The sequence below is a fragment of the Blautia sp. AF26-2 genome, from assembly GCF_003460955.1.
Taxonomy (GTDB): domain Bacteria; phylum Bacillota; class Clostridia; order Lachnospirales; family Lachnospiraceae; genus Fusicatenibacter; species Fusicatenibacter saccharivorans.
Genome location: NZ_QTWD01000002.1, coordinates 461612 through 502220 on the forward strand (window position 1 = coordinate 461612; position 40609 = coordinate 502220).

The 40609-nt window shown below is 46.1% G+C and carries 34 protein-coding genes, 3 pseudogenes and 1 CRISPR repeat array (1 of these 38 only partly in view); of the genes and pseudogenes, 7 read left to right on the top strand and 30 right to left on the bottom strand.

What is annotated here, in order from left to right:
* The 18 genes from DWY63_RS05010 to DWY63_RS05095 form a co-directional block, all read right to left on the bottom strand.
* Nucleotide 1, bottom strand: partial view of a YbaN family protein gene (locus DWY63_RS05010; RefSeq protein ID WP_117801502.1) — a 1-nt sliver only. The gene continues 404 nt to the left of window position 1, outside the view; a 1-nt sliver of its 405-nt coding sequence is all that appears in the window; its start codon straddles the left edge of the window (only 1 of its three bases is visible, at nt 1); its stop codon lies beyond the left edge, outside the window.
* Nucleotides 2-293: 292 nt separating this feature from the next.
* Nucleotides 294-1475: a CRISPR direct-repeat array (repeat unit 30 nt; unit sequence ATTTCAACTCACGCCCTCACGGAGGGCGAC).
* Nucleotides 1476-1646: 171 nt separating this feature from the next.
* Nucleotides 1647-1937, bottom strand: coding sequence for a CRISPR-associated endonuclease Cas2 (cas2, locus tag DWY63_RS05015; RefSeq protein ID WP_117761005.1), 291 nt, complete (start codon nt 1935-1937; stop codon nt 1647-1649).
* Nucleotides 1938-1947: 10 nt separating this feature from the next.
* Nucleotides 1948-2979 carry a type I-C CRISPR-associated endonuclease Cas1c gene (gene cas1c, locus DWY63_RS05020; RefSeq protein WP_117801503.1) on the bottom strand — a complete coding sequence of 344 codons (1032 nt, stop codon included), beginning with the start codon at nt 2977-2979 and terminating at the stop codon, nt 1948-1950.
* Nucleotides 2976-3641, bottom strand: coding sequence for a CRISPR-associated protein Cas4 (gene cas4 / locus DWY63_RS05025; RefSeq protein WP_055264944.1), 666 nt, complete (start codon nt 3639-3641; stop codon nt 2976-2978). Before cas4 ends, cas1c begins: the two co-directional genes overlap by 4 nt.
* A 34-nt stretch (nt 3642-3675) precedes the next feature.
* Complete coding sequence (gene cas7c / locus DWY63_RS05030; protein ID WP_117761001.1) at nt 3676-4533, bottom strand: type I-C CRISPR-associated protein Cas7/Csd2; 858 nt, start codon at nt 4531-4533, stop codon at nt 3676-3678.
* Between the two features lie 4 nt (nt 4534-4537).
* The gene (cas8c, locus tag DWY63_RS05035; protein WP_117801504.1) at nt 4538-6472 is read right to left on the bottom strand and encodes a type I-C CRISPR-associated protein Cas8c/Csd1; all 1935 of its coding nucleotides are present in this window, start codon (nt 6470-6472) and stop codon (nt 4538-4540) included.
* Nucleotides 6469-7203, bottom strand: a complete 735-nt coding sequence (cas5c, locus tag DWY63_RS05040; RefSeq protein ID WP_117801505.1) for a type I-C CRISPR-associated protein Cas5c — start codon at nt 7201-7203, stop codon at nt 6469-6471. Before cas5c ends, cas8c begins: the two co-directional genes overlap by 4 nt.
* A 19-nt stretch (nt 7204-7222) precedes the next feature.
* Nucleotides 7223-9703: a CRISPR-associated helicase Cas3' gene (cas3, locus tag DWY63_RS05045; protein ID WP_117801506.1), complete on the bottom strand. Its 2481-nt coding sequence runs from the start codon at nt 9701-9703 to the stop codon at nt 7223-7225.
* A gap of 1194 nt (nt 9704-10897) precedes the next feature.
* The gene (locus DWY63_RS05050) at nt 10898-12607 is read right to left on the bottom strand and encodes an acetyl-CoA carboxylase carboxyltransferase subunit alpha (protein ID WP_082424902.1); all 1710 of its coding nucleotides are present in this window, start codon (nt 12605-12607) and stop codon (nt 10898-10900) included.
* Nucleotides 12608-13165: 558 nt separating this feature from the next.
* Nucleotides 13166-14512: an acetyl-CoA carboxylase biotin carboxylase subunit gene (locus tag DWY63_RS05055; RefSeq protein ID WP_117801507.1), complete on the bottom strand. Its 1347-nt coding sequence runs from the start codon at nt 14510-14512 to the stop codon at nt 13166-13168.
* Nucleotides 14509-14946: a 3-hydroxyacyl-ACP dehydratase FabZ gene (fabZ, locus tag DWY63_RS05060; protein WP_022462591.1), complete on the bottom strand. Its 438-nt coding sequence runs from the start codon at nt 14944-14946 to the stop codon at nt 14509-14511. The genes DWY63_RS05055 and fabZ overlap by 4 nt, the downstream gene beginning before the upstream one ends.
* Nucleotides 14947-14972: 26 nt before the next feature.
* Complete coding sequence (gene accB / locus DWY63_RS05065) at nt 14973-15488, bottom strand: acetyl-CoA carboxylase biotin carboxyl carrier protein (RefSeq protein ID WP_117801508.1); 516 nt, start codon at nt 15486-15488, stop codon at nt 14973-14975.
* A gap of 36 nt (nt 15489-15524) precedes the next feature.
* Nucleotides 15525-16760, bottom strand: a complete 1236-nt coding sequence (gene fabF, locus DWY63_RS05070) for a beta-ketoacyl-ACP synthase II (protein WP_117760989.1) — start codon at nt 16758-16760, stop codon at nt 15525-15527.
* A 16-nt stretch (nt 16761-16776) separates the two neighbouring features.
* Nucleotides 16777-17517, bottom strand: coding sequence for a 3-oxoacyl-[acyl-carrier-protein] reductase (gene fabG / locus DWY63_RS05075; RefSeq protein WP_022462594.1), 741 nt, complete (start codon nt 17515-17517; stop codon nt 16777-16779).
* Between the two features lie 28 nt (nt 17518-17545).
* Nucleotides 17546-18466, bottom strand: a complete 921-nt coding sequence (fabD, locus tag DWY63_RS05080) for an ACP S-malonyltransferase (protein WP_117760987.1) — start codon at nt 18464-18466, stop codon at nt 17546-17548.
* Nucleotides 18463-19401, bottom strand: coding sequence for an enoyl-[acyl-carrier-protein] reductase FabK (fabK, locus tag DWY63_RS05085; protein ID WP_022462596.1), 939 nt, complete (start codon nt 19399-19401; stop codon nt 18463-18465). The genes fabD and fabK overlap by 4 nt, the downstream gene beginning before the upstream one ends.
* A 30-nt stretch (nt 19402-19431) precedes the next feature.
* Nucleotides 19432-19659: an acyl carrier protein gene (acpP, locus tag DWY63_RS05090; RefSeq protein ID WP_022462597.1), complete on the bottom strand. Its 228-nt coding sequence runs from the start codon at nt 19657-19659 to the stop codon at nt 19432-19434.
* 51 nt (nt 19660-19710) lie between these two features.
* On the bottom strand, nt 19711-20640 hold the full coding sequence (locus tag DWY63_RS05095; protein ID WP_117801509.1) for a beta-ketoacyl-ACP synthase III: 930 nt from the start codon (nt 20638-20640) through the stop codon (nt 19711-19713).
* Nucleotides 20641-20884: 244 nt separating this feature from the next.
* On the opposite strand from DWY63_RS05095, the gene DWY63_RS05100 reads away from it, so the two are divergent.
* Nucleotides 20885-22306 carry a TldD/PmbA family protein gene (locus DWY63_RS05100; protein ID WP_117801510.1) on the top strand — a complete coding sequence of 474 codons (1422 nt, stop codon included), beginning with the start codon at nt 20885-20887 and terminating at the stop codon, nt 22304-22306.
* Entirely contained in the window at nt 22306-23586 is a 1281-nt protein-coding gene (locus tag DWY63_RS05105; RefSeq protein WP_117801511.1) for a metallopeptidase TldD-related protein, read from the top strand. Before DWY63_RS05100 ends, DWY63_RS05105 begins: the two co-directional genes overlap by 1 nt.
* 90 nt (nt 23587-23676) lie before the next feature.
* Here the strand turns inward: DWY63_RS05105 and DWY63_RS17930 are convergent, their stop codons facing one another.
* The 5 genes and pseudogenes from DWY63_RS17930 to DWY63_RS05125 all read right to left on the bottom strand — a co-directional run bounded on the left by DWY63_RS17930 (nt 23677) and on the right by DWY63_RS05125 (nt 28182).
* Nucleotides 23677-23820 (bottom strand): hypothetical protein, encoded by a 144-nt coding sequence (locus DWY63_RS17930; RefSeq protein ID WP_158568324.1) that lies wholly within the window; start codon nt 23818-23820, stop codon nt 23677-23679.
* A 51-nt stretch (nt 23821-23871) separates the two neighbouring features.
* Nucleotides 23872-23958: pseudogene (locus DWY63_RS18845) on the bottom strand (DNA-binding response regulator); the annotation flags it as partial.
* Entirely contained in the window at nt 23951-25939 is a 1989-nt protein-coding gene (locus DWY63_RS05115; protein WP_117801512.1) for a DUF4118 domain-containing protein, read from the bottom strand. The gene DWY63_RS05115 and the pseudogene DWY63_RS18845, both read right to left, overlap by 8 nt.
* A 235-nt stretch (nt 25940-26174) precedes the next feature.
* Complete coding sequence (locus DWY63_RS05120; protein WP_022462603.1) at nt 26175-26822, bottom strand: potassium channel family protein; 648 nt, start codon at nt 26820-26822, stop codon at nt 26175-26177.
* Nucleotides 26823-26841: 19 nt separating this feature from the next.
* Nucleotides 26842-28182: a TrkH family potassium uptake protein gene (locus tag DWY63_RS05125; protein WP_117801513.1), complete on the bottom strand. Its 1341-nt coding sequence runs from the start codon at nt 28180-28182 to the stop codon at nt 26842-26844.
* A gap of 537 nt (nt 28183-28719) precedes the next feature.
* Between DWY63_RS05125 and DWY63_RS05130 the strand changes: the two genes are divergently transcribed.
* Nucleotides 28720-29199, top strand: a complete 480-nt coding sequence (locus DWY63_RS05130; RefSeq protein ID WP_055227417.1) for a PTS sugar transporter subunit IIA — start codon at nt 28720-28722, stop codon at nt 29197-29199.
* A gap of 210 nt (nt 29200-29409) precedes the next feature.
* Nucleotides 29410-30879 carry a PTS transporter subunit EIIC gene (locus DWY63_RS05135; protein ID WP_022461034.1) on the top strand — a complete coding sequence of 490 codons (1470 nt, stop codon included), beginning with the start codon at nt 29410-29412 and terminating at the stop codon, nt 30877-30879.
* 370 nt (nt 30880-31249) lie between these two features.
* Here DWY63_RS05135 and DWY63_RS05140 read toward each other — a convergent pair whose 3' ends face one another.
* From DWY63_RS05140 to DWY63_RS18850, 3 genes are all read right to left on the bottom strand, one after another.
* Nucleotides 31250-32191, bottom strand: coding sequence for a TlpA disulfide reductase family protein (locus tag DWY63_RS05140; protein ID WP_117801514.1), 942 nt, complete (start codon nt 32189-32191; stop codon nt 31250-31252).
* A gap of 74 nt (nt 32192-32265) precedes the next feature.
* A complete protein-coding gene (locus tag DWY63_RS05145; RefSeq protein WP_117801515.1) occupies nt 32266-33177 on the bottom strand; it encodes a 4Fe-4S binding protein in 912 nt (303 codons plus the stop codon).
* Complete coding sequence (locus DWY63_RS18850) at nt 33170-33313, bottom strand: CD1871A family CXXC motif-containing protein (protein WP_055218540.1); 144 nt, start codon at nt 33311-33313, stop codon at nt 33170-33172. Before DWY63_RS18850 ends, DWY63_RS05145 begins: the two co-directional genes overlap by 8 nt.
* 133 nt (nt 33314-33446) lie before the next feature.
* On the opposite strand from DWY63_RS18850, the gene DWY63_RS05155 reads away from it, so the two are divergent.
* Complete coding sequence (locus DWY63_RS05155; RefSeq protein ID WP_022461282.1) at nt 33447-34094, top strand: response regulator transcription factor; 648 nt, start codon at nt 33447-33449, stop codon at nt 34092-34094.
* Nucleotides 34091-35263: a sensor histidine kinase gene (locus tag DWY63_RS05160; protein ID WP_117801516.1), complete on the top strand. Its 1173-nt coding sequence runs from the start codon at nt 34091-34093 to the stop codon at nt 35261-35263. The genes DWY63_RS05155 and DWY63_RS05160 overlap by 4 nt, the downstream gene beginning before the upstream one ends.
* Before the next feature lie 140 nt (nt 35264-35403).
* Here DWY63_RS05160 and DWY63_RS05165 read toward each other — a convergent pair.
* From DWY63_RS05165 to DWY63_RS05175, 3 genes and pseudogenes are all read right to left on the bottom strand, one after another.
* A pseudogene (locus tag DWY63_RS05165) lies at nt 35404-35586 on the bottom strand (AAA family ATPase); the annotation flags it as partial.
* 502 nt (nt 35587-36088) lie between these two features.
* The gene (locus DWY63_RS05170) at nt 36089-36367 is read right to left on the bottom strand and encodes a DUF4160 domain-containing protein (RefSeq protein WP_055227426.1); all 279 of its coding nucleotides are present in this window, start codon (nt 36365-36367) and stop codon (nt 36089-36091) included.
* Complete coding sequence (locus DWY63_RS05175) at nt 36360-36614, bottom strand: hypothetical protein (protein ID WP_330415425.1); 255 nt, start codon at nt 36612-36614, stop codon at nt 36360-36362. The genes DWY63_RS05170 and DWY63_RS05175 overlap by 8 nt, the downstream gene beginning before the upstream one ends.
* A gap of 233 nt (nt 36615-36847) precedes the next feature.
* Between DWY63_RS05175 and DWY63_RS05180 the strand changes: the two are divergent.
* Nucleotides 36848-37387, top strand: a pseudogene (locus tag DWY63_RS05180) (helix-turn-helix domain-containing protein); the annotation flags it as partial.
* A gap of 258 nt (nt 37388-37645) precedes the next feature.
* Here the strand turns inward: DWY63_RS05180 and DWY63_RS18115 are convergent.
* Complete coding sequence (locus tag DWY63_RS18115; protein WP_199607182.1) at nt 37646-39571, bottom strand: hypothetical protein; 1926 nt, start codon at nt 39569-39571, stop codon at nt 37646-37648.
* Nucleotides 39572-40609: the final 1038 nt, after the last annotated feature.

Genomic DNA, 40609 nt, shown 5'->3' on the forward strand with positions numbered 1-40609 from the left:
TCATTTTCCTCCTTTCTTATCGAATAATAAATAGAAAAATAGCCGCCCATGGTTCTTGGCGAATACATGAGCGGTTAGTTATCACTTACGCTAGTTATAGATTAACATTATTTAACTTTCATGTCAAACACATTTCACTCCTGAGAGAACGCTCCTCTGCTTGCAGAATAACTGCTGTTATTTCAACTCACGAAGTGTGATACATCATACCCTAAATAATTCCGCCAATGTTTGAAGATTCAACTCACGGAGGGCGACAAAACTGGTGGTTGCGTTATCCCACCTTTTTACGTACTTCAACTCACGCCCTCACGGAGGGCGACTCTTTTATCGGAAACTGGCGCTGCGCCCTCATTATTTCAACTCACGCCCTCACGGAGGGCGACCGTCTGCGTCTCCAACTGCTTTCTGCTGTGCGAATTTCAACTCACGCCCTCACGGAGGGCGACGCAGACATTTTCTGTAGGTTTCTTCGTCAAAAAATTTCAACTCACGCCCTCACGGAGGGCGACAAGGATTCTGTCGCCGTAGCGGCGGATGCCCTGATTTCAACTCACGCCCTCACGGCGGGCGACGTAGCTCGGCAACATCATCGTTGCACTCTATGACCATTTCGACTCACGCCCTCACGGAGGGCGACACGTTCTTGCTGTATTCCTACCATATATCCTAGGATATTTCAACTCACGCCCTCACGGAGGGCGACCTCGGCCAGAGTTTCCACCGATGCTGTAGAAGTTGCATTTCAACTCACGCCCTCACGGAGGGCGACGCTGGGAATTGTGTCTCCGTTAGTGGCATACTTATTTCAACTCACGCCCTCACGGAGGGCGACGTGGTTTCAAATTTATATCAAGCATAGGTTAGCCATTTCAACTCACGCCCTCACGGAGGGCGACATCTCATACACATAGTTATTCATCAATTTATATATTTCAACTCACGCCCTCACGGAGGGCGACAATTGACAAAGACGTAATAATAGCATATAATATATTTCAACTCACGCCCTCACGGAGGGCGACCTTCACCAGCTCCCATGCTCTTTTCATTATCTTCGATATTTCAACTCACGCCCTCACGGAGGGCGACGGTCTTTCGTTGCTTTCATTTCCAGTCCGGTGTTATTTCAACTCACGCCCTCACGGAGGGCGACAATACCCCGGCTTCGCAGGCTCAATGACCTCTCCGCATTTCAACTCACGCCCTCACGGAGGGCGACGTCGATTTTTGCATCTCTACCATTCGGGAATACATTTCAACTCACGCCCTCACGGAGGGCGACGATGACCTCAAGTTCATTCTCCGAGTTATTCTGCATTTCAACTCACGCCCTCACGGAGGGCGACAGCAAAGCAATCTATAATCAACTCTTTCATTTCATTTCAACTCACGCCCTCACGGAGGGCGACAACAAGATGATACAAGTTTACAAGCCAGAAAACATTTCAACTCACGCCCTCACGGAGGGCGACGGCAAATTTAGACAAATTTTTCTTCTAAATCGCGGCTATGCTTATTCAATATCTCTATATTTTCTTCCTCATTTCATCTCCCTCCTCCCCCAAATTCTATCTTTTCAGCAAAAATCCTTTAAATTTCAAGTGCGAATCTTCCTGCTTTTTTCTGTGCACTTGGCATTCGCACTACAGAATCAGTGTGTCCATCACGTCAAATACCGCTTTTGCACCAACATGTTCTACTTTGTTTTTGTACTTTTCACCCAAATAGTAAAACCGCAAACTATCGGTCTCTTTATCTATGATTTTTTCTAGTATATCTTTTACCTGTCGGCACTTAGCCGCATCCATCTGGCACTCGAAGACAGAATTTTGGACTCGCTGGCCGTAATTGGTACATTCTTTTGCTACCTTGCGCAATCGCGTTCTGCCTGCTACGGTTTGTGTATTTACATCATATGTGATCAGCACCAGCATTAAAAATCACCTACTTCCACAAAAATGGCGGATATTCATCCAGATCCCCTCGCAGGAAACGTGCCAGCAGCATGCTCTGTGCATATGGAACCATTCCCCACTCGATCTTTTCGCCTAAAAATGGATGCGTAATCATCTCCTGTTTTTTTCCCTGCCATGCACTAAGAAAGGCTTTTCGTCCCTCCTCCGTCATAATAACGGCACCGTTTTCCTTAGTTAAAAAATATTCTGGCTTCATAATCCTCTTGTTGATAAGTGTTAGAACAAACCGATCTACCATAACGCTACGAAATTCTTCCATCAGATCCAGCGCCAATGACATTCGTCCCGGACGATCTGTGTGGAAAAATCCAACATATGGATCCAGGCCCACTGCTTCCAGCGCCCCGCCGCACATTCCTGCCAGTAAAGAATATCCAAACGAAAGCATCGCATTCACATTATCTAACAGTGGTCTCTTATTTCTTCCATGAAAATAAAAATCCTCTTTCTGCTGCAGAATAAGTTCATCAAAAGCGGAAAAATATACCGATGCAGCTTCTCCTTCCAGTCCTAAAAGTGTTCCCGCATCTTCACATTCTCTGATTTTATTCATACTCTGCCCCATAAAAGCTGATTTTTTCTTAAGCAATTCTGCATCCAGCCGCATACTGTAATCTCTGGCGGCTCTCTCGAGCACCCACCTGGCATTATAGACTTTGCCAAGAATAAAATTCTTTGCTATTTTGACGCTTTCTTCTTTTTTCTCACTGATGCGGTATTGTGTTTTTCGCAGTGTCACATTTCCCTTTTCTTCTCCGCTGACTCTCGCCAGAAAACGGCCATTTCCGGACATAAAGGATAATTCAATGTTTCTTTGCGCGCACGCCCCCATTAATGCCGGACTCGCTCCTGTATAGCCAAAGGTCACGATCGCCTGTAAATTATGTAAAGGGATTCTTCCTATTTCCTTTTTATCCTCCATTACTACGACATTTTCCCCATCAAGTGAAAGATAACGATTTCCAGAAGTAATATACAAGGTATTCAGCAATCTTTTCATAGATTTTCCTCTTCCTGCATTCTCTTGGTAATGTATTCCGCAACCAATTTATTCTTATTTAAAACCGGCAGACAAATATCTTTCAAGGAACATGCATTACATTTCCTGCTTATTTTTACTTTCGGTGTATACTGTTGTTCATAATACTTATGCATTTCTGCAAATATCTGCTTCACTTTTTCCCGGATTGCATTATCAAATTCTACCTTATGGCGTCTGCGGACTTCACCGTAATAAAGATATCCATACTCGATTTCACAACACAGCATTTCTTCCAGACAAAACGCCTGCGCTGCCAACTGCAGGATATCCTCTTCTCCTTCTTTTGGTTTTCCCCGCTTATATTCTATTGGCACTACACGATAAAATCCTTCTTTTCCATGCAGTGAAATCCCCTCTTTCACCCGATGAAATTCCACCACATCGCACTCGCCGCTCACTCCCATTTCGCAGGAGTGAACCGGCATCGCACGCACAATCAGCAGATCTCCTCTTTTTTCTTTGAGACCCGGATTATGTGCATTTTCATGAAGAATCTTTCCCTCTACCGTGCGGACATTCTCCTGCCACTGCATCTCGATATATGCAAGTGCCCATTGGCGCCGGCAGAATGCAAAATGTTGAATTCCTGACAACTGCAGATAATCATCCTCATCATACATTCCAATTCACCCCTCACGGAAAACGACCGTATCTTTAGACAAAATCAAAAATCTCCGGTTCTCTGCATCCTTCTACATTCCAGGTAATATCATAATCCTTAAAGCTTCTCGGATGATCTAAATCTTTATTCCAGTCAAATCCTCTCTGGATCTTTCCACTCGAAATAGCCGGTGTTTTTTCCTCGTGCTGCCACCAATACATCCGGCATACCTCCATACTTCCTTCCGGACGTGCTGACGATGCATCATTTTCAAACAATGTCATGAGTGCTTCTTTCAGTATCTCAGCATCCTCCTGGGTAAAGCCCGTCTTTTCCGCGAGCTGCACATTGACACTTCCCATCACCTTGTATACAGCAAACCCAACTCTATGTTTCGTTCCCATCGTATCAGATGCCTTTCCTTCTTTTCCGGCCTCGCTGTTTACGCTCTTGGTGATTTGCATACTCATGATATCAATCGGAGACAGACTTACTGCCTGATGAATCGACACCGGACCGCGTACGCCAAAGGATACTGGAATTCCTTTAAATGCAAAAACCTGTCCAAATGCTCTCACATCGATCCACTCCCTGCATGCAATCTGTGCGCAGAGATCTCTGCTCGCATCTTTCTTATTTCCCATCTGTTTTTTAAGCTCCTCGCAACCATCTGCGCGCTCCTTCAGACTCTTGAATGAGTCGTCCGTTCTGTCATCTGACTGCACGAAAATTTTCTGTCCCAGATCCTGCAGGCGGTTTCGGATTTTTCGTTTAATGCAGACATCTGAAATTTCCCCATATCCATCCAGATTAATTCTCGGACGGTTTCCGTTCAGTGGATCTCCATTGGGATTTGCATTCGTTGCACTCACAAATAATGTAAAATCAATTTTTCCTTTTAATTCGCTCATTTCTTTATTCCTCCTCTGTTTTCTCTGTTTTGTAAGTTCTCAGCGCACAGGACTGACTGTGAAATCCAAGTAAATATAAGCCGCTCAAACGTTTATTCTCCTGATAATCGTTTACACTTTCAAATGCGTCCTCGATTTCGTCCAGCAGATTTTCATAAAATCTTCGTTCCGGCACTGGCAATTTGCTCAAATACGGCTGAATATTCTCTTCAATAACTTTCCAGGTTTCAAACGGTCTCTGCGAAAAATTATTCATGTATCGCTTTGCATTTGTAATTCTGCTTCTGTCCTTATCCATATCAAAAGTCCGATATTCAATTCGATCTGCTACAGCAAGCAATCTTCCATACAGGTAATCTCTTTCTGTACAATTTTTGTCTACCGCCATTTTCCATTCCTCCTTATAAAGTTCTTTTCTTCTTTTTTTAACCATGGAGCACGCAAGCTGCAAAATCTGCTCCCAGTTTCTCCGTTCTTTATATGCCAATGGATTAGATGCCTTATTTATCGCCCTTTCCACATAATCAGCTGGTATTCTCTGCCCATCCCAGATACATGGCAAGATACGCTTTGCAACCTCAGCATAAAGTTTTTTGCTGTTTCCATCTACAATGGTAATACTTCCATTATTTTCTATTCCGAATAAAAGATCCGCTATCTCCTTTACTCCAACCATGCCATAATAAACAATTCTTTTTCCGTCTCTCCATTTTTCATGACGCCACCAGCAGTCCTTGTGCCATTTTCTGATATTCTCTAAATATCGCGTTTCTTCAATTTTTTTTGCTTCCACGACTGCCAGGCGCCCCGGTGTTGCTGCATCGACTCCTAATAACACCATATATTTCATGGTCGTGGGACATTTTTCCTCGTTCTGCAGCGTGCGATACCCACTCATCGCCTTCTGAAACAGCTCCGCTCCGATCGCATTGGTGTCAAACTCCGGATCTTCCAGTCCGGTATCCCATTCATCAAATTCAGATATAATATGCTCCGTATCCGAGTCCCATTGAACTTCTAATTCTCCTGCTGAATCCTCCGCTGTTTCCCATGTAGCAAACACCATGGTATCATATGTGCCTCCCTGTCTGCGGATAATCCATTTCAATGCGTTGTGAACCTTCTGGGATGTTTCATTTCCAATTGCAAATGCCTCTTCTTTCGTTGCAAATCGACCACGATACGTAAAATTATCCTTATCATTTGAAGAAATCAGTTTCGCGCCGTCTCCTTCATTTCGGATTTTCTTTGGCTGTAGATAGGAAATACTTTCTCTTTTTCCACTTAAATAGCAAAGTCCCTTTTCCCCTTCCATAGACCGCTGATACTGCTGATATTTTTCCCATAAGGTCTTATCTTTCCAGCATTCATCAACTGTTTCTGTCAGTGGATTACTTAAAGAGCGCACAATAAATCGCACAAACGCTTTACTTTGATCAATTCCCTGAATCGTTTCCTTTTCTGCCAGCGTTCCATCTTCATTTTGCTTCAATACCTTCTGTTCAATCAAATCATGCATCAAACTTTTCTTCTGCAGATAATAATAAATTGCTCTTACTTTATCATGGCAAAATTCTGACTCATACCATTTTTTTAATTGTTCCATATAAATTTCAAAACAGCTTCCATCGTCCGCCACATAAAGCGGATAATCGCCCGCCAGATATCTTAAATTATCACACAGGGGATGGGCTTCTTTTCCAGATGTTCGGCTTCCTGATTTTTCTGTAACCGGAATAATGGTAAATTTATCATTTGCAGGAACCTGTTCGCCATGTAAAAAGTTACCTTCTTCATCAATGGTTACCGTAATCTGTGCCGTTGCCGTTGAGTGGAATGTTGGAAGCAGCGTATAGGGAAATTCACCACGATATTCTATTTTTCCTACCTTGTTCAGATTTTTTTCGTACAAATCCAGTGCTTCTCTTCCCCAGTTCACGTATCTTTCACCTCCCTTTTTTCATGTTCTTCTTTCTCGATATTTTCAAATATTTTCGGCTGCATTTTTCGTATATGACGTTTGATTGTACACTCTTCCGGACGGGGATAAACGATGTAGCCTCCCCTTGTCATGGTCGGATGCTCCCAGAATCTTACCGTCATGTTTCCCTGATCCTCCGACAAAACGGCTTCTTCCGCATAAGTAATTCCGTGATAAGAGAAACCGAAATCTATATCTTTTTCCATATCATCATAATATCCTGCTCCACTGCCAAATTCACACGGTTCCACAAATGCCTGACATTCTCTTGTTCCAAGAAAAATATCTCTCCGGCCTCCGCTCTTTACCATTCTTTCTGACATGCACTGATATTTTCGCTCATTTCTATCCTGTACCATGTTGACCTGATGCTCATTAAATTCAAAATGAGCACGTACCTGATAACGCACATCCTTTAAATACGTGTAGTATGCCAGTTCGTTTCCGCCATTGTATTTAATAGGACGAATACCTTTTGTTTCCGTCTGAATCCGGTTCATAACGCGAATTTCATCAATTACCCAAAAGATCGTGGGTTTCCAAAATATGCTTTCCGTAATACCTCGCAATGCCTCGTAAGTTGGAATTGAATAACTTGTTTTTTCGCCTCCAACACGCACCACCGGATCAGAAAACAATGCATAGTTCCCATACACCTCGTACTCTATGGTATTCGCATGTTTTTCCATTGTACCACCTCCAATATGTTTAATAGTTCTCAAAGTTCATCTGCGGTTCTTCCAGCACACCAACTTCATTGCTGTAATACCCTTCGCTCAACGCGAGTATTTCTTCATCACTAATTTGATATATTGCATTATTAAGACGTTCCTTCTGCACTTCTGAAATTCCAACCGTATATTTTTGCAGTTCCCGCAGCATCCTCTGCTTTTCCTCCCAAGGTAAATACTCACCATCTGCTCCGACAAATGCTGCAATCAGTTTTTTGGCCTCATCATTATAGGGAACCACAACTGGAATCTTATAGTCATTAGAAATAACTTCAAATTCTTTTCCTGCCGTTGCAAATGCCTGTGCCATTCCCCCCTTATACTCTTGTTCAAACTTATGCCAATATTGTTTTCTTCCCGGACAATTTTTTCCCAGCATTTCTAGCAAGGTCGTTTTATAATTTTTCGCCGGAAATTTCGTGATATCAGCCTGCAGCACCTGATAGTAATACTGATAATAAATCGCTATCGCTTTCGACGAATCTAATCTTTTTTCAAAAATTTCAGGCTTACTTCGAAATTGTTCTAATAATTTTTGTACTGCTCTTTGTTCTTCTTGTATCTCTGGCAGCTTTTCCAGACTTTCGGCCTCGTTTGTCAATTGTACAATGTAAATCTTTCCAAACCAGGGATACTCCTTGTGGCGATTTCCTCTTCCAGCGGCCTGGATCACATGATCCAATCCCGCTTTTGATCGAATGACACAGCCAAAAGAAAAATTTACACCCGCTTCTACAACCGGTGTACTGATGCAGATCACTCTGCCTGTATATCCGGATTCTCTATTTTTTCGTAATGCCGCATGGACCGTTTCCAACGTGTCCTCTTTATTTTGCGGGCAAAGTTTATTGCTCAGGTGAAAAACTTGATCTTCGTCTGAACAGCTGCTTTTTATCTTTTCATATACTTGTTTTGCACATTCGGTTGTATTTACTATGACCAGCACATTTCGAAATGTCTCAGCTTGCTGCAACGTAAAATCACAGAGATCCTCAATTTCCATTCCGCCCGGATACGCTTCTGTTTCTGTCAAATCTACGATATCCGTTCTTCGAAAGGCTTCTTCATACTTTTCTATGATTTCCGTCATCTCCATGCATTCACTTAAATTATTCTCTTTCAAATCTTTAATGGATGGCTGGGTAGCTGAACATAATACAACATCCGATTCCGCAAAATTGGTAAGAAAATTTACTGCTAAGTTAAAAAGTTCCATACACTTCTTCGGAATGGCCTGTACCTCATCAAAAATAATCACGCTGTTACATAAGGTATGCATTCTGCGGATATCTCTTTTCTGTCCCGAAAAAAGTACATTCAATACCTGTACAGCTGATGTCATAATAATTGGTACATCCCATGTTTCTGTCAGTTTTTTATAGTCTTTCTCCTGCTTTTTCTCCGAAAGAATCACATTGCAATGATGTTCCAGTACGATATCCGGATCGTCAACTGCTCTCCGGATCTCATCGGCATTCTGACTTAAAATACTGTTAAATGGGGCAACATAAATAATATGCTGTTTTTGGGTCCGCTCGGCACGATACAGTGCAAAGCGCAAACTACTTAATGTCTTTCCAGCTCCCGTTGGTACTGTCAGACGATACAGTCTCGTTTCTTTTTCTGCCTCTTCATAGCACCTCTCAGAAATCTCCTGCCGGACTGCCTGAAGACTCTGGCCATTTTCTGCCTTGTTTCGAATTTCATGATTAAGATAGTTCTCAAAACATTGTATACTCTGTTGCCATATTTTCTGTATTTCTTTCTTTGAAATACGTTGTTTCAATTCTTCATTCTGAAAAAATTTTTCCGTATCTGTCCAATCACTGTCAAGCAGCATAGAAAGCAATACTCTGAAATACATTCCAATATAAAAATATCCATTTCCACAATGACGATTTTGTTTTGTGCTTTTTCGCACAAACATTCCTATTTTTTTATTAATCTGAACATATTGTGCATCTGCTGCTTCGCACACTTTTTGGATTTTCTCTTTATCAAAGATCTGAAAAAATCTTTCCTTCACAATGTCTTCCTGACACTCTTTTTCCGCTCTGCGTTCCTGTAAGGTACACCCGCTTTCAAAATCAATACAGTCGCTGATTCCATGATGTGAGTACACAACTGTACTTAACAGCTCTGCTGCTGTTTTCTGCCGCATCATTTTCCATAGCATCCGTCCACCTGCGGTTGAGTGATCCAAATCGTTTCGGTGTGCCTGATCCCCCTTTTTCAAGATATCTTGAAAATCTTTCTGCACATCATCAGAGAGTTTCCCCGCATCATGAAAAAGTGCGGCCGCCTCGACAAGTTTCTGAATCTCTTCCATAGGACAAATGCTTTTTGCATATGATGTTACATTATCTGTATGTTCCTGAAAGCTCTGGGTACGGCCTGTTTCAAAATCCACATGTGCAAGATAGATGTCACTTGTTTTATTTTCGTTTGTATTATTCATCACTTTTTCCTTTTGTCTATTTTGTTTATTTTTCGGAGTCAAGTTCTGATTTTTTATTCACTTTTACCATATTATAGCAGACTCCGACCTGTAACGCAATATATTTTCAAACTTTTGTTCGATCATATATTTAGTTTATACCTCATCGTTTTCTACTTTGACATGTCAAATAATTCTATTCAAAATCCTTTTTACCACCTCTCCTCTTAAATCGCATTTCTGCCTTAGTATCAATTTGATTTTTATTTTCACATTGGGAATTTACAAAGATTTTTAGATTTTGTAATTCTTCCTTTGTGTGTTAGAGTATTTTTTACTCTAAAATTATAGAAGACTTTACAAATTAGAAAATAACGTATAGAATAGTATATGTTCGTAGTTTACTATTCTTTTTAGATCTTATTTCTAAATTGAATCAGTTTTCTACCTGAAGAAGTTATCCGATACTGCCAATATCTGATAGCTTCTTCTTTTATATTTTCACTATACCACCTTTTCTACTAACATGCAATACAAATTATATTTTTATAAGTATTTCAATAATGTAAAATTTATATTATTGAATAATTCTTAAATAGTTTAAAATATAAAAAGCATCAGATTATTTTCCAATGCTTTTTACATAACAGTTATTCAAAAATGTTTTTCAACTCACAGACCTAAGTCTGAACTCGCAGAATATCCTCGGTATTTGTATCCTGCCCTTTTATCTTACCATAAATTCCGCCAACGTCAATTAGTTATTCCTCCCTTCAAATCCTCTATTTATTTTGTATATCTAAAATCCGTATATTTTTATTCTGCATTTCAATCATATTTTTGTTGAATGGACTACAAGAAACTGTTATACTCAATATACGGGTGCTGCCATAACGGTAGGCGGTTAGTCCTTCTACGGAGGGACTGTGACTCTCCGATTACATAGAAACCCTTTATATGGGAATTCCTTGGAAAGGAGGGCTAAGCCATGAGTATTATCGACTTCATAGCAGTTGTAAGTTTCGGCTTAACCTGCTTTAGCCTTGGATACAACTTCGGCAAAGATACTGCGAAATCACAAAAATAGCCGCCCAGTCCTGCAAACTTTGGCGACTATTTTTACATAAACCAATAAATATGGACTAACCGTCTATCGGTAGCACTCTTTTCAATATCATAATATCATGCATTTCAGAATATGTCAAAATCTTCTTTTCACATATCCCGAAATCTCCGATACCTCTCCTCTACCAGTTCTTCCCCATCCATCTTCTCATACTTTTCCAGGAATCTCAGAATTTTGCCTCTCAATTCTTCACACACCACTGGCATTGTGTCCACCGTAAACTCCCCCGGCTCTTCCACAATCTCTTCTACAATTCCCAGTTCCTTCAAATCCCCCGCCGTCAGCTTCATCACCTCGGCGGCCTCCGGCGCGCGTTTGCCGTCTTTCCACAGGATGCTTGCAAATCCCTCCGGCGACAGGATGGAGTAGATAGCATTCTGCATCATCCACACTTCATCCGCCACGGCGAGTGCCAGTGCACCGCCGCTGCCGCCTTCTGAAATGACAATAGAAAGAACCGGCGTTTTTAACGCTGACATTTCATACAGGTTCCGCGCAATCGCCTCGCCCTGGCCGCGTTCTTCGGCTTCCATTCCGCAGAAGGCGCCTGGGGTGTCTACGAGACAGATAACAGGCCTGTGGAATTTTTCGGCCTGTTTCATCAGACGCAGGGCTTTGCGGTAGCCCTCTGGGGACGGCATGCCGAAATTGCGGCGGATGTTTTCTTTCGTATCCGCGCCTTTCGCCTCGGCGATGACCGTGACCGGTGTGCCGTCAAACGATGCAATACCGCCGATGATCGCCGCATCATCGCCATACAGTCGATCACCATGAAACTCAATAAAATCAGGAAACAGCTCCCGAATATAATCTTCTCCCACCGGTCGGTCCTTTTTCCGCGCTTTCTGCACACAGTCCCAAGCCGATGTTTTCTCTCCCGTTTCTGGTGCTGCCAAAGACCGCTTCACGTCTCCATCCCCCAAAGTCAGCACTTCCGAGGAAACTTCGATATCTTTCCCATGCATCCGCAGAATCTCCGACAGCACCTCTTTCGCCTCTTCTCTTGGCAGAATCCGATCTACAAACCCATGCTCCACCAGAAACTCCGCCCGCTGGAACCCTTTCGGCAGTTTCTGTCCTATTGTCTGCTCAATAACCCTCGGCCCCGCAAACCCGATCAACGCATGCGGCTCCGCCAGAATAATATCCCCCAGCATCGCCCAGCTCGCCGTCACGCCGCCCGTCGTCGGGTCCGTCAGCACACTCACATACAAAAGCCCCGCATCACTGTGTCTTTTCAGCGCCGCCGACGTCTTCGCCATCTGCATCAGAGAAACAATCCCCTCCTGCATCCGCGCCCCTCCCGAGCACGCAAACAAAATCACCGGCAGCGAAAGCTTCGTCGCCCTCTCCACCGCCCGCGTAATCTTCTCCCCAACAGCCTCACCCATACTGGCCATCATAAACCTGCCATCACAGACCCCGATCACCGTCTCCATCCCGTTGATCCGTCCCTTACCAGTCACAACAGCCTCCGTAAGTCCTGTTCTCTCCTGCAGAGCCCTCACCTTCTCTTCATACCCCGGAAACCCCAGCGGATTCCCCGCCGTCATCCCCTGATCCCATTCCTCAAAACTCCCATCATCCAGAAGAAACTCAATCCTCCGATACGCATGCACCCGAAAATAATTCCCACACTTCGGACAAATATAAAGATTCCTCTTCACATCCTCCGTAAAAATAGCCCCCTTACAAGCATTACACTTCTTCAAAATCCCCTGCGGCGCCTCCGGCACCACCCCATCCGCCGTGTGCTCCTTCCGAAACACCGTCTTCTTAAAATACTTACCCAGCATCATACCACCATCACTCCTTACGTCATAACACTTTCACTCTATTGTCACCATAACAATCTTCCAACCACACACCTCACCCATCGAGGCATTCATTCTCTCTTCACCGCTCACTCCTGTCATCCCAGCCGCACCGCCCTGCGGTGTCGCTGACCACACTCTCCCAGTCGTGTGTCTGATCTCAGCCGCCCGGCAGTACAGCAGAGGGGGGGCGGCGCATTTGCAGGAGGAACTATAGCAAGACCCGAAAATAATGCAAAAAAGGCAGTGCTGCAGAGCGCGAATTGCAAGGAACAGATTTGAAGGCGTACCGGGGTACGACGAAAATCTGTGACGCAGTAATTCACGCTCTGCGGTGCTGAATTTTTTGCATTATTTTCGGGGATTGCTATAGAAACACTTAGGCTTCCAGAATTTGCGTTATTTTCAAAAATCCAACTGTCTGATCGACAGCGAGTTTTGGATTTTTGAAAATGGTTTTAGCAAATGCTGGAGGCCTTAGTGTTTCTTTCCTCTGAAACCGCGCCGTCCCCCTCTGCTGTACTGCCGGGCGGCGTCCGTCTCTTACAATCTCTCCGTCAACCGCTCCACAAACTCAATATCCGCCCTCCCGGCCAGATACTCCTCTTCATTTAAAATAGAATACAAATAATCAACGTTAGTGTCGACTCCCTCGATGACGACTTCCCCCAGCGCACTCCTCATCCGCGCAATCGCCTCCTCACGCGTCCTCCCATGCACAATCAGCTTCGCCAGCATCGAATCATAAAACGCCGGAATCACATACCCGTCATACGCCGCCGTATCCACCCGTACTCCAAATCCCCCAGGCAGATGCATCTCCGTAATCTTCCCCGGACAAGGCCTGAAATTCTTCGCCGGATTCTCCGCATTAATCCTGCACTCAATCGCATGACCCGAAAGCCGTACCTCCCCCTGCGTCACCGACAGCGGCATCCCCGAAGCCACCCGAAGCTGCTCCTGAATCAGATCCACCCCCGTGACCCACTCCGTCACCGGATGCTCCACCTGAATCCGCGTATTCATCTCCATAAAATAAAAATTCCCGTCCGGCTCCAGCAGAAACTCAATCGTCCCCGCATTCGCATAATGCGCCGCCTTCGCCGCCCGGACCGCCGCCGAGCCCATCCGCTCCCGCAGCGTGTCATCAATCGCCACACAAGGCGACTCCTCAATCATCTTCTGATGATTCCTCTGAATCGAGCAGTCCCGCTCCCCAAGATGAATCACATTCCCGAACGAGTCCGCCATAATCTGAAACTCCACATGACGCGGATGACGAATCAGCCGCTCCACATACATCGTCTCGTCCGCAAACGAACTTTTAGCCTCCTTCTGCGCCGTCTGAAACGCACTCTGGAACTCCCCGCGCGTCTCCGCCATGCGCATACCCTTGCCGCCGCCTCCAAGCGCCGCCTTAATCATCACCGGAAAACCAATCCGGTCGGCCTCAGAAAGACCCGTCTCCCAGTCAAAAACAGGTTCCTTCGTCCCCGGAATCACCGGCACACCGGCTGCCTGCATCGTATTTCGCGCCTCAGACTTATTACCCAGCCGATCCATCACCTCAGGAGATGGACCAATCCACGTAATGTGGCACTCCTGGCATCTCCGCGCAAACGTGCTGTTCTCCGACAGGAATCCAAATCCCGGATGAATCGCATCCGCCCCCGTCACAAGCGCCGCACTCAAAATACGTTCCATATTTAAATAACTGTCCTTCGACGGCGCCGGCCCGATGCACACCGCCTCATCCGCGAGCTGCGCATGCAGTGCCTCCCGGTCCGCCTCCGAATAAACAGCAACCGTGAGAATTCCCATCTCACGGCATGCCCGGATAATCCGGACCGCGATCTCCCCACGGTTTGCAATCAAAACTTTTCGAATCATTGTGCTGCCCCCACCATAAAGGTCAGTTCCGCCTGCGCGACCACCTTGCCGTCGACCGAAGCAACCGCTTCCCCGACGCCCATCGGTCCCTTGTGGCGGATAATTTTCGTCTCCAGACGAAGCTTGTCTCCCGGTTTCACTTTTCCCTTAAAACGGCACTTGTTGATGCCGCCGAAAAATGCAATTTTTCCCTTGTTCTCGTCAAGAGAAAGAATCGCAACCGCACCGACCTGCGCCAGCGCCTCGATAATCAGCACGCCCGGCATCACCGGCTCCTGCGGAAAATGACCCGCAAAAAAATCCTCGCGGTACGTCACACATTTGTATCCAATACCGAATTCGCCCGGTTCAAAATCTTCTATGTAATCCACCAGCAGAAACGGATGTCTGTGTGGAATAATCTCCTGAATCTGTTTCGTTGTCAAACTGTTCATTCGCTGCTTCCTTTCTCGTCCCGGCTTTACGCTTTTACCCGGAACAGCGGTTTTCCGTAATCAACCATCTCGCCGTTTTTCACCAGAACCTCCGCAATCACGCCGTCCACTTCACTCTCGATCTCATTCATCAGCTTCATGGCCTCCACGATTGCTACGACTTGTCCCTTTTTCACGGTGTCGCCAACCTTCACAAACGGCTCGGCATCCTCTGCCGGAGCTGTATAAAACGTTCCGACCAGCGGGGATGTCACAAAAACGCCTTCTTCTGCTTCACTGTGCTCCTCAGCCGTTGTATTTTTTCCTGCCGTTTCTTTTCTCTCCGGCATGGCTGCTTCTTTCGCTGTCACGCCATTTGCTCCGCCCATCATCTCTGCCATCTGCAGACCGGCACCGGATGGAACCCCGCTCATCTGCACCTGCACCGGAGCTGCTTTTCCATGCTCCATGGCAATCTTGATCCCATCAGCCTCGTAATCAAACGCGGTCAGCGAAGAATCCGAAACTTTATCAATCAACTGTAAAATCTGATCTAATTCCATCTTATTTTCCTTTCTGCACCGGAACACGATGCCGCTTTATTCATATTTCTGAAACAGCAGCACCGCATTGTGGCCGCCAAAACCAAGGGAATTGCTCATTGCCAGTTTCACATCGGTTTCCACCGGAGCGCCGATGCAGTAATTCAGATCGCATTCCGCATCTGCTTCCTTTGTTCCAACCGTCTGATGCACGAAGCCGTCCTGAATGGATTTCGCACAGACAACAGCTTCCACACCGCCTGCCGCGCCGAGCAGATGACCGACCATCGATTTCGTCGAGTTGACCAGCACATGGTCTGCCGCATCACCGAAGGCTTTCCGGATCGCACGCGTTTCAAACAGATCGTTGTGATGTGTGGACGTTCCGTGTGCATTAATATAAGTAACTTCTTCCGGTTTTACTCCCGCTTCTTCCATCGCAAGCTCCATCGCACGTGCCGCACCGCTTCCATCTTCCAATGGAGAAGTAATGTGGTACGCATCGCAGGTTGCGCCGTATCCGACTACCTCTGCATAGATCTTCGCGCCGCGCTGTTTCGCATGCTCCAGCTCCTCAAGTACGAGAATGCCGGCGCCCTCGCCCATGACGAAACCGTTCCGGTCTTTATCAAACGGAATCGAAGCCCGCAGCGGATCTTCCGACTCGGAAAGTGCGGTCAGTGCCGAAAAGCCTGCCACGCCGACCGGCGTAATTGCGCTCTCCGCGCCGCCTGCCACACAGATGTCCGCGTCGTTGTACTGAATTGCGCGGAAGGCATCGCCAATGCAGTGCGTTCCTGTCGCACACGCCGTTACCACGCTGGTACATTTTCCTTTCGCGCCGAGTGCAATCGCAACGTTTCCCGCCGCCATGTTCGCAATCATCACCGGAACGGTAAACGGGTTGACGCGGGACGGATTTCCGGCATCAATTTTGGCTTTCGCCTGCTCGCATGCATTCAGATCACCGACGCCGGAGCCCACCAGAACGCCGACGCGGAACGGATCTTCATTCTCCATGGAAATGCCGGCATCTGCAAACGCTTCTTTTGCTGCCGCAACGGCATACTGGGAGAAAGTTCCCATTCGTCTTGCCGCCTTGAAATCCATGCGTTCTTTTGCCACGAAGCCTTTGACCTCGCCTGCCAGATGTACTTTATATTCTGCTGTATCAAATTTCGTAATCGTTCCGATTCCGCAGGCTCCCTTGCGGACGCCGTTCCAGAATTCCTCCACGGTATTTCCAATCGGGGTTACCGCACCCAGCCCTGTGATGACTACTCTTCTCTTCATTCCAACTCTCCTTTTCTTAGATCACCATGCCGCCGTCGCAGTGAATCACCTGTCCGGTGATGTAAGCTGCCGCTTCGGATGCCAGAAATGCGGCCAGGTTTGCCACATCCTCCGGCTTTCCGAAATGGCCGAGAGGAATCTGGGATACGGATGCTTCTTTCACTTTATCCGAAAGAACCTCCGTCATATCGGTCTCAATAAAGCCCGGCGCAATCGCATTGACGCGGATGCCGCGGGATGCCAGTTCCCGTGCCGCTGTTTTCGTCAGGCCGATCACACCTGCTTTCGATGCCGCATAATTTGCCTGTCCGGCGTTTCCTGCCACGCCGACCACAGAAGCCATGTTGATGATGCAGCCGCTCTTCTGGCGGATCATCGGCCGTGCCGCAAAGCGGATGCAGTTGAACGTTCCCTTGAGGTTTGTCTCAATGACACGGTCGAAGGCTTCCTCCGACATGCCCATCAGAAGGCCGTCCTTTGTGATGCCCGCGTTGTTGACCAGAATATCGATTTTCCCATACAAAGCAAGAATTTCCTTCATCCACGCTTCACACGCCGCAAAATCCGATACATTGCACTGCATCACGCAGCCGTCTCCTCCTGCCGCGCGGATTCCCGCAAGCACGGTTTCGGCCGCCTCTTTTGAACCATTGTAATTGATGACAACAAAGGCTCCCTCCGCCGCCAGTTTTTCTGCAATCGCACGCCCGATTCCGCGGGATGCGCCCGTTACTACTGCTGTTTTTCCACTTAACATCTCATTCTCCTGCTGCATAATCCACTATCTATAATAAAGTTTCGCACACCTGATGCATTTCCTCATAGGTGCGGATATTGTAACCTTTTACATCCCGGTTGATTTTTCTTAAAAAGCCGGTCAGTGTTCTTCCCGGTCCGATCTCCACGAAGGTATCAACGCCGTCCGCAATCATTGCCTCGATGCTCTGCTGCCACCGCACACCGGATGCCACCTGCTGGATCAGAAGGCCGCGCGTCAGTGCAATGTCACGCACATACTGGCCGGTTACATTCGTCACATACGGAATCTTCAACTCCATAAAGCCGACGCCCTCGAGCGCTTCGGTCAGCCCCTGGGACGCAGCTTCCATCATCGGGGAATGGAACGGGCCGCTTACGTTCAGCGGAAGTACCCGCTTTGCGCCTGCTTCTTTTAACTTTTCCGAAGCCTCTGCCACTGCCGCCTCATATCCGGTGATGACAATCTGACCCGGGCAGTTGTAATTGGCAATGTAGGCGCCGGAAATCCCGCTCAAAATCTCTTCGATTTTTGCAGCTTCCATGCCGAGCACCGCCGCCATCGCGCCCTCGCCTGCCGGAACGGCCTCCTCCATCAGGATGCCTCTTCTGCGGACGACCTTCATCGCATCCGCCATTTCCATACCGCCGGCGGACACAATCGCGTTGTACTCGCCAAGGCTGAGGCCCGCTGTCACATCCGGCGTAAGGCCGCACGCCCGGATGGACTGCTCCATCGCCATTCCGGTTGTCAGCAGTGCAATCTGGGTAAACTCTGTCTGATCCAGATGTTCATTTTCCTCAAAACAGAGTCTTTTCATATCAATCCCGATCAGCTCGGATGCCATATCGTAGACGGCTCTCGCTTTCGGACATGCTTCATAAAAATCCGCGCCCATGCCGACACACTGGGAACCCTGTCCAGGAAACATAAATGCTGTTTTACTCATAACCGCGCCGGTGCTCCTTTCAGAAGTTCTTCCATCTCATTCATCATCTGCTCTATGATTTCTTTGCAGCTTTTCTCGTCTTTTACCATACCTGCAATCTGACCGGACATCACGCTTCCGGTTTTGACATCGCCGTCCACAACGGCTCTTCGAAGACCGCCGAGCGTCAGTTTTTCCAGCTCTTCGAACGGAGCTCCCTCTTTTTCCAGTTCCAGATAATGGCGTGTCATCTCATTTCGGATCGCCCGCACCGGATGACCGGTTGTGCGGCCTGTCACGCGGGTATCAATATCTTTCGCCTTGATCACCAGCTGCTTGTAATTTTCATGCACAACGGCCTCTTTCGAAGCGACAAAACGCGTTCCCATCTGAACCGCCTCGGCACCCAGCATAAAGGCTGCTGCCATGCCGCGTCCGTCCGCAATTCCACCGGCCGCAATGACCGGAATTTTTACGGCATCTGCCACCTGCGGAACGAGTGCCATCGTTGTCGTCTCGCCGATATGGCCGCCGGACTCACATCCTTCTGCCACAACGGCATCTGCGCCTGCGCGCTCCATTCGTCTTGCAAGAGCCACAGAAGCGACCACCGGGATGACGCGGATACCAGCGTTTTTCCACAGTTCCATATATTTCTCCGGATTTCCTGCGCCCGTCGTAACGACTTTTACGCCTTCCTCGGCAACCACTTTTGCCACCTCATCCGCATACGGGCTCATCAGCATGATGTTGACGCCGAACGGTTTGTCCGTCAGTTTTTTTGCTTCGCGGATTTCATTCCGAACCCACTCTGCCGGTGCCGCCGATGCTCCGATGAGGCCAAGGCCGCCGGCCTCGGAAACTGCCGCTGCCAGATGATGCTCCGCCACCCAGGCCATGCCGCCCTGAATGACTGGATACTGAATCCCGAGTAATTTTGTCACTTCTGTGATCATGAATCGCTTCCTCCTGCTTCCCGATCTTTCTTAGTTTTTGTGCTGCTCCAGATACTCTGCAACATCACCGACAGTTACCATCGTTTCCAGATCCTCGGTCGGGATTTCCACGCCGCAGGTGTCCTCGAGGGACATGACCATTTCAAACAGATCCAGGGAATCTGCTCCGAGATCCTCTTTGAAGGAAGTCTCCGCTGTGATGGTATCGATATCTGCTCCCAGTGCTTCTGCTACGGTTTCTTTTACTTTTTCTAACATGTTTTTGTCCTCACTTTTTTTCTTATTCTTCTTATTTTATATGGGCGTTTCTTACCATTCCAGGTACGCCGCGCCCCAGATCAGTCCTGCTCCGAAACCGGAGAGAACGATTCTCTGTCCTTTTTGGGCTCTGCCGGACCGGTTCCACTCATCCAGCAGAATCGGAATGCTCGCCGCACATGTATTGCCGTATGCTTCGATATTCCGCGGAAATTTTTCTTTCGGTGCTTTCAGTCGTTTTGCCACGCCGTCGATGATGCGGCTGTTTGCCTGATGAAGGATAAACGCATCAATCTCTTCGACCGCCATGTCGGCTTCCGCGAGCACCTCGCGGATGACTTCCGGCACGCGGGATAAAGCAAACTGGAACACGGCACGGCCGTCCATCTGCAGATACGTTCCCTTTTCGCAGGTCAGCGACACGCCTTTTTCTCCATCGGAATGGATCTTTTCGCACGCTTTTGTCTCCTGTTCCTCCGCCGTCAGCACAATGGCTCCCGCGCCGTCCCCGAACAGAATGCAGGTTCCGCGGTCGTGCCAGTCCACCAGGCGGCTCAGGGCATCTGCGCCGATCAGCAGCACGTTTTTTGCCTTGCCGCTCCGGATATACAGCTGGCCCAGTTCATACACCGCAAGAAACCCGGTGCAGGCGGCGCTGACATCGAGACAGGCGGCACGGAAAGCACCGATTTCATCCTGCACAAGACAGGCGGTATTCGGAAAGATACTCTCCGACGAAGAGGTTCCGACGAGAATCAGATCCAGCTCTGTCGAACAGATCCCGGCATTTTCCAGCGCTCTTCTCGCCGCCTTTACTGCCATTTGGGCAACTGTCTCCTCCCCGGCTATGTGGCGCGCACCGATTCCCGTCCGCTCCCGGATCCAGATATCGCTCGTATCCACCATCTTTTCCAGATCTTCATTTTTCCATATCGTCTCCGGTACATACGAACCGGTTCCCGCAATTCTGCCGTTTTTCACCTTACTGTCCTCTTGCTTATTTCATTCTCAAACATTTTTCTTTTCAAATGTTTTGATATTCAAAGTATATCATCAAAATTCATTTTGTCAACCTTTTTTTATTGCTTTTTCCATTTCCCACTTCTATAATGAAACTATGTTCGGGATTTTTTCGAAACTATTTTTTCCGGATTCTATTATTTTGAGCCCCGGCGCAGGTTCTCTATCGAACACTCCGGCAGGCTCCAGAAAGGACACCAAACTTATGCAGGTTCCAATGTCATCCTATCTTGTGGAAATCAAACCACAGATTCAGGAACTGATCCGTCTGCTCGAGCGCGAATTCGATTATGTCAGCGTGCTCTGCACCGATGTCAAAGGCACGACCTACCGTGTCAGCATGCATCAGACCACCGTCGGCGATTATCACTTCTGTGAACGCGGCTTCGTTGTCCGTGCATGGCAGGACGGTTCCTACACCGAATATTCCTTCAACAACCTCACCGATGCCGCAGATCTTGCGGAGGAAATTACTTCCGCGCTGAAATCCGAATTTCAGGCATTAAAGGCACTCGGCATCGCGCAGATGGAGTCTCCTCTCGTGCAGGAAGAAGCCATCGAAAAAACAATGCAGAATGAAATCGAGATTGACCCGGAGACCGTCTCCGCAGAGGAGATTCTCTCCCACCTTCGGAAGCTCTGCAACGCCGGCGCTGCCCATGAAGGAATTCTGGAATTCCAGAGTACCGTCAGCTTTGCCCGTGTCAACAAGCTGTTCCTCTCCTCCAAAAAGGATCTGATGCAGTCCTACGCTTTCTCGGAGGGCTCCCTTTCCGCAATCGGCACAGAAAACGGAAAACAGAATATGTCGTACCGTTCCTGCTCCGGCCTGAAAGGCGTGGAAATCTTAAATGAGATGGATGCGATTGTTGAGGAAATCATCGCCGTTCTGTACGACAAGCTCCACTCCGATCCGGTCACCCCTGGCATGTACGATGTCATCACCGCACCGGATGTCACCGGCGTGATTGCACACGAGGCATTCGGCCACGGTGTCGAGATGGATATGTTTGTCAAAGACCGCGCACTCGCCAAAGAGTATATCGGCAAGCCTGTTGCCTCCCAGCTCTCCTCCATGCACGACGGAGCAGTCGGCGCACAGCAGGTCAGCAGTTATCTTTTTGATGATGAGGGAACGCTCGGCACCGACACCACGGTCATCGACCACGGTACACTCGTTACCGGCATCAGCGATCTCGTAAGCGCACTCCGCCTTGGCACCACGCCGACCGGAAACGGAAAACGCGAGAGCTTCGAGCGCAAAGTCTACTCCCGTATGACCAACACCTACTTCACCGCAGGCACAGACAAACTCGATGATATGATCGCTTCGATTGAGCACGGCTATCTTCTCGAAAGCGTTCAGTCCGGTATGGAAGACCCGAAACACTGGGGCATCCAGTGCATGGTCGGACTCGGCCGCGAGATCAAAGATGGTAAGCTGACCGGAAAAGTCGTATCTCCTGTCACCCTGACCGGCTACGTTCCGGATCTCTTAAAGAGCATCTCCATGGTTTCCGACAAAGAAGAGCTCTTCGGCTCCGGCATGTGCGGAAAAGGTCACAAAGAATGGGTCAAAGTCAGCGATGGCGGCCCGTATCTGAAATGTAAAGTGAGGTTAGGCTGATGAACGAATTATACGATGTATTAAAAACAAGCAAAGCCAGCGACTTTCTGATCCGCGAAGAGCAGACCGAATCCCGCGAGGCATTTTTCATCGGTCAGAAGCTCGACATGAGCCGCGCGAAAAAAGTAACTCATACGTTTCTGACCGTCTTTGTCGACAGTGAGGATGGAAAATTCCGCGGAAGCGCAGAAAAAAAGATCCACCAGGGCATTTCCCGCGAAGAAATGAAGCAGGAAATTGACCAGGCGCTGTTCGCCGCACAGTTTGTGCAGAACCCATGGTACCCTGTTGCAGAGCCATCGGATGCCCAGGCAAGCGCCGACATGGCTGATGCTTCCCGCGATCTTACCGCTAAACTCGTAAAACTGGTGCAGGCTATGCAGGAAATCAAGGCGGAAGAGGATTCCCGCGTAAACTCCTATGAGATTTTCGTCAACCAGAAGCAGACACACATCCGCAATTCCCGCGGTGTCGATGTCACCTTCTCCGGCTTTGACTGCGAGATCGAGGTTGTCACAAACTCCCGCAAGGATGATCATGAGATTGAGATCTACAAGGATCTCCGCTTCTCCGACAAATCTGCCGAGAAGATCATCGCCGAAGTGCGCGGAATGTTCCACACCGGCCGCCAGCGTCTGAATGCTGTTCCGACCCGCCAGAATGAGCATGCTGATGTTCTCCTGACCGGAAATGCCGTCGGCAGTTTCTTCCAGTATTTTGCCATGCATACCAACGCTTCTTATCAGTATATGGGCGTTGCAAAAGCAAAAATCGGCGAAGCCATCACCGGCGCAGATGCCGATCCGCTGAATATCCGCCTCGTGCCGACGCTCGACGGCTCTGCCAAAAACGCGCCGTACGACGAAACCGGTATGCCGGCAGCCGAGCGCGTTCTGTTTGAAAACGGCATCTGCCGCTCCTACTGGGGCAGCCTTCAGCATGCCCATTATATCGGCATGAAGAATACTACTTCCATGAATAACATGGTAGTTGAAGGCGGTTCGAAAACACTCGACGAGCTGCGCAGCATGCCGCATATAGAAATCACCGATTTCAGTGCGTTTGATATGGATGCCGTAAGCGGCACCTGCGGCGGTGAGATCCGGCTCGCGTATGAGAGCGACGGAACCATCTCCCATCCGACAACCAGCGGATCACTTTCCGCCCGTTATGACGATGTGCTGAAAAATCTGACTTTCTCGAAAGAGACACAGCAGATAAACAACCGCGTGGTACCGTGTGCGGTACTGCTGCGGGATGTGACGGTGGCGGGAGAATAATTTTTCATTCTGCAGCATACGAAAAAGGAGCATCTCCAGGTTTCAAGTTCGAAACCGGAGATGCTCCTTTTTAATTTTCTGTGTTTATGTTCAGTCTTTTCTTCGTCTTCTGGATTTCTTTTTGCTTCCAAAATCCAGAACAACGACCAGGGTGTTAAGACCCAGATAAGTTTCAACATCTTCTGCCGTTTTGATATTGTCATTCAGCACAGTCTGCAGTGTCAGAATTGCCAAAACAGGAACAAAATTTCTAAACAGTAATGGGGTCTGACCCCAATGTGGTTATTTATAATCGTGTGTTTTCAGTGTTGTCGTAATCAGGTTGTGGACCGGCGTATCGTCTTCCACGACCAGTATCAATGTCTTATTCATTTAAATTCACCTCACTGAGCGGCAGCGTAAAACGAAAATGACAGCCGTGCGGAGCGCAGTCACGAAGCACCAGTTCCCCGCCATGCGCATTTACAATGGAGCGGCACAGCGCCAGCCCAAGGCCAAGGCTTCTGCGGCTGTCACTCACCTTATTTTTTCCGGAATAGAACATTTCAAATACATGCTCCCTGCACTCCGCCGGAATGCCGGGTCCATTATCCTCCACCGCAATCCATACGTTTTTTTCTTCTTTTCCGGCTGTAATCCGGATCTTGGATCCTGCCTGTGTATATTTTACTGCATTGTTGATCAGGTTTACCAATACCTGTACAATCAGCTTTGCATCCATGCGGGCGAGCAGTACATCTTCCCCGCAGTCCACCGTAATTTTATGTTCGTTTTTCCGCCGTTCTACATGGCGCAGCGCCTCACGGACTACATCCTCAACCACCTGATCGGATAACTGCAGTTTTACACTTCCATCTTCTATTTTCGTAAGCGCAAGCAGATTTTCCACCAGTTCAATCAGCCATCCGGCATCCTCATAAATATCCGAAAAAATCTGTTTCCGCATCCCTTCGTCCAGTGCGTCAAAGTTACTGATCAAAGAGTCTGCATTGCCGAGAATTGATGTCAGTGGTGTGCGCAGATCATGGGAAATCGTCCGCAGCAGATTCACCCGAAGCTGCTCATTTTTCGCCATGACTGCCGCCTCTTCTTTTTCTCTCGCACTTTGTTCCCGATCCAGTGCCATGGCGCACTCTCCCAGAATAGAAAGCAGGATACTGTTCTCAAACGCATCCAGTGGCTTTTGTCCGATGAAAATGCCGATCACACCATATCTGTTCTGTGCCGCATAGATGGAAAGGTACAGATACGGTTCTTCAGAAAAACGTTCTGTCATAGCTCCCGCCCGTTTCCGGTTTTTCAGAACCCACTGCAGGATTTCCTGTTCTTTCACATTAAAAACTTTTTCTGATTTTATTCCTGTTTCGGCGTTATAAAGAGTTCCCTGCACAATGCCGTTTTTCTTTTTTTCTACCGGCGCCACAACCAGATTTCTCCCCAGAAGCTTTATCAGCTGCGTTGCCGTAATATCAAAAATTTCTGACGCATCCTCTGCCTTTTGCAGAAGCTGGCTGGTATTAAAAAGAATCTTGGTTCGAAAGGCATCTCGTGCAGAAAGCTTTGCATTTTCTTTCAATTTTGAAGCAAGCGTACTGGTCAGGATTGAAGTGCCAAGCATGATCGCAAAGGTCACCGGATAGCCGGAACCATACGCATACAACGAAAGCCTCGGTTCTGTCATAAAATAATTAAACAGGACAACACTTGCCACAGAGCTGACCACACTACAGGTATAACCGCTGGTCAGAATAGATGTCAGCATGACGCCAAACAGATATACCGTAATAATATTGGCATCCGTAAAACCAAGCCGAAAAAAGATTTCTCCGATTCCGGTCGCAGCAGCCAGAATCAGAACCGTAAGCATCAGTTCTTTCCAGGAAGGCAGCTCCATCCACTCCGGAAATTTTTTTCGTTTCTGATATCTCCGGTACACGTCTGAGTCTGGAATGATGTGAATTTCCAGATCAGGCACAAGATCCGTCAGACGCTCGGTCCACACCCTTCGCTGATGGAAATAGCCCTGCTTCATCATGCTCTTTCCAATGACAATCCGCGTCACCTCGGAAATTCTTGCGTATTCTGCAATCTGCAGGGCAATATCTTCACTGTGTGTCGTTACAATTTCTGCCCCGCTCTGCTCTGCCAGACGAACATGCTTCTGCAGCCTTGCCAGATCCTCCGGTGTTTTTTCTGTTTTTTCTGCTGTCTGCACATACAATGCCGTAAAGCCGGCCTGAAACGCCTGTGCCATCTGCGCCGCAGTCCGAATAATTTTTTCATTGGATGGCGAAGAGGACAGACACACCAGGATATGCTCTTTTTTTTGTTTTTCTTTTTCCAACTGTCTCACCCCGCCTCCTATTGTAGATCATAAACGAAGAGAAAGCTATAGTCAGGAAATCTTTTTTTCTCCCGTTCCCTGTTCTTGTTTTCTGTTTTCCGTGAAATTTTGTCCCGTTTCCGGTTCCTCTCTTCTGTTTTCCGTGAAAAATGTCTCTATCTGATCTACGAGCACGCCTCCAGACAAAAAACCGACCAGGGTAACGAAGAGCAGTCCTACACTTAACACAGAAATCACCTCTCTTTCAGATTCGAAAACATTTCTGGATCGCTTTATATTCACCAAGAACCAATATGGTAGCATCGCCATCCAGAACTGTCTCCGGAGACACCGCAACATCTGTTTTTCCATATTTTCTTGTTGCCAGAATATTAATACCGTATTTTTTCCGGATATCCAGCTGGCCGACATTTTTTCCAATCCAGTTCTCCGGGATTTCAACCTCAAAAATCGCATACTGACTGTCAATTTCAATATAGTCAAACACATGATCCGAGCTGTAACGAATCGCTGTCCATTTTGCCATCTGTTTTTCCGGATAAACAACCTGATCCGCTCCGTTCCGCAACAGGAATTTTTCCTGTACATCCCGTTCTGCCCGGGACACGACCCATTTTGCGCCCAGCTCCTTCAAAAGACATGCGGTTTCCAGCGAATCCTGAAAGCTGCTTCCGATCGTCACAATACAGACATCATAATTTCCCACACCAAGGGATCGCAGAAAGTCTGCATTGACACTGTCACCGATCTGTGCATTTGTCACATACGGCATCACGGCATCGATCCGTTCCTCATTTCGGTCTACCGCCATCACCTGATGTCCAAGCTGATTCAGATGCATGGCAATATGTCTCCCAAATCTTCCTACTCCAATCAGTAAAATATTTTTCATCTCATCTCTTCCTCTCTTCTTATCCTACATTTATTTTTTCCAGCGGCATTTTTGCATGTGCGCTCTTTCTCCCCGGCATCGCAGCATAAACAAGCGTCAGACCGCCAACCCTTCCAAGAAACATCAGTGCGATCAGAATTCCTTTCGAAAGAACACCGAGCTGCGGCGTAATTCCAAGCGTCAGGCCAACCGTTCCAACAGCAGATGCTGTCTCAAACAGACACTCAGAAATCGGCAGATTTTCTGCCACACTGATCACCATTCCTCCCATCAGCACCAGAAAAAGATACATCATCAGAATCGTAGATGCATTTTTTAATACCTCCTGGCCCACCCTGCGTCCAAACATCTGTGTGTCCTCTCTCTGACGGAACGTAGCAGACGCATTAGCTGTCAGCACGGCAAATGTGGTAATTTTCATTCCGCCAGCCGTTGATCCCGGTGCTCCGCCAATCATCATCAGAACAATCATGATCGCCTGGGAGGCACCTGTCATCCCGGAAAGATCTGCTGTATTAAATCCGGCCGTTCTTGTTGTCACGGACTGAAACAATGCGCAGAGCGTCCGCTCCTTGACCGGCATTCCGGCGAAATCCCGGAAGAAAAAGAAAGCCGCCGGAACAAAAATCAGAAACAGACTTGTAAGCAGGATCACCTTGCTTTGCATGCAGTACTGACGAAAATGGTATTTTTTTGTATAGATATCATCCCAGGTCAGAAATCCGATTCCACCTATTACAATCAGCCCCATAATCGTAAGATTAACCAGTGGATTTCCCACATAAGAAGTCAGGGACGGATACAGATGATCCGTTTTTCCAAGAAGATCAAATCCTGCATTGCAGAATGCGGATACAGAATGAAACAACGCCATCCAGATTCCTTTTCCGCCGTAATCCCGTAAAAAAACAGGCAGAAGAAACAACGCCCCCAACAGTTCAATTCCAAAGGTTCCTTTGAGGATAAAACGCGTCAGGCGCACAATTCCGCCCACCTTCGGGGCAGAAATCGCATCCTGCATCGTGCTTCGCTGCATCAGGGAAATTTTTCTCCCAGAAAGCATCGCAATCGAAACAGCGATCGTAACCACACCAAGACCACCGATCTGAATGAGCAGCAAAATCACGCTCTGTCCAAAGACGGACCAGTAGCTTCCTGTATCTCTGACTGCCAGTCCTGTCACACAGGCGGCTGATGTTGCAGTAAACAGTGTTTCTGTAAATGGCGTTACATTTCCTTCCCGCGAAGCCACAGGAAGCATCAAAAGCAGTGCTCCTGCCAGAATTACCCCCGCAAATCCAAGAATGATAATTTCAAACGACGACCATTGTTTCCTGTATCGCAGTTTTATACTCCACATTTCTCTTTTTACTCCTTCTTTTTGATTCCTCCTTATTTTAGAGACTTCCGTTTTAAAAACGTATAAATACCTTTTCCATGGCATTAAGATTGTATAAAGATTTTTCGAATTTCAAGCCCAAAAACAGGAACCGCCCAAAAGTTTCCCACAACAGTAATGGGGTCTGACCCCAATGTGTGTATATTCTTCTTTTATCGCAGTAACGCATTAGTTGGTTAAACTACCGATTTTTCTCCTTTTGAAAGTAGATTCTTTTGTCATAAATATCAAAAAAAGTATTTACAAATCCTTACGTATCAGTTATTGTGTATATAATCTATTGAGAAGTTCGTGCAGAATTATGCAATTTTGTTTTTAATAAATACTCTGTTTCCTTTCCCAATGGCATTTTGTTGACTTTTTACGTCAAACAGAACGGATCAAAGGGTAAAATACCAAATTTTTTCACAAAAAATCACTCAACGTAATTACAGATGAACTCGGATCCCTATCCCGAAAAAACATCGCACCTTATTTTCGAAAGGAGATAGCAATTTTATGTTTCATTTTCTAAAAGGAAAGAACAAAGAAAATGTTCTTTACGCACCTTGCAAAGGAAAAGTAGTTCCGCTTTCCGAAGTCCCGGATCCTACCTTTTCCGAAAAAATCCTGGGGGACGGATTTGCAGTGATTCCGTCTGAGGGAAAAATTTATGCACCGACAGACGGTGAAATAGCCATGGTATTTGATACTCTTCATGCCATCACGCTCACAAGCAGCTCCGGAACCGAAATCCTGATCCACATCGGCCTGGATACGGTTACACTAAAGGGCGCACCGTTTACCGCACACGTTGCAGCCGGCGATCAGGTCAAAAAAGGAGATCTTCTGATGGATGTCGATCTGGACAAGATCACCGGAGCCGGATTGAACACAGTCACTCCGGTACTGATTTGCAATACCGATGATTACGAGAAAATCAGCTTGAAAAAAGAGGGCGAAGTTTCCTTAGACGAAGCCGTTCTCAGTATTTCCTGATCTTTTTTTGATCTTTCGTCAGATGAATCTTCATCCTCTTCTTTTATGAAATGTACGCTTGAAGTCTTTTCTCACTTGCTTTTGTGAAATGCACTCTCAATGTCTTTTCTGCACTTGCTTTTGTAAGTATATTGGATGGATTCGGTAAATTCACGTATCTAATTGGAGGTATCCAGTTATATAAATTATCTTTTAAGGAGGGAGAAATATATGAAATTTCTTCAGAAACTAGGGAAAGCCCTCATGCTTCCTGTAGCAGTACTGCCGATCTGCGGTATCCTGATGGGTATCGGATACCGGCTGTGTCCGGCAACGATGCAGGGCGGCGAGATCTCGGGCGTAGTAAACCTGATCGGTCTGTTTCTCGTAAAAGCAGGAGCAGCTCTGATCGACAACATGGCAATCCTCTTTGCAATCGGCGTTGGTGTCGGTATGTCAGAAAAGAATGACGGTACCGGCGGAATCGCAGCTCTGGCATCCTGGCTGATGATCACAACACTTCTTTCTACCGGAGTTGTTACAACTATCATCCCGTCCATCGCTGAGAGTGCTACAAAGACGCTGGCCTTTGACAAGATCGAAAACCCGTTCATCGGTATCCTGGCCGGTATCATCGGATCTGCCTGCTATAACCGTTTCAAAGACACCAAGCTTCCGGACTGGTTATCCTTCTTCAGCGGCAAACGCTGTGTAGCAATTGTTTCCGGTGTTGTTTCTATCGTTGTATCTGCTGTTCTGTTACTGGTATGGCCATTACTGTTCGGTGCTCTGGTAGCAATCGGTAAATCTATTGTCAGCCTTGATGTTGTCGGTGCCGGTATCTATGCATTCCTGAACCGTCTGCTGATCCCGACCGGATTACATCACGCTCTGAACAATGTATTCTGGTTTGACACGATCGGTCTTGGTGACTTGAAGCACTTCTGGGCTGGTGAAACATCTGCTGATGTAACCTGGAGCCTTGGTATGTACATGTCCGGATTCTTCCCATGTATGATGTTCGGTATTCCTGGTGCTGCACTTGCTATGGTAAGATGTGCAAAACCTGCAAAGAAAAAAGCTGCGATCGGTCTGGTAGCTTCTGCTGCAGTCTGCGCATTCATCTGTGGCGTTACAGAACCTTTTGAGTTCGGATTTATGTTCCTTGCTCCTGCTCTGTACGTAATCTATGCATTACTGTACGGTATCTTTACTATGATCACAGTTGCTCTCGGCTTCCGTGCAGGATTCAGCTTCTCCGCCGGTGCTATGGACCTCCTGTTCTCATCCTCACTGCCCGCAGCACAGAAAATATGGCTGATCATTCCGCTTGGAATCGCAGCATTCCTCGTATTCTACTTCGTATTCCTGTTTGCTATCAAGAAATGGGATCTGAAGACTCCTGGACGCGAAGATGACGATCTCGAAGCAGAGAAAAAAGTAGAACTGGCAAGTGATAACTATACCGCAATCGCAGCTAAAATTCTGGAAGGCTGCGGCGGAAAAGAAAACATCACAAGCATTGATAACTGCGTTACAAGACTGCGACTGGAAGTGAAAGATATCACTGCCGTAAACGACAAGGTAATCAAATCTGCCGGCGTGGCAGGCGTGATCAAACCTGGCAAAACCTCTGTACAGGTTATCGTTGGAACAAAAGTTCAGTTCGTAGCTGACGCTTTCTCCAAACTTTGTGAATAATATTTACCCAGGTAGTCCAAAAGGAGCATATCGCTGATGCGGTATGCTCCTTTTAATTGCGCAAAGTTTTCCTTATTTTCTGCCCTTTCGCAGAGCAGGAACCCGGCTGTTGTTTGTCAAATGGCTGCTATCAAAACCAAAGGTCGGATTACTGGTGGTTCCGAAAACGTGTGCATATATGTGGGGAATCGCCGTGTGACCTCAGCTCTTGTTCTAAGCACCGCGCAGCTTTTCGGGACAGGTACAGCACAGTACATCGTTTCGTAAATGTATTTTTTTAAAATCTTGTTATGAAAAGGAGTGCGAAAAAACGTAACTTTGTTTTTTCGCACTCCCATTTTCTCTCCCAAAAAACGCCGCAGCTCTCGTCTTACTTCGCGCTGTCTGCATCAATCACGGACTGGATCTGTTTCATCAGCGTATCATAATTCTCCTGATTGTCGATTCCGCCGAGCATCGGCTCTCCCACAATATTTCCATTTCGATCGACCAAGATTGTGGTAGGAAATGCCATAATATCGGAAGCATACTTTCCTGCCGCGGAAGCAGAATCAATGGAAAGATTGCGGTATTTCGCACCCTGGCTTTCGAGAACCGCTGCTGCTTCTTTGATCGCATCCTGATTTCCGTCGAAGGTTTCTGTGTTGATGCCTACAACCTCGCCTCCCATGGATTTGATTGCATCGTTTAATTCGTTCAGCTTGGATAACTCAGCAACACAAGGCTTGCAGCCGGTAAACCAGAAATTCACGACCGTTACCGCATTTTTGGAAAACAGACTTTCGTCAACTGTATTGCCATCATAATCCTGACCCGAGAAATCCCGGAACGGAGATGCCTCTTCGGAATCGTTTTTCGCGTCGGTATCTTCCGATGCTGTATTGCCGTTTTCCATTTCCGCTATCTGTTCCTCGATTTTTCGTATCGTTGCAATATCATCCGTCAGTGTATTCAGCTCGTCCTCTGAAAAAGAGTCCTTGTTGGCTTCAACCGTGTCTGCCAGATAATCCCCATAATTTCCGCTCGGATCAGCCGTGCTTTTATTCATCATGCCAAACACCTTATTCCATACATCCGCATGATCTGCAAAAATCTGGTTTTCCTGCTGATATAAATCGTCCAGCTTTGTGCCGGAAGCCCCTGCCGTTTCGGTTCCGGATTCCGCAACAGATCCCGTAACAGCTTCTGTGCCGGATTCCGTCTGTGTTGTCTGCGTTTTCTTTGTGTCTGCAGCCTCTTTTCCGTTGCATGCGGTAAGTAATAATGCTACGCTGAGTGTAAAAACAGGGATAAAAGTTCTTTTGGTTTTCATAAGTTATGGCTCCTTTTAAAAATAGTATTGTTTTAATCCACCGTCGATAAATTCACAGAGTCTGGCTTGTCATTTCATCCTTCGATGCTTCGCGATTTCTCTCCGGTGTCCTTTTTCTGACACGTTTTTCCCATAAACTGATAGTGGATCGCATCCTTCGGACAGGCCTTGATGCAGGCTCCGCATCGGATGCATTCCGGATGATTTGGGGTCCGGCACACGTCGATATCCATTTTACATGCCCTGGAACACTGATTGCATCCGACACATTTGCTGTTTTCAATCGTGATATGTAAAAAGCTTACCTTATTAAATAAGGAATAGATTGCCCCAAGAGGACAGATCCATTTGCAGAAGGGTCTGTAAAACAAGATGCTGAGCACGACAACCGTAATCAGAATACCGAATTTAAACGAAAACAGCTTGCCCAGTGCAGACCGGATTGCGGCATTTCCGATGGAAAGCGGGATCGCCCCCTCCAGAACGCCCTGCGGACAAATATATTTGCAGAAGAACGGATCTCCCATCCCGATCGAATTCGTTGCAAACATCGGCAGAAGAATCACAAAAACAACAAGGATGATATATTTCAGATACCGCAGCGGCTTCAGTCTGGCCGTAGAGAATTTCTTTCCGGGGATTTTGTGAAGCAAATCCTGAAACCATCCAAACGGACACAAAAAACCACAGATGAATCTTCCCAGTGTCACGCCGAGTAAAATCAGGAACCCGGTTATGTAGTAGGAAAACTTAAATTTGGATGATCCGACAACCGCCTGAAAGGCTCCGATGGGGCACGCTCCCGTCGCAGCAGGACAGGAATAACAGTTTAGTCCCGGTACGCATACCGTTTTCGCTTTGCCCTGATATATTTTGCCCTGAAAAAAATTGGGGATATGAGGATTGGTAAGCAGTGTGGCCGCTGCCTGGATCCACCCGCGTATTCCGGCTATTTTCTTTGATCGTAACTTCTTTTTCTTATCCAATTCCGACACACTCCAGACATAATTTAATTGCTTTCCCAAGCACAGCAGCCGCTTCCCCTCTGACGGCGCCATAGCCCATCATCGCTATGCCTGTGATAACTAGAACAATTTGAGATATTTTTCTGCATTTCAAAATGTGGTTGCTCCTTTGATTTTATTGATTGACCAGCTGACTCTGATATTATACAATAGCTGTTGTAAAATCATTGTTAAGAAATGGGCAGGTGAAAAAAATTTTGAGATTATTAATCGTGGAAGATGAGAAACAAATGTGTGACACAGTTGCCAGAAGTCTGTACGCCGCCGGGTACGAGGTAGATACCTGCTATGATGGGGCGGAGGCTCTGGAATGCATCCTGGCAGAAAATTATGATCTGATTGTCCTGGATCTCAATCTGCCCGGCATGGACGGAATGGATCTTCTAAAAGAGCTCCGGAAGGAAAACGAAGAAACGAAGGTGCTGATCTTATCTGCAAGAGGACAGATTGCAGACAAAGTAGAAGGACTCGATGCTGGGGCAAATGATTATATGGAAAAGCCGTTCCATCTGCAGGAGCTGGAAGCGCGGATCCGCAGTCTGACAAGAAGAAAATTTGTGCAGAAGGATGTCTGTCTGGAAAGTGGCGGGATCAAATTCGATACCATCAAACGAGAGGCCTATGCCAACGGAACCCTGGTTTCCCTGACAAGAAAAGAAAACGGAATTTTGGAATATCTGCTTCTCCACCTTGGCAGACCGGTAAGCCAGGAAGAATTGATCGAGCATGTCTGGGATGCCTCCGTGGACAGCTTCAGCGGATCCATCCGCGTACATATGTCTTCGCTTCGGCGAAAGCTCAGGGCGGTACTTGGATACGATCCGATTTTGAATAAAGTAGGCGAAGGATATCAAATACGAGAGGAGTCCGACCGATGAAAAAAATATCACTGCAGTGGAGACTTACCTGTATCATTACCCTGTATATTGCGGTCATCTGTGGATGTCTGACCCTGCTTGTCTATAAAAACGGAATTTATTATATCGATTCCCTGCAGGAGACCGTAGATGCCCGGGGCGATGATGCCGAAGATCAGGACGGGGACGGTGCCACAGACGGTTCCGATCAAATCTATATCAGCATTCCGGAGGACAAGTGGGATGAATTTGCCAGAGATTTCTCTGTTCAGGTGTACAACAATAAAGCAGACTACAAAAGAAACAGCCTGATCCTTTCCGCTTTATTGGCCCTTCTTGGCGGTGTCGCTACCTATTTTATCAGTGGCCATGCACTCAGACCCATTCGTGAGTTCTCCGAAAAAATCGAGGAGGTGCAGGCACAGAATCTGGCCGATTCGCGCATTGAAGAAAACAAAGTAAAAGAGCTGAACCAGCTTCGTATTTCGTATAACAAGATGCTGGAACGTCTCGCAGATGCTTTTGAAATCCAGAGACAGTTTACGGCAAATGCAGCACACGAGCTTCGCACTCCACTGTCTGTCATGCAGGTACAGCTCGATTTATACCATTCCACCCCGCATCCGGGCAATGACGCCGACACCTTACAAACACTGAAAATGGTGACGGAGCAAAACGGCCGGCTCAGCAAAATGGTCAAGACACTGCTCGATATGAGTGAGCTTCAAACAGTAAGCAGGGATGAAACCATTGCCGTTGACGCCCTTGTCGATGAAGTACTGGTGGATCTGGAACCGCTTGCCCAGGAAAAGGAGATAAAACTGATCGGGAACTGTAACGATACCACTATGGTCGGAAGTGACATTTTGATTTACCGGATGGTATACAATCTTGTTGAGAATGCAATCAAATACAACCATTTCGGCGGACAGGTTACCGTAACCGCATACCGGAAGGGAAAAAACATCTGCCTGTCCGTAGAAGATACCGGAAACGGAATCCCGGCTGAATTAAAAGAACGCATATTTGAACCATTCTTCCGCGTAGATAAATCCAGAAGCCGCCAGCTTGGCGGAGTAGGCCTTGGGCTGGCCCTGGTTCATGAAATCGTGCGCGTACATGACGGCAGAATAACCGTTCAGTCCAGCCCGTCCGGTGGAACGATCTTTGAGGTAGTTTTTACACAGTGACATCATCCCAAAAGCCAGTCGATGACATCATCTGTTCTGCAATGTCTGAAGTGCCGATTCCAGCGTATCTTCGTCCATTGCGTATTTTCCGTCCTGCATTCGGACAAGCGCGCCATATCTTTGTTTTTCATTATCCGTTAGTTTCGGAGCATACTCATATTTAAGGTCTTACCAAAACGGCGGGGCCTTGTAAAAAGATTTACCTTTCCCCAGCTATCAAGAAGCTGTTCAATCAGTCTTGTCTTATCAATATAGTAAAAACCTTGTTGGCGAATTTCCTTAAAATCTTCGACACCAACCGGAAGTTTTAACGTCGCTGCCATTCTTCCACGCCCTTTCCGAAGCTACATTAACAGGCAAAGGATATTATATCCCAGTGCATTTTGATTTTACCATTTGGGAACTCAAATGGCAAGTTGATCCTATCTTCTGCTTTGCCTCGTTTACGGCACATCAATCAGTCCGAAGCGGTAGAACATTCCGTATATGTAGGTCACGCCCCGGATGTCGCCCAGAGCCTTTGGTCCACGCAACTCTAGGGGTCTGACCCTATGAAAATCTGAGTAGACGGGAACTATCGTACTGCTGGAAAACCCTGGTAAAAAGCGAGTAAAACGGCAGCCGTCTCCTTTTCGAGACCCCTGCCGTTTTACTCGCTTTTTCTATTCATTTTCATAGGGCATACCCCCATGTGTCTCGTTTGCTAAGGTCATGGGAATATTAGGAAAATCTTTTAATCTTATCTTTGTATCAGAATTATAGTGATCTTCTTTTGGATTGACCGCCTTGGGACCGGTCCCCGATGTACTATAAGTTACAATATGCTTAACAATAGAATCCTATCTCATCCGTCACAAATGCCTCTTTCCATTTTGCACAAATAAAGAAAAACTGTGCTGATATAAATTCCATCAATTCATTCAGCTCTTTCTTGGAAATTTTACTTCCATTACTTGCCAAAATGCATCCACCTGACTTTGTAAGCCATATTTTAGTCGCATTTGGAGTAGGCTTACCTTTTGATATATGAACATGAATTGGTTCTCCATTTTCATTAGACCAAAAATATACCGTATATCCACATACCATAAACAATTTAGGCAATTTGAATCCCCCCATTCTCCGCATACCGGTATAGCAAATGAGCATTACTATGCAGGAGTTCTTCAAACATTGCTATTTCTTCATCCGAATATCCTTGGCGTTCTGTCCATTTGTAATCAGGCAATTCACACCTTGCCGAATCAAATCCATCTTCTGTTGGTCGTTCAAAGTTTACAATAACTTTTTTCATTCCATCTTTTTCAACAATTTGTGAATGAACAATCTCCGTTTCATCTGCCAGTGTCATATATGGATACATCATACAACGTCACCCCGTTTCTTATTTTTAAACTCATTATAGCATCATACCCTGTCGTTGTCATGTGATTAAAAGCTAAATTCTTTCACTGAAAATTTCAAAAGTAAATTCCATCGTCCGCTTATGCGGTGGAATTTACTCCTACATGAGTGGAGTTTAATCTTTCATATATTCGTGCTATGCTCATGAAGACCTTCTGACAGCAGTAGAAGGAGATCTCTATGAGTAAATATATTCATGGTAACCAGAAACATCTTTCCCTTGAAGACCGTAAATACATTGAGCGTTCCCTGAATAACGGCAGCACTTTTAAAGATATCGCCCGCTTCTTATGCAAAGATCCTACAACTATTTCGAAGGAAGTGAAACTCCATCGTGTAAGTGATTGGTATCATAAAGGATCCTTCCTTAACGCTCACAACTTCTGCATTCATAGATATCACTGCAGAAAAACAAATGTATGCAGGAAAATCATACTCTGCAACATTAAGTGTACTTCCTGTCCAACCTGTAACCAAACCTGTCCTGATTTCGTTAAAGAACAGTGTAACCGTCTTGATAAGGCTCCTTACGTCTGTAATGGATGTCCGAAAGCCATCCATCATTGTTCCATTGCTCACAAGTACCGTTACGATGCTGTCTTTGCAGACCGCAAATACAAGGAATGTCTGTCTTCGTCCAGGGCTGGTATAAACATGACAAAGCATGAACTACATCAAAAGGACATGGTCATTTCGCCTCTTATTTATCAGGGACAATCTGGAGATTCCACCTATGCAGATGCCTGCTTAAGCCGAATGACATCCAAGGCATATCGTCTTGAATTTCCTGGCAGAGATCGTAGAGTAAACAACGGTAACTAATAAACCTGCTGAGCTTTGCTCAGTTTGAAGCGGAATGGTGCTCCGTTCCTCTGGAACGGATGCGCAGTTCTTGCGGAATATGCACTATTTTAAAAAAATTACAGAATTTCTTTTTTATTCTTTTTATTTGTAATCTTATGTTCATTTCTTCTATTTTCATAAGCTCTCATTCTTTTCTAATTCCCTGCATTTTCCAGAAAGCTCTTCCTCCAACGCTCTCACATCTCTGCAAATCTTTCCTTGGATCTCCTCTGTAAATTTTTCCGGCAATGGATCTCTCACCTTCAGCTCTTCTCTCACTTCGTCCCACCATAGAAACTCTCTATACTTGCAGATCACCTGCTCCACGCATTTTCCTATCCTCGTCTCTTTCCCACATTCCTCTGCTTTTTTCTCATTCTGTAAACTTGCATAATACAAAATCGTGACATTAAGCTCTTCTATCACCTTATTCATTTTCCTGCAGTCTACCTGGGTTCCATGCGAATTTTCTTTTTCTGCCTTACGTTTTCGTTCTTCCTCTTTTCTTTGCGTAGCTATTACTTCATCATATACAAACAACTCACCATCTTGGCTGATATATCCCACTTCGCTCAATACCAGTTTCAACAATTCCGGCGCTGCATGCAGTGTAGATGAAAGCTGCGATAGCTCCCACCGTTCTGCTCTCCTGATATATTCTTCCAATTGCTCAATAGTCGGTTTCTTCTCGATTCTTTTTCCAAATGACTTCTTCAGCCATCCAATACTCTGATAAATAAAAACTACCCGTGATGCCCAGTCGATTGCATCAGCCAGGGAGTTTATTCCCAGCGTGTCCAATATCTGGGAACTGTGATATAAAAATGTTTTCCATCCCTGCAAAACCGCCTGCGCGATCTGTATTCCATCCCCGCCCATATTGTTGGCTTGTACAAGAATTCCTTTTTCCTCTGCCTCTGGAAATGTGCGAAGGAAATCCCGAATCGTCACCCTGTCATATGGGACATTCCATTCGACACCCTCCTCAAATTGGATATACGGAAACATTTTATAGCGTGTATAGCTATCCATATCATCTTTATAATACGTATAAAAAGAAACATGCCGAATCTCATGTCCATGCTTTTTGCAATAAGACACCAGATTTTCCGACAGCTCCTCCTCATGAATCAGGATCATTTCCGGAATACGATATTCCAGGCAATAGTCAATCTGCAAACTGCAGATCTGTCCATTTCCTTTTATGTATTCCTGAAGTTTTTCTTCTGCATACGTTATATTTTCCCGAATTTTCTCTTCATAACCGTCCTCTACCGCTACTCCATGAAGCTGCCCCAATTCATCCTGATAAACTGGCGCAAAAGCAATCTCATCCACTTGCCGTACATATTCTGGATGATCCTGCAATAATTTTCGCTTTTCTTCTCCTATCTGCATCAATGTATACTCAGCATACGAATAAAATGCCCGATACAATCTATGAATCAAAAGAAAATACTTATAAAAAAGCGGGACACAGCAAAGTCTTGTATCTGCTACTCCATACTCTAACAAATCCTTTTTGGCCTTTTGTAACATCCTTTTTAGATTTGTATTCATCTTCAGATGTGTGGTCTCCAGAATTTCTGACAGATCTAAATAAATTTTTTCTTCATCATAATGAATCGGTATATGGCCATGCTGCATATAGTTTCGCAGAAAGTCTACAATTTTATACTCCGAATATTGATCATATGCTTTCGAAATGAAGTTTTTCTTAAAACTTTTATCCTTAGAAATATAGAATTCATCAAATTTCTCCATAGATTCTATCAATGTCCGCCCTGCGCTGACGGCATTGCAAAGCAACGCATTGATCTGAATCACATCTACAGTTTCTCCTCTCTTAGCGAATATACGATCGTCAAATTGTAAAGAGAATTTCTCAAACATGTTTTCCAAGTTAAAAACCATCATACTATATAACTCATCCAATTCACAAATATGCTGTGACATGCTGAGATACCGCCGCAATATCTGTTCATGCTCCCATGGCAGTTTCTCAAGCTGTGTTCCTGGAACATTCAAAAAATCCATTGGAATATACGCTCTTGTATTCATTGACATCCCTCCAAACCTATACAATTCTTTCTTGGAAATGCAAACTTTTTGTATACGCAAATAACGCTCACAAACTTCTCAAATTTATTACTGTATATATACCCCGTACTTACAATATAATTTGATTTTAACACCTATGTTCCAGCATAACAATCAATTCATGACTTTTTGTTTTTTTCTTTTTATAATATTTTTTACTCGTGTTTCTTCCTATTATAATATCTTTTCTTTTAGCATTTACTTTCTACTCTTCTGTTTCTTCTCATACAGCTTCCTTGGTCCGTATTTATGCTATTAAAGACTTATATTCCAAGAATATTCAAATGAGCAGGAGGAACATCTTTATAGGCGTTCTATAACAGCACATTTATAGGGTCTAAATGCTAGTATTCTCAACTCACGCCTTCACGGAAGGCGACTTTTTCGCACGCCGCCTGCGGAAGCTGAAACACTTCTCAACTCACGCCTTCACGGAAGGCGACGTCCCGGAGCGATCGTAATTGTATGCATTTTGATTTTCTCAACTCACGCCTTCACGGAAGGCGACTTCTTTTTCATAGAATTACCTCCAGAATATCTTCCTTCTCAACTCACGCCTTCACGGAAGGCGACTGCAAATTCAAATAATTTTTGCTGCTAAACACTTCTTATTTTTATTAATTTTTTCCAAATTTCTCATTCTAGCTTTTCTTTTTCACCTAGCTTCTCTTCGCTTTTCTCTTCATCCTGTCATTTTCCGGTGCGAATCTCCCTGTATTTTTCTGTTTATTTACCTTTCGCACTCGAAACATGTACACTCTGTCATAATATTTAATTTGCTTCATTATATCTCTCCACTAATTTTCTATCAACTGAAAATATGTTTTAATTTAATCTCTTTGCTTTTTAAAATTAACTTACTAAAGTTTTTTGTTATTTTTTACTGGCATCGTAAGATGCCAGTAATTAAATTTATAAAATTCTAATAATATCCGAACTTTATCTGATAATTGTAAGTAGGTAATCATCCGTATATTGACATTTTATAAAAGCCATCTG

What these genes read in the sequence shown, in the direction of transcription:
- cas2 (WP_117761005.1), bottom strand. Translation starts at nt 1,937, where the DNA reads ATGCTGGTGCTGATCACATATGATGTAAATACACAAACCGTAGCAGGC.
- cas1c (WP_117801503.1), bottom strand. Translation starts at nt 2,979, where the DNA reads ATGAAAAGATTGCTGAATACCTTGTATATTACTTCTGGAAATCGTTAT.
- cas4 (WP_055264944.1), bottom strand. Translation starts at nt 3,641, where the DNA reads ATGTATGATGAGGATGATTATCTGCAGTTGTCAGGAATTCAACATTTT.
- cas7c (WP_117761001.1), bottom strand. Translation starts at nt 4,533, where the DNA reads ATGAGCGAATTAAAAGGAAAAATTGATTTTACATTATTTGTGAGTGCA.
- cas5c (WP_117801505.1), bottom strand. Translation starts at nt 7,203, where the DNA reads ATGGAAAAACATGCGAATACCATAGAGTACGAGGTGTATGGGAACTAT.
- cas3 (WP_117801506.1), bottom strand. Translation starts at nt 9,703, where the DNA reads ATGAATAATACAAACGAAAATAAAACAAGTGACATCTATCTTGCACAT.
- DWY63_RS05050 (WP_082424902.1), bottom strand. Translation starts at nt 12,607, where the DNA reads ATGATGCTGGGTAAGTATTTTAAGAAGACGGTGTTTCGGAAGGAGCAC.
- DWY63_RS05055 (WP_117801507.1), bottom strand. Translation starts at nt 14,512, where the DNA reads ATGATTCGAAAAGTTTTGATTGCAAACCGTGGGGAGATCGCGGTCCGG.
- fabZ (WP_022462591.1), bottom strand. Translation starts at nt 14,946, where the DNA reads ATGAACAGTTTGACAACGAAACAGATTCAGGAGATTATTCCACACAGA.
- accB (WP_117801508.1), bottom strand. Translation starts at nt 15,488, where the DNA reads ATGGAATTAGATCAGATTTTACAGTTGATTGATAAAGTTTCGGATTCT.
- fabF (WP_117760989.1), bottom strand. Translation starts at nt 16,760, where the DNA reads ATGAAGAGAAGAGTAGTCATCACAGGGCTGGGTGCGGTAACCCCGATT.
- fabG (WP_022462594.1), bottom strand. Translation starts at nt 17,517, where the DNA reads ATGTTAAGTGGAAAAACAGCAGTAGTAACGGGCGCATCCCGCGGAATC.
- fabD (WP_117760987.1), bottom strand. Translation starts at nt 18,466, where the DNA reads ATGAGTAAAACAGCATTTATGTTTCCTGGACAGGGTTCCCAGTGTGTC.
- fabK (WP_022462596.1), bottom strand. Translation starts at nt 19,401, where the DNA reads ATGATCACAGAAGTGACAAAATTACTCGGGATTCAGTATCCAGTCATT.
- acpP (WP_022462597.1), bottom strand. Translation starts at nt 19,659, where the DNA reads ATGTTAGAAAAAGTAAAAGAAACCGTAGCAGAAGCACTGGGAGCAGAT.
- DWY63_RS05100 (WP_117801510.1), top strand. Translation starts at nt 20,885, where the DNA reads ATGCAGGTTCCAATGTCATCCTATCTTGTGGAAATCAAACCACAGATT.
- DWY63_RS05105 (WP_117801511.1), top strand. Translation starts at nt 22,306, where the DNA reads ATGAACGAATTATACGATGTATTAAAAACAAGCAAAGCCAGCGACTTT.
- DWY63_RS05120 (WP_022462603.1), bottom strand. Translation starts at nt 26,822, where the DNA reads ATGAAAAATATTTTACTGATTGGAGTAGGAAGATTTGGGAGACATATT.
- DWY63_RS05125 (WP_117801513.1), bottom strand. Translation starts at nt 28,182, where the DNA reads ATGTGGAGTATAAAACTGCGATACAGGAAACAATGGTCGTCGTTTGAA.
- DWY63_RS05130 (WP_055227417.1), top strand. Translation starts at nt 28,720, where the DNA reads ATGTTTCATTTTCTAAAAGGAAAGAACAAAGAAAATGTTCTTTACGCA.
- DWY63_RS05135 (WP_022461034.1), top strand. Translation starts at nt 29,410, where the DNA reads ATGAAATTTCTTCAGAAACTAGGGAAAGCCCTCATGCTTCCTGTAGCA.
- DWY63_RS05140 (WP_117801514.1), bottom strand. Translation starts at nt 32,191, where the DNA reads ATGAAAACCAAAAGAACTTTTATCCCTGTTTTTACACTCAGCGTAGCA.
- DWY63_RS05155 (WP_022461282.1), top strand. Translation starts at nt 33,447, where the DNA reads ATGTGTGACACAGTTGCCAGAAGTCTGTACGCCGCCGGGTACGAGGTA.
- DWY63_RS05160 (WP_117801516.1), top strand. Translation starts at nt 34,091, where the DNA reads ATGAAAAAAATATCACTGCAGTGGAGACTTACCTGTATCATTACCCTG.
- DWY63_RS05175 (WP_330415425.1), bottom strand. Translation starts at nt 36,614, where the DNA reads ATGACACTGGCAGATGAAACGGAGATTGTTCATTCACAAATTGTTGAA.
- DWY63_RS18115 (WP_199607182.1), bottom strand. Translation starts at nt 39,571, where the DNA reads ATGAATACAAGAGCGTATATTCCAATGGATTTTTTGAATGTTCCAGGA.